We start from the raw sequence: 57671 nt of genomic DNA, 5'->3' as shown, positions 1-57671 counted from the left end.
GGCCCGGGCGGGGTCGAGTGGTTCGCCCGCGACGCCGCCGGGAGCATCACCTCGGCGGCCACGCCGGCGCTGCCCGGACCGCGGGCCTACCGCGGAAACACGCTGGTCTCGGCCGGTGGCACCCACTACACGGCCGACGCGCAGGGCCGCGTCACCGGGCGCCACCGCGGCGACGGGTCGTGGACGTACACGTGGGACCGGCTGGACCGGCTGCGTTCGGTGCGCACCCCGGACGGCGCGCGCTGGACGTACCACTACGACCCGCTGGGCCGGCGGTTCGCCAAGCGGCGCTGGGTCACCGGCGCCGGCGGCGAGGTCTCGCTCACCGCGGACACGCGGTTCCTCTGGAGCGGCTTCGCCCTCGTGGAGCGGGTCGAGCACGGCGCGGACGGGTCGCCACGCGTCCTGACGTGGGAGCGTCACCCGGGCGACGGCCGCCCGGTCGTGCAGGTCGAGCGCACCGGCGATGAAGTGCGGTTCCGCTGCGTGATCACCTCGCCCGCGGGCACGCCGACCGAGCTGCTGGACGCGCGGGGCGCGCTGGTCTGGCGGGACCGGAGCAGCTTGTGGGGCGTGCCGCTGCCCGGCGCCGACGCCGCGGCCGTCCCGCTGGCGTTCCCCGGGCAGCACCGCGACGAGGAAACCGGGCTGCACTACAACGTGTTCCGGTACTACGACCCGGAGACGGCGCGGTACCTGAGCCAGGACCCGCTGGGCCTCGCCGCCGCCCCCGACCCGGCGGGCTACGTCACCGAGCCCCTGCTCGTCGGCGACCCGCTCGGGCTGGTGGGCACGTGCGGCAAGACCGGCGGGCCGGCGAGCACGAAACGTCCCCGGCCGGACGACTTCGACCAGCACCCCGACCTCCAGCCACCACCGGCGAAGAAGCCCGACCTCGGCGTCGCCGTCAACCGCATGACGCGCGAGGAGTGGGAGGCGTTCAAGCCCGAGCTGGACCAGATGATGCGCGCGGACAAGCACTTCTTCTGGTCGGGCGGTTACAAGCAGGGCCACGGCGCCCCGGACGACCCGTACCTGGGCTCGATCGAGTTCAAGGCGAACTCGGTCGCCAAGGAACACGGCGGCAACACCCTGGAGGGGCTCGTCGCCGACCACCACCTGAAGATGCCCGGCTGGGTCGACGACAAGATGATGAAGGACCCGGACAAGGGCTACTGGTCCCACGGCGACCACGGAACGTCCAACCTGGACCAGAAGAACTTCGTCAAGGAGAAGTGGGACCACGCGTCGGAAACGTTCGCGAAGAACTCGACCCCGGACACCCACGTCGTCTTCCCGGACAAGCCGGGCGCCCAGACGAGCACGGGCATCCCCAACCCGAACGGCGACATCTACCCCTACCGCAGGCCGGACAACATCTTCGACGCCATCGAGTACAAGAAGCTGGAGGAGCAGGGCATCAGCGTCACGGAGCACAACGCCGAGACCGGCGCGACGAAGCCGTACAAGAAGCCTTGACGCCCTGGTAGCCGAGGCGTCCCGGGTCTGACCGCCGGCGGGCCCGCCCCCTGCGCGGGCCCGCCGGGTGATGACGTCAGACCAGCGACGCGGTCAGCCCGCCGTCGAGGACGTAGTGGCTGCCCGTCACCCAGCTCGCCCGGTCGGACGCCAGGAACGCCGCCACCTCGGCGATGTCCTGCGGGGTGCCGAGCCGGCCCTGCTTCGCCGCGACCAGGTCGCCGAACGGGACCTGGGTGGCCGCTTCGAAGTCCGGCACCAGCCGCTCGACCATCGCCGTGTCGGCGAAGCCCGGGCAGACCGCGTTGACGCGGATCCCCGCCGGGCGCATCTCCACCGCCGCGACGCGGGTCAGCTGGATGACCGCCGCCTTCGTCGCGCAGTAGGAGCCGAGCAGCGGGCTGCCGCCGACGCCGGCGATCGAGGAGATGTTGACGATGTTGCCCTTGGACTCCATCAGGTGCGGGGTCGCCGCCTTCATCGTGACGAACGTGCCGCGCACGTTGACCGCGAAGATCTTGTCGAAGCTCTCCGTGGACTGCTGCAGCAGCGGCGACGACACCTCGATGCCGGCGTTGTTGACCAGGACGTCGAGGCCGCCGAGGATCTCGACCGCCTGCTGGATCGCGGTCTGGACCTGGGTTTCGTCGGTGACGTCGCAGTTGGCGACGCCGGCCGCGCCGATCTCTTCGGCCGTCTGCTTGGCCGAGAGGGCGTTCAGGTCACTGACCACGACCTTCGCGCCACGTTCGATGAACAGCGCCGCGATCGCCTTGCCGATCCCCGCCCCGGACCCGGTGACGAAAACGCGCTTTCCCTCGAGTTCGGACATGCTGGTTCCTCTCACATCGCTTCGATCTTGGGCAGGATTTCTTCTTTGACGCGCTTCAGGTCGTCCAGCGTCTTCGCGACCGGCACGTCCGCGAACGGCGGCCACAGGAAGGGCATCGTCAGCCCGGCTTCCTTGTACCGCTTGAGCTGGTCGGTGATCTGCGCTTCGGAGCCGACGAGCAGGTTCGTGCCCTTGCCCCGGGGGCTCTGGTCCACGTCCTGGTCGGTGATGACGAACCAGATCATGCTGGAGATCTCGAGGTCGTCGACCGACCGCTTGGTGTCGAGCTGGTCGAGCTCGCGCTGGATCTCGGTGCGCCACCGCTGGATGTCCTCGGGCGAGTCCTGGATCCCGATCCAGCCCGACAGGTTGTACTTGGCGATGCGGCTGGCCGAGCGCTTCGGGTCCTTGAGGCCGCTGAAGAAGATCGGCGGATGGGGCTTCTGCACCGGCTTGGCGCCGAACCCGGCCGGCTCGAAGTCGGCGAACTCGCCGTGGTACTCGAAGACCTCGTTGGTCCAGATGCCCTGCATGATCTCCAGGGTTTCGCGCACGTGCTTGTGCCGCTTGGGAAAGATGTGCGCGGCGCTGGCGGCGGCGAACTCTTCCGGCATCCAGCCGGAGCCGACGGCGACGTTGAGCCGTCCGCCCGAGAGGTGGTCGATGGTGGCCAGTTCCGCGGCGAGCACGCCGGGGGAACGGTACGGCGTGTCGATGATGCTCATGCCGATCCGGACCTTCGAGGTCTTCGCGGCGAGCCACGGGAGCAGCGGCATGCCCTGGAGGAACTCGCCCCGCGAGCTCACCGGGAGCTGCCTGCCCATTTCGTCGAGCATCCCGAAGGGGTACTGCATTTCCCCTCGGTCCGAGGCCTCCGGCACGATGATCCGGTCGAGCGTCCAGACGGAGTCGAAGTCGAGGTCTTCGGCGAGCGCGGTGAGGTCCTCGAGCTCCCGGACGGTCACCTTGTCCCGGAAGTTCGGCAGGTAGAGCGCGAGTTTCATGGTCGGACAGCCTCCTTGCTGTGGTGGGTGAAACTGGAGCGGATGTCGGCTTTCAGGACCTTGCCGACGGTGGAGCGCGGCAGCTCGGGCCAGATCTCGACCTGCTTCGGCGCTTTGACGCTGCCGATGCGGTCCTTGACGAACGCGATCAGCTCGCCGGTGTCCAGCTCCCTGCCGGGCTGGAGCTGGACGACGGCCGTGACGCGCTCACCCCACTTGTCGTCGGGCAGGCCGATCACGGCGCAGTCGCGGACGGCGTCGTGGGCCATCACCGCCTGCTCGACTTCGGCGGAATAGACGTTGAACCCGCCGGTGATGACCATGTCCTTGGCGCGGTCGACGATGTGGAGGTAGCCCTCGTCGTCGAGGAAGCCGATGTCGCCGGTGTGGTGCCAGCCGTGCGCCGACGCCTCCGCCGTGGCCTCGGGGTTGCGGTAGTAGCCCGCCATCACGAGCGAACCACGCACGCAGATCTCGCCGCGGTCGCCCCTCGGGACCGGCTGCCCGTCTTCGCCGAGGATAGCCACGGTGACCAGCGGCGACGGACGGCCCGCCGACGACAACCGTCCCGTGTGGACAGTACCGTCCGGTCTCCGGTGCTGCGCGGGCGACATCGTCGAGATCATCATCGGGGCTTCGGACTGGCCGAACAGCTGCGCCATCGGGCCGATGCGGTCGAGCGCTTCGGTCAGCCGGGCCGTGGACATCGGGGCGGCGCCGTACCAGAAGCACTGCAGCGACGACAGGTCCGCCGTGTCGAGGGATTCGTGTCCCAGCACCATGTAGATCAGCGTCGGCGGCAGGAACGTGTGCGTGACGCGGTGGCGTTCGATCAGCTCGAGGAAGCGGCCGACGTCGGGCTTGGCCATGATCACCACCTCCCCGCCGCGGGCGAGGACCGGGAAGCACAGGACGCCGGCCGCGTGCGTCAGCGGGGCCAGCGCCAGGTACACCGGGCGTCCCTCGAAGGGGTAGCTCATCAGCGTGATCGCCGACATCGCCTCGAGGTTGCGGTCGGTGAGCATGACGCCCTTGGGCCGTCCGGTGGTGCCGCCGGTGCCGACCAGCGCGACGACGTCGTCGGGTTGGGCCGCTTCTACGGCGGGATCGTCTTTCGCCGCGTCGAGCCAGTCCCGGAAGCCCGCGGCGAAGTCGTCGCTGTCCCCGAGCCGGACGAGCGTGGTGAGCTTCGGCAGCTTCGGCGCGATCTGGCGGACGAGGTCCTCGAAGGCCGGCTGGAAGATCAGGGTGCCGCAGTCGAACAGGTCGAGCAGCTCGGCGTTCTCGCCGGCCGCGTTGCGCGGGTTGATCGGGCACCACACGCCACCCGCGCGGGCGATGCCGAAGACGCAGGTGAACGCGGTCGGGTCGTTGGCCGAGAGGATGCCGACCTTGTCGCCGGGCGCGACGCCGGAGCGTCGCAACGCGCGGGCGACGGCCTCGGCGAGCTCGACGACTTCGCCGTAGGACCGCGAAACCCCGTCGAGGGTCAGGCAGGGGGCACCGGGATCCAGGGAGGCACCCTTTTCCAGGTAGAAGAACAGAGACATCGTCGTCCCTTTCGAGCTCTGTCGGCGGCTGCTGACGACCTTGGCCGCCGTTTGGACGAATGTCAAGATTTTCTTGGACGATTGGTCAGAGAACCGCTCGATGGTATCTTCGGCCGGTGACCAGCGCAGCCGCCGTGAGGCGGCGGACCCGAGTCGACAAGTTCGAGGAACGCCGCCGGGAGCTCGCCGACGCGGCGCTGCTCGCGCTGGCCGACCTCGGCTACGCCCGGACGAGCCTGCGCACGATCGCGGAGCACACGAAGTTCTCCCACGGGCTGCTGCACTACTACTTCGCCGACAAGGTCGAGCTGATCACGTACTGCGTGCGGCGCTACAAGGAAGCCTGCGTGAAGCGCTACGAAGGCGGCGTCGGCGCGGCGGCCACGGCCCCCGACCTCGCGGCGGCGTGCGCCGACGGGCTGGCGGTGGCGCTGGCCGAGGCCCCGCTGATGCACCGGCTCTGGTACGACCTGCGCACCCAGTCCCTGTTCGAGCCGGCGTTCCGCGACGACGTCGCCGAGATCGACGACAGCCTGCAGGACATGATCTGGCGCAACGTCTCGGCGTACGCGGAGCTGGCGGCGGCCGAGCCGAACTGCACCCCGGCCGACGCGTACGCCCTGTTCGACGGCCTGTTCCAGCAGGCGTTGCTGCGCCACCTCACCGGAGCGGAGGACTCGCTCACCGAACTGCGGCGCGGGATCCGGGAGCTGTTCCCCCGGCTCGTCGGCTGACTCAAAGCGCTTTCAGCACGCTCAGCGCGATGATCGTCGCGCAGACGATGCCGTTGAGGACGCGGTGGTCGACCAGGATGGCCGCGAACTCGCGCAGGGTCGCGCTCGGCCAGAAGTACCACGCCGTCGGGGCGCCGATCACCTGGCCGTTCACCTTGGCCTTGCGGGCGAGCAGCGCCGCGCGCAGGACGTGGAAGTTGTTCGTGACGACGACGCACCGGTAGTCCGGCCGCCGTTCGCGCATGAGGGCGTCGCTGAACGCCAGGTTTTCCCGCGTGGTGCGCGAGCGGTCTTCGAGCACGATCCGCTCGCGCGGGAGGCCGCGGCCGACGAGGTGGTCGGCCATCGCGTGCGCCTCGGGCACGTCCTCCCCCGGCCCCTGCCCGCCCGAGGTGACCAGCAGCGGCGAGCGGCCCTTGCGGTCTTCGGCGTCGAGCACTCGCCGGCCGCGGTCGAGCCGGCTCGCCAGCAGCGGCGGGACGGTCCGGCCGCCGAGCAGCCCGGAGCCCAGCACCACCACGAAGTCGAGCGGGCGGCGGCTGCGGATCCGGCCGTACACCAAGGAGTACAACAGGAAGCAGACGAACAGGAACGACAGGTAGGCGACGATCCCGTCCACGCTGTCGCGGACCGCTTCCAGCGGCGCCCAGCGCAGCTGCCCGACCACGAAGCCGAAGACGATCAGCGCCACGATGCCGACCCCGGCGGCCAGGGACAGCAGGTTCGCCGGCCGCCGTCCTTCGCGGCGCAGCATCGTCACGCCGTTGCAGATCAGGAAGACCGCGAGCACCACGATGGTCAGCGGGACGAGCGCGAACAGTCCGAACGCGACGATTGTCGCGGCCTCCGGCGAGATCGAGGCCAGCAGCGCGAGCACGGCCAGGCCGAGGAACGCGAGCGCGAAGAACAGGTAGAAGCCGTTGCGCAGCTTGCGCCGGTCGAGCAGGAAGCTGACCAGGAAGACGCCGAAGCAGAAGACGGCCGCGGCCAGCGGGATCAGGGCCGGGTTCACCGGACCTCCAGGCGTCGCCAGGTGGCCAGGAACGCGAGCGCCGCGGCGACGGACCCGAAGGAGGCGAACGAGTTCGCGGCCAGGTAGACGACCCAGGCGTTGTCCCGCACCGTTTCCTCGTAGCCGCCGCCGAGCAGCGACGCTCCGATGAGGACGGTGCCGAGCGCCAGGAACACCGCACCACCAACGGATGCAATGCTCACGACGAGCACCCGCGGGATCCGGCGCGGCCCGTCGTGCCGGTGCACGACCCCGCGCCGCGCGAGCCACCACGACGCCAGGCAGGCGAGCCCGAGCGCGATCGCGTCGGCGGCGAGCGTGTCGGACAGGCGATGCCACTTCGCCGTCACGGTGTACGCGCCGATGCCGACCGCCCACGAGAGCAGCAGGAACAACGTCACCCCGCGCCAGCGGTACGGCACCACGAGCAGGGCGGCGAACAGCACGGTCATGGCGATGGTCGTGTGCCCGCTGGGCAGGCTGTTGGCGGCGTAGTGCCCGGTCGACGGCACGAGCGGCGGCCGCGGCAGCACGAACCGCTTCAGCACCTGCGTGACGACCTGCCCGGCGACGATCACGCCGACGGCCGCGAAAGCGAGGTCCACCCGCCGGCGCAGCAGCCCGACCACCCCGACGAGCACGACCGCGACGGCCAGCGAGTACACGGTGATCCGGCTCAGGCTGTCGTCGGCCACCGCCTGGTCCCGGGCGCCGGCCTCATCGGCCCCGCGGAGAGCGGCGTTCTCCAAGGCCTGCCCGGGAACCGTCCAGACGGCGAGGAGGTAGACGACCACCACGACCAGCGCACAGCCGACCGCGACGATCAGCCAGCGACGGGCTGGAACCACCCTGAACCCTCCTTCAGCCGGGCTTGCTCCGAACAGCGTAGTTACCTACCGCGTTCGTGCGCACACCGAGGGTTTCTTTTCTGTCTGAGACAGTTGACTCACAGTCGGCGCTTCAGGCCAGTGCGGCAGGTCGGCGCCGCCCATGGTGTCCAGCAGCAGGTCGTCCGGGCGGGGCCAGTGCCGGTAGGCCGACGCCCGCCGTCTCGGCGACGCGGCGGTGGGTCACCGCGCCCGGGCCCTCGGCCGCCGGCAGGGCCCGCGCGGCGGCGAGCATCGCCGCGCCGCCCGCGGGTCCGTCGAACCGGTCACCGGGCCATCTGATGAGACAGGTGCCTCACTGACCTGCCGGGAGAATCCGGCCGCGGACTTCGCCGAAGCCGATGCGCTCACCGTTCGGGCCCGGGGCCGAGCCCGTGATCACCACTTCGTCGCCGTCCAGCAGGAAGCTGCGCTCCTCGCCCTGGACCGTCAGCGGCTCCTTGCCACCCCAGCTCAGCTCCAGGAACGCGCCGCGCTGGTGCTTCTCCGGGCCCGAAATCGTGCCCGAGCCGTACAGGTCGCCGGTGCGGGACGACGCGCCGTTCACCGTCAGGTGGGCCAGCATCTGCGCCGGCGACCAGTACATCTCGCGGAACGGCGGGCGGCTGACCTCCTGGCCGTTCCACTCGACGACCAAGTCGACGTCCAACCCCCACGGCTCGCTTTCCCGCAGGTACGGCAGCGGTTCCGGGTCCTGGCCCGGCAGCGGGATCCGCGCGGCCTCGAGCGCCAGGATCGGCACGACCCACGCCGAGACGGACGTCGCGAAGCTCTTGCCCAGGTTCGGGCCCAGCGGCACGTACTCCCAGGCCTGGATGTCGCGCGCCGACCAGTCGTTGAGCAGCACCGCGCCGAACACGTGCCGCGCGAAGTCGGCCGGGGCGATCGGGGTGTTCAGCGGCGTGCCCGTGCCGACGACGAAACCCAGCTCCGCCTCGATGTCCAACCGCGTGCTCGGGCCGAACACCGGTGCCGGGTCACCCTTGCGCTGGCCGCTCGGGCGGACGATGTCCGTGCCCGACACCAGCACCGTCCCGGCGCGGCCGTGGTAGCCGACCGGCAGGTGCTTCCAGTTGGGCAGCAACGGTTCCGCGTCCGGCCGGAACAGCCGCCCGACGTTGGACGCGTGGTGCTCGGACGCGTAGAAGTCGACGTAGTCCGCGACCTCGAACGGCAGGTGCAGCGTGACGTCCGCGACCGCGTGCACGGCGTCGTCCGGGACCTCGCCCGCGACGAGAGACGTCACCCGCGACCGGACCTCGACCCAGCGGTCGTACCCCTGCGCCATGAACGGGTTGAGCGTCGGCGCCGCGAAGACGTCGTCGCCCAGCGCGCGAGCCAGGTCGAGCACCGAGTCCCCGACGCGGACGCCGACGCGCGGGGCGCCGCCGCCGACCGAAAACACGCCGTAGGGCAGGTTGGCCGTCCCGAACGGGGAGCCTGCCGGGATGTCGATCGTGGTCATGCCTCTCCTCGGGGCAGCAGGCCGAGGGCGGCCAGCTCGGTCAGGGGATCACTGATGCTGCACGTGCCGAACGAGGTGAACCGCTCGCGGGCACCCGGATCGAGGTCGCGCACCAGCGCGGCGACCGTCGCGCCGTCGCGCTCGGCGAGCAGGGCCTCGGCCCGCTCGGGTGCACCGGCCGCGAGCAGCAGGTTGAGGAAGCCGTGCTGCTCGAACCCGGTCTCCGGGTCGGTGTTGCGCAGCGCGTGGTGCAGCCCGGCGGTGGCCTTGAACGGCACCCCGGCGTCGACGGCGGCCCGGATCGCCTCGGCCAGCTCGGTCTCGCCGGGGTACAGGTCGGCCCGGACGCCGCCGGTCCGGAACTTCGCGCGGTGGCCCGTCCCGGCGAGCGCGCGCAGCAGCGGCACGCGGCGCTCGTCGCGCGGGATTTCGACGTACACCGGCGCGCTCGCGGCCGCCACGGCATCGAGCACCTCGCCGGGCCGCATTCCTTCCGGCACCGCGATTTCCAGCGCCTGCAGGTCCACGGGCAGCGTCTTCACGGCGTCGAGCACGCCCGGGAGCTGCGCGGGCCCGCCGGGCAGCGTCACCGCGACCGGCAACGGCCTCTCGCGCGGCCCGAGCAGGTCGCCCAGCGCGTCGAGCGCCGGCGCGGCGAGCACCAGCGGGCCGACGAGGCCGGCGTACCAGGACTTGACGTATTCGTCGTGCGCGGCGACGGCGTCCGGCAACGGCGCGAGGCCGGGCGGGAACACCGCGGCGTCGTCGCACAGCCCGGTGAAGAGGGCCGGGATCACGCGACCGGCCCCCGTCCGGCCCAGGTCCACGCGTAGCCGGGGTCTTCGCTCGCCAGCCCGCCTTCGCCGAGTTCGAGCGGCCGGAAGGTGTCGACCATGACGGCCAGCTCGTCGAAGAACTCCGCGCCGAGCGACCGTTCGACCGCGCCGGGCTGCGGGCCGTGGCTGTGCCCGCCCGGGTGCAGGCTGATCGAGCCCTGCGCGATGCCGGATCCCTTGCGGGCCTCGTAGTTCCCGCCGCAGTAGAACATCACCTCGTCGGAGTCCACATTGGAATGGTAGTACGGCACCGGCACGGCGAGCGGGTGGTAGTCGACCTTGCGCGGGACGAAGTTGCAGATGACGAAGTTGTTCCCTTCGAAGACCTGGTGCACGGGCGGCGGCTGGTGCACGCGGCCGGTAATGGGCTCGAAGTCGGCGATGTTGAACGTGTACGGGTAGAGGAAGCCGTCCCAGCCGACGACGTCGAAGGGGTGCGCCGGGTAGACGTAGCGGGTGCCGGTGATGCCGCGCGAGCCGCGGTGCTTGACGAGGACTTCGACGTCCTCGCCCTCGGCCAGGAACGGCTCCTCGGGCCCGTGCAGGTCGCGCTCGCAGTACGGCGCGTGCTCCAGCAGCTGGCCGAAGCGGGACAGGTAGCGCTTCGGCGGCGTGATGTGCGAGTTCGCTTCGACGACGTACGCGCGCAGCGGCTCGTCGCTCCCCGGCACCCAGCGGTGCGTCGTCGCGCGCGGGAGGATCACGTAGTCGCCCTGGCGCGCTTCGAGCACGCCGAAGATCGTCTCGACGCGCGCCTCGCCGGACTCGACGTACACGCATTCGTCGCCGACGGCGTTGCGGTACAGGGGCGAGGTCTCCCCCGCCGCGACGTAGGAGATGCGCACGTCGCCGTTGCCCAGCACCAGGCGGCGGCCGGTGACGACGTCGGCGCTCTTCCAGTCCTGGCCGGGGAACAGCTCGTGCAGCTTGAGGTGGCGCGGGACCAGCGGGCGGTTCTCGGTGAGCGTCTGGTCCGGCAGCTCCCACGGCGTCGCGTCGACGATCGCCGACGGCACGCCGCGGTGGTAGAGCAGCGACGAGTCCGAGGAGAAGCCCTCCTCGCCCATCAGCTCTTCGGAGTACAGCCCGCCTTCGGGGGTGCGGTGCTGGGTGTGCCGCTTCGGCGGGATGGTCCCCGCGCGGCGGTAGTACGCCATGGTTCTCCTCCGGCCGATATAGTTCAGACATTGACTATCTTTGGGCAGCTTAGCCCCTGTCGCGCGCCGCGGGTAGAGGGTCTGCCGCGGCCTGTCGTGCGGGGTGGGGCTAGCGGCGGCTGCGGGCGTCGAAGCCGGCCCGGGCGGTGATCAGCTTGCCCAGCAGCAGCACCAGGATCCGCTGCTCTTCCTCGGTGAGGGCGTCCGTCCAGCCGAACTCGCGCTCGTTGTGCTCGCGGAACACCGAGACCATCTCTTCGTGGCCCGCCGCGGTCAGCGACAGCTGGACCGAACGGCCATCGTGCTCGTCCGGGACGCGGTCGAGCAGGCCGTCCGCGACGAGGGGCTTCATCAGGTTCGACACCGCGGCCCGGCTCATCCCGGTGAGCCGGGCCGCGGTCTTCGGTTCCAAGGGTCCGGCCAGCCAGACGACGAACAGCAGCCGGAACCCCGACCACGACCGGCCACGCGGCCGGTGCACCGCGGCCTCCAGGTCGTAGGTCACCAGGTCCGACGCCCGGTTGAGGGTCAGCAGCACCTCGGTCGCCAGCTGGTGGCGGAAGCCGTACTCGCTCGAGAGCCGCCGGTTGGCCAGCTCGACGAACGACCAGAAGTCCAGCTCCTCGTCCATCCGGGCACCTTAACAAATGGTCAAACTCGAAACTGGTTGCGCTCGCGCGGGACCTTCAGGAACGCCAGCATGATCGCCGCGAGCACCAGGCAGCCGATCGGGAAGTACAGCCCGACCGTGACGTCGGTGTCCGTGGCCGCCAGCCCGATCGCGTAGGGCCCGAAGAACCCGCCCAGCGCGGCGATCGAGTTGATCGCGGCCAGCCCGACGGCCGTGTGCTCCTTCGACAGCACCTTCGAGGCCATCGCCCAGTACGGCGCCAGGTAGCCGAGCACGCCGACCGCCGCCAGCGACAGGCTGACCAGCGACAGCACCGGCACCGACTTGAACTGGATGGCGCCGAAGAAGCCCAAAGCGGCGACGAGCACCAGCGCGATCACGTGCCCCTTGCGCTCGCCCGTCCGGTCGGAGTTGCGCGCCAGCAGCAGCATGCCGGCCGCGCCGACGACGTACGGGATCGCGCCGAGCAGGCCGATGTTCGTCGAGGAGTACTTCGGGTCGAGCTGCTTGACGATCAGCGGCAGGAAGAACGTCAGCCCGTACAGGCCGCAGGCGATGAACAGGTTCGCGAACGCCAGGTGCAGGACCTTGCCGTTGCGCACCGCGCGCAGCTGGCCGAGGAAGGTCTCCTTCTCCTCCGGCACGTACTCCTTGTCGATCTCGGTCTGCAGCCACTCGCGCTCGTCGCGGGAGAGGAACTTCGCGTCCGCGGGCTTGTCCGGCAGCCGGAGGAACGTGACGACGCCGATCAGGATCGCCGGCGCGCCCTGCAGCACGAACACCCACTGCCAGCTGCTCATCCCGAGCCAGTGCGCGTGGTCGAGGATCCAGCCGCCGGTGAGGCTGCCGAGGATCAGTGCGATCGGCTGGGCCAGGGCGAGCGTCGCGATCGCGCGGCCGCGTTCCTTCCCGCGGAACCACAGCGTCAGGTACAGCAGCAGGCCCGGGAACAACCCGGCTTCGGCGACGCCGAGCACGATCCGGGCGATGATCAGGTGCGTCGTGTTCGCGACGAACCCGGTGACCACCGTGACGATGCCCCAGCTGACCGCGATCCGGCTCAGCCACAGCCGCGCGCCGACCTTCTTCATGATCATGTTGCTCGGGACTTCGAACACCACGTAGGCGAGGAAGAAGATCGCCGACGCCGCCCCGAACGTGGCGGCGTCGATCGCCAGCTCCTTGCCCATGCCGAGCTGGGCGTAGCCGATGTTGGCGCGGTCCATGTAGTTGAAGACGTAGAGCAGGCCGACGATCGGCATGATGCGCAGCCCGACCTTGCGGACGGTGCTTCTCCCGACCGCGGTCGGCGTGTGGACGGTCATGGGGTGCTCCTCGACGGTGAGTGAGTGGCGCTGCGGCCGGCGACCCGGCCCATGGTGATGGCGTTGGCGACGGCGTTCCCGCCGCCGACGTACCGCGGCCCGAGCACGCCGGCTCCGGCCTCCCCCGCGGCGAACAGGCCGGGCACGCGCTCCCCGCGCGCGTCGAGGACGGCGGCGGTGCCGTCGATCTCGAGTCCGGCGTGGGTGCAGACGAGCTCGGCGGGCAGCGTGCGCGCCGCGTAGAACGGCGGCTGCCCGATCGGCTCGGGTGGGGCGGTGCGCCCCTTGGCGGCCAGGGTTTCGTGGCGCAGGAACTCCGGGTCCACGGGCAGGTTCGCGTTCCAGCGGTCGATCGTCGCCCGCAGCGCGCCGGCGGGCACGCCGAGCTTTCCGGCCAGCTCCTCGACGCTGCCGGCGCGGATCGTGCGCCCGGCTTCGGCTTCGGCCAGGACGTGCCCGGCGTCCCAGTGCGCGTACCCGGTGGGCAGGGTGGCGCGCGCCCGCTCGTCGAAGACCGTCCACACGGGACCGTCCTGGGCGTCGATGATCCCGCCCGACACGGCGTAGGAGGCGTCCTCGTCCATGAACCGGCGGCCGTGGGCGTTCACCAGCACCCGCGACACCGGCGGGAAACCGGACTGCCAGTGGTGCAGCCGCTGGAAGTACGCGGTGGGCAGCAGCAGGCCCCAGCCGTCGCCCGCGATCGCGGCGTCCACCTGGGACCCGAACCCGAAGTGATCGCCCCGGGAACCGGGAGCCGCCACGACGAACAGGTCGTCGCCCGCCGCGCCTGCCGCCGGGTAGTGCCGCGTGACCAGCGCCGGGTCCTGCGCGAAGCCGCCCGTGGTGACGATCACGGCAGTCGCGGGCACCTCGATCCCGTCGGCGACGACGCCGGTGACGTGCCCGCCCTCGACGAGCAGCCGCTCGACCCGCGTGTTCAGGATCGCCTCGACGCCGGCCCTGCGCCGGGCCCGGTCGAGCACCTGGACCAGGCCGTAACCCTGGTCCTTCGGCACGTGTGCCCGCCAGACGTCTTCGACGCCCGCTCGGGTGAGGCCCGGGGAATGCGCGTTGTGCGACACCTTCGCCGGGATCTCGGCGCCCAGCCCGATCAGCCATTCCAAGGCCGGTCCGGACTCCTCGCAGAACGCGCGCACCAGCCCCGGCTTGAGCTGCCACTGGTTGAGGTCCATGTAGTGCTGGAAGAACCTCTCCGGTGTGTCCTCGATGCCCAGTCCCTTTTGGACGCTGGTGCCGGCGGCGGTGAACATGCCCGCCGACAGCTGCGTCGAGCCGCCGAGTTCCGGCTCGGCCTCGAACAGCAGGACGGACGCGCCGCGCTCGGCGGCCGACACGGCGGCGGCGAGCCCCGCTCCCCCGCCGCCCACGACGACGACGTCGTACTCCTCGGCGCTCATCCGAGGTCACCTCCCGACTCCGCGACGATGCGGTGGTAGAGCCCGTTGGAGACGAGGCCGCCGTCGACGGTGACCTCGCTGCCGGTCATGTAGGTGGACCGGTTCGACAGCAGGAACAGCACGGCGTCGGTGATCTCCTCCGGACGCGCCATCCGCCCGGCCGGGACACTGTCCACAGCGGACCGGACGAACGCGCCGGCCCCCGCGAGCAACGCCGTGCCGACGAGTCCCGGGTGGACGGAGTTGACCCGGATGCCCCAGCGGGCGAAGTTCCCGGCGGCCGATTTGGACAGTCCGGTCAGACCCCACTTGCTGGCCGAGTACGCGGGTGAGAAGTAACCGATCTGCCCGGAGATCGACGAGATGTTGACGATCGACCCGCCGCCGGAGTCCCGGATCAGGGGCGCGGCCGCGCGCATCCCGTGGAACGGCCCAGTGAGGTTGACCGCGACGACCCGGTCCCACACCTCGGCCGTGGTGTCCATGAACTCCAGCCGCCGCGAGATCCCGGCGTTGTTCACCAGCCCACGGAGTTCACCCTGCTGTGAGCGGATTTCCGCGACGACGGAGTCCCACTGCGCGGCGTCGGTGACGTCGAGGTGGTGCGCCGACGCCGAACCGCCGTCCGCGAGGATCTCGCCGACGACGCCGGAAGGATCGGCGACGTCGGCGGCGCAGACGTGGACGCCCAGCGCACCGAGCGCCCGGGCGTGGGACGCGCCCATGCCGCCCGCCGCGCCGGTGACCAGGACGACGGCCGGGTACTCAGACATGCCGGGACCCGCCGTCGACGGCGATGCTGTGCCCGGTCACGTACCGGGCGCTGTCCGACAGCAGGAACAGCAGCACGCCGGCGACCTCTTCGGGCGAGCCGATCCGGTGCAGCGGCACGGCGTCGAGAGCCTTGGCCAGCGCCGGCGCGTCGTCCTGGATCCAGCGCGTCATCTCGGTGTCGATGTAGCCGGGCGCGATGGCGTTGACACGCAGGCCCTGGTCGCCCAGCTCGACGGCCAGCGATTCGGTGAGGTGCGCGACGGCGGCCTTCGAGCTGCAGTAGGCGCCGCGGCCCTTGCGCACGCGCACGGCCGACACCGACGACATGTTCACGATCGCGCCGCCGGGCTTCATGTGCCTGGCCGCGGCCTGGGCGCCGAACAGCACACCTTCGACGTTGACCGACAGCGTCGCGCGGATCTGCTCCGGCGTGATCTCGGGGACCTCCGCGAACGGGAAGATCCCGGCGTTGTTGACCCAGAAGTCGATCCGGCCGAACTCGTCGATCGCGCGCTGTGCCAGGGCGAGGTGGTCGGCGGCCTTCGTGACGTCCACAGTGGACGGCACGATCCGGCCGGGCTTGGCTTCCAGGGACTTCTCGGCCAGCGCGGCGGTCAGCTCGGCCGCGGTGGCGGCCATCGCGGTGCCGTCGATGTCGCCGCCGACGACGTCGACCCCGCGCGTGGCGAGCGCGGCGGTGAAGCGGGCGCCCATGCCGCGGGCGGCGCCGGTGACCACCGCGACCTTGCCCGGGAACTCCGGGTACAGCGTGGTGACCGGCTGGTGCAGGACCCGCCCGGGACCGGTGGGCTCGTGGGTCGTCATCGTGGGTTCCTCTTTCGTGGTGGGTCAGGAGTCGCGGTGGACGGTGCGCCGCCGCACGCGCCAGCCGTCGGCCGTGCGCACCAGGTCGTCTTCGAGGACGGTCAGGCGCACGAGGTGCGTGCTCGCGACGATCTGCAGGTAGGCGTCGGCGCGCAGGGTGTCCGGGGTGTCGCCGGGCCGGACGTGGACGGTGCTGACCACGTGCCTGAGCTTCTCCCCGGACGAGGGGAAGCGCTCGGCGAACGCGGTCAGCTCCGCGGTGCCGACGGCCGGCTCGGGGTAGGTCGGCGAACGGAACTCGCCGTCCGCAGTGAAGGTGGCGGCCCAGCCGGCGGCCCGGCCCGAGTCGATGGCGTGGCTCTGGGCGCCGTAGAGCTGGTGCACGGCCACGACGTCTTCGGTCGCCACCCGCATCGGAACCTCCGTTGTCCCGTCCGTCTGAACGTGCTATATTCGCACGCAGTGTGCGAATATGTGTGAGACAGTAGGTCGCACCTGTCACCTCGTCAAGGGAGCCGTGTGGAATCGACGCTGCCCGCGTCCGGGACTTCGAAGACGCTGCACCACGGGTTGCAGGTGCTGGAGCTGCTGGTCCAGCACCCGCAGGGCCTGACGCTGACCGAGATCGCCGACGGCATCGGCGTGCACCGCACGGTCGCGCACCGGCTGGTCCGGACGCTCGAGGCGCACTACCTCTGCCGCCGCGACCGGTTCAAGCGCATCTCGCTGGGCACCGGGCTCGTCCGGCTCGCCGAGCCGGTGGAGCAGGACCTGCGGACGCTCGCGCGGCCGGTGCTGGAGGAGCTGACCGACTCGGCCCGGGCGTCGGCGCACCTCGTGGTGCGCGAGAACGCGGACCAGGTCCGGATGCTGATGATCGTCGAGCCCCGGCAGGCGGCGATCCACGTGGCGTTCCGCTCGGGTCAGCTCGACCCGATCGGCCGCGGCTCGGCCGGCCTCGCCATCCTGGCGGCCGGGCCGCCGCTGCCCGGCGAACGCGAGGAGGTGACGCGGGCGCGGGAGCGCGGCTTCGCGGTGTCGAAGGGCGAGATCGCGCCGGGCATCACGGGCATCTCCGCCGTGGTCCGCACCGGGCGCGACCACCCGGAGGCGAGCATCGGGCTGTCGCTGTTCGAAGCCCCGGACCCGGACGAGCTGGGCCGCCTGGTCGTGGCCGCCGCCCAGCGGCTCAGCGCCCTGCTCGGCTGAGCTTCTCCGACAGCGCGTGGGCCTCCTGCAGCAGCAGCGCGCCCAGCTGCGGGATCCGGCCGGCACCGAACCGGTGTTCGACGCCGGTCAGGGTCAGCGCCCAGCGGGGTGACCCCGCCTGGTCGAAGACGGCCGCCGCGAGCCCCCAGCTGCCCTCGACCACGAGCCCGGGGTTCACCGCGTAGCCGTTCTTGCGGGTCGCCGCGATGTGCCGCCGGATCTCGCGGACGTCGTGCTGCGGCCCGTGCGCCGCACGCAGGTCCACGCGGGCGAGGTAGTCGTCGACCTCCCGGTCGGGCAGGTGCGCGAGGACGACCATGCCGGCCGAGACGACGCCCAGCGGGAAGCGCGCGCCTTCGAACAGGACGTGACTGCGGATCGGGAACGCGCCGTCCTCGCGGATCAGGCAGATCGTCTCCTCCCCGCGCCGCGCCGAGAAGAACGCGCTCTCCCCAGTCGTCAGGGCGAGCCGCCGGACCACCGGCAACGCCGCTTCCGTGACGTCGTAGCGCCGGGCCGCGGCGACGCCGAGGAAGTACAGCTCCGGGCCCAGCACCCAGTGGTCGGTCGCCGGCTCCCGCTCCACCAGGCCCGCGCCCTGCAGCGACGTCAGCAGCCGGTGCACGGTCGGCCGGGGCAGGCCCGCCGCCCGCGCGACGGCCGTCGTCGTCGCGCCGCCGGGCTCGTGGGCCGCGACCGCGCGCAACGTCCGGTGCGTGCGGCCGACGAGGTCTGCGGGGGCGTCCACTCAGTGAACACTACCCCACCGATCACGACCACGGGACGAACAATCTGCTGGTCGAACGCGTTCACTGGTTGACCGCGAAGGACACCGCGTCGTCTGATCACGGGCATGGACAAAGTGCTCGCCTCGGCCGCCGAGGCCATCGCCGACATCCCCGACGGCGCCACCCTCTCCGTCGGCGGGTTCGGGATGTGCGGGGTCCCCGCCGTCCTGATCGACGCCCTCTTCGCCGCCGGCGCGACCGACCTCGAAGTCGTGTCCAACAACGCCGGCGTCGACGGCTGGGGCCTCGGGATCCTGCTGGGCGCCGGGCGCCTCCGCCGCGTCGTCGCCTCCTACGTCGGCGAGAACAAGGAGTTCGCGCGCCAGTACCTCTCCGGCGAGCTGGAGGTCGAGCTGACGCCGCAGGGCACGCTCGCCGAACGGCTGCGGGCCGGCGGGTCCGGCATCCCCGCGTTCTTCACCGCCACCGGCGTCGGCACCCAGGTCGCCGACGGCGGCCTGCCGTGGAAGTACGACTCCGCCGGAACCGTCGTGAAAGCCAGCCCCGCCAAGCAGAAGCAGAGCTTCGACGGCCGCGAGTACGTCCTCGAGCACGCGATCGTCGCCGACTTCGCGCTCGTCCGCGCCTGGAAGGGCGACCGGCACGGCAACCTCGTCTTCAAGGACGCGGCCCGCAACTTCAACCCGCCGGCCGCCATGTCCGGCCGCGTCACCGTCGCCGAGGTCGAGCACCTCGTCGAGCCCGGCGAGCTCGACCCGAACCACGTCCACCTGCCGGGTGCGTTCGTGCACCGCGTGGTCGCGCTGACGCCCGGGCAGGCAGCGGACAAACCGATCGAAAAGCGCACCGTGCGCGCCGGGAACGAGGGGGCCTGACATGGCTTGGAACCGCACCGCGATGGCCGCCCGCGCCGCCGCCGAACTGCGTGACGGCGACTACGTCAACCTCGGGATCGGCCTGCCGACGCTCGTGCCCAACCACGTCCCGGACGACGTCGAACTGGTGCTGCAGTCGGAAAACGGCATCCTCGGCGTGGGCCCCTACCCGGCCGAGGACGAGGTCGACCCCGACCTGATCAACGCGGGCAAGGAGACCGTCACGGTCCGGAAGGGTGCGTCGTTCTTCGACTCCACGCTCTCCTTCGGCATGATCCGCGGCGGCAAGATCGACGCGGCGATCCTCGGCGCCATGCAGGTGTCCGCGGCGGGCGACATCGCGAACTGGATGATCCCCGGCAAGATGGTCAAGGGCATGGGCGGCGCGATGGATCTGGTCCACGGCGCGAAGAAGGTCATCGTGCTGATGGAGCACGTCGCGCGCGACGGCAGCCACAAGATCGTCGACGAGTGCACGCTGCCCTACACCGGCCGCGGGGTGGTCCAGCGGATCATCACCGACCTGTGCGTCCTCGACGTCACCCCGGACGGTCTCGAGCTCGTCGAGCTGGCGCCGGAGGTCGGCATCGAGGAGGTCCAGACCAAGACCGGACCCCGGATCCGCGTCCCCTGAGCGGCCGAAAGGGCACCTTCGAGGAACGTTCGTGCCCGAGCGGGCACGCGGGATATTGACCACCTGGCAAGGGGTACCTACCGTTCGGCCACCCCGTTCGGCGGGATGCGTTTTCCCCGCCTTTCCCCAGGAGGTGCCCCATGCTGTCCAGACGTACCTTCGTCACCGCGGGCTTGGCGGCCGCCGTGGCGAGCACGCCGCTGTGGTCCGCGACCGCGAAAGCGCGTGCCGCCGCGGCCCTGCCGTTGACGCTGAAGAACAATTCGGGCAGCGGCACGGTCTACGCGTACATCAGCGGCTCGGACAGCTCGGGCCGGCCGGGGTTCGTCACCGCCGACGGCCGGTTCCAGCCGTTGGCGAACCCGTCGTCGCCGGTGACGCCGATCCCCGACTACTCGATCCCGTTGACCGGCTCCGGCACCCAGAAGACCGTGACGCTGACCGACTACGTCATCGGCGGCCGGGTGTGGTTCTCGGTGGACAAGAAGATCCAGTTCTTCGTCAACCCCGGTCCCGGCCTGGTGCAGCCCGGCTTCACCAGCTCGGACCCGAACTGGCAGACGAACTGGACGTTCTGCGAGTTCACCTACAACAGCGCCAACCTCTACGCGAACATCAGTTACGTCGACATGGTGGCCCTGCCGGTCTCCATGGCCACGACGGGCGCGGCGGGCGCGCAGTCGGTCAGCCCGCTGCCGGACGGCGCGCTCGGTGCCATCGCCGACGGCCTGCGCGCCCAGCACACCGCCGACGGCGCGCCGTGGGACCGGCTGGTCGTCACCGACGCGTCCGGCAAGGTCGTGCGGGTGCTCGCCCCGAGCCACTCCCCCACGGACTTCGGCGGCTACTGGACCACCTACCTGAACGCCGTCTGGGACCACTACCGCAGCACGCCGCTGACGATCAACGGGCAGGGCGGCATCGGCGCCTACACCGGCACGGTCAGCGGGGACACGCTGGTGTTCAGCGGCCTCAACACCAACGGCGTGCCGTTCACCAAGCCGAGCGCCGCGGACATCTTCGGCTGCGCGAGCGGCCCGCTGTACAACTCCGGGGCGGACGCGCGCGGCGCGGTCGCGGCCCGGCTCGCGGCCGCGCTCAACCGCAGCAGCCTGCTGGTCTCGGGCGGCAACAACCAGCCCGACGGCGTCACCCCCTCGCAGTACTACAAGGACGCGACCACGAACCACTACGCCCGCCTGGTCCACCAGTACGCGTCGATCGGCTACGCCTTCCCGTACGACGACGTCGGCCCGACCAACTCGCAGCCGGTCGACGGGCACCTCCAGGATCCGGCGCCGACGTCGTGGACCGTCTCGCTGGGCCCGGGTGCGGGCGGCACCACGCCGCCGCCCACCGGGGGCGGGGTGAGCGCGTACTCGACGATCCAGGCGGAGTCCTTCAGCGCGCAGAACGGCGTCCAGACCGAGGCGTGCAGTGACATCGGTGGCGGCGTCGACGTCGGCTGGATCGCCAACGGCGACTGGCTGAAGTACTCGGCCGTCGACTTCGGCTCGAGCTCACCGCTCCAGTTCGTCGCCCGGCTCGCCTCGGGCGCGGCCGCGGGCGTCAGCGGCGCGATCCGGGCCCGGGTGGACAGCCAGTCCGGCCCGATCCTCGCCGAGATCGACTTCGCCAACAACGGCGGCTGGCAGACGTGGCAGACGGTCCCGGCGAACATCGTCAGCTCGGCGACCGGCGTCCACGACCTCTACCTGACGTTCTCGGGCGGTTCGGCGGACTTCGTCAACATCAACTGGTTCACCTTCACCCGGTAGGGCGCGGGGAGACGGGCAGCCGGAATTCGCGAACCGCTCGTCTCCCGCCGTGCCGCCTCCTACTCTCAGTGGGGTGGACGGCATCGACAGTCTCCGGCACGCGATCGAAACCATTCCCATCCCCGGCGCCCCGCCGCGGCTGTCCCGGCAGGGCGCCGCCGTCGGGCTGGCGCTCCTGGACACCTCGTTGCGGCTCAACCACGTGCGCCGGCTGACCGAGCGGCTGACGGTCGTCGAGCACGGGACCGCGCGGCGCAGCACCGAAGTCGACGTCAGCCTCAAGCTCCTCGACGAGGGCCAGCGCCAGGCGACGGCCCAGTTGCAGGACCTCATCGGCCAGGAGCACGGCGAGCGGGCCGCGTCGCGGCCGGCGCGGCAACGCTCCCTGTGGGTGCCGCTCGCGCGGTTGCCGCGGCGGGACGTCTCGCCCATCGACGTCTTCGACAGCGCCGGCCAGAAACTGCCGCGGCTCACCCAGCACGAGGCGTCCCGGCTGGTCGCCGCCGGGCTCTACCGGCTGCTGCGCGGGATCCTGGCCGGCGACGAGAACGCGCAGACCGCCAAGCACGAGCTGAACACCTTCCTGTTCCAGGTGCACGAACCGCGCTGGCTCATCCAGCAGGCACTGCTGACCCTGCTCACCGAGCGGAACCACCCGGAGGAAGAGTTCACGCTCGCGCCGGCCGGCGGCACGGTCGCCGGCTACGGCAGGCAATGCCGGGAACTGGCCCTGGACATCCTCTCCGGCTGTGCCGACCTGCTGGTCGAATACGCGTACCTGCTGAACGTCGCGGTCCGCGACTACATGCTGGTGGTGGCCCTGGACGACTCGGTCGAGGAACACCGGCTCAGCTACGAGACCCCGTTGCACGTCGACGCGCGGCAGCCCGTAGCGAAGGAGCAGTGGCGGCGGCTGGCCTCCAGCCGGCGCGGCTACGTCGTGGGCTACGAAACCATGATCCCGGCGACGCTGAAGTCCTACCACCTGGTGGCCCGGACCGCGCCGGAGGCCGAGATCTCCCGGATGTACCTGTCCACGGACGCCGACCAGCACCAGGTCGAAGGCCTGGCCGAGGACCTCGTCTCGCTGGCCGAGCGGCAGGACGCCGCTCCGCTGCAGGAGGCCGACGGCGCCCGGCACAAGATCCTGGAGCTGCAGGCGCAGACCGTGCTGCGGCGGCTGGCGGACCTGCTGCGCCGCCGCAAGTGGGAAGCCGGCCAGTCGGGCGTCGAGCTGGCCCCGCGCAGCCTGCCGGCGTGCCACCGGCTCGCCGCCGCGGCCACGACCGGCGAAGCGGTCCGGACCGGCAGCAACGAGCTCGACAACTCGCTGCGGCGGCACCCGGAGTTCACCTCCGCCAACCTCCGCGAGGCCGCGCGGGAGCTGACCGACCGCGAGTTCGGCCAGGACCTGGTGCTGGTCACCGGGATCGCCGACAACGAGGCCCGGGCGTACTGGCGCCGCTCCGGCGGCCGCGACCCGCGCGGCGACCACGTCCGCGTGCGCGCGACGCTCGTGCTCAAGGACTCCACGAAGTCCGGGCCGCTCAACGTGACGTTCTACGCGCTGGCCGTCGCTGCGGTCTCGTTCGTGCTCGGCTGGATGCTGGTGGGCAGCCCGTGGCCCTACGGCCGGGCCGCCACCGAGGCGCTCGACCACATCGGCGACGGCCAGTCCGTGATCACGATGCTGCTGCTGTTGCCCGGGTTCCTCTACAGCCGCCTGTCGCTGCCGCCGCGGCGGACGGTGCTCGGCTACCTCGGCACGCTGCCGCAGGCGCTGGTCCAGCTGAGCATCGCGGCCGTCGCCGCGTTCGCCGCCGCCGTCGCGACGAAGACCAGCGGCGAGGTCGTGCAGGTCACGCTCACGATCGCGGTCGGACTGCCGGTGCTCGCCGCGCTCGTGCTGCTCGGCCAGGCGTCGTGGCGGGAGTCGGCGATCCCGCTGTCCCGCATCGGCGTGCCGCGCTGGGCCGGCACCGGCGGCCGGGACCGCCGCAGGCCACTGGACGCCGACGTCCGGTTCGACTCGTCCGGGGGGTGGTGAAGATGCGCGGCCAGCGGATCTCCGTGCGGAACGTGGCCGACCTGGCCAGGGCCGGGTTCGAGATCGCACGGCAGCCGGTGACCACAGTGGACTTCGAGGTGCACCACGCGATGGCGCGCCACGGCTACCTGCGCGACCTCGTCGACGCGGACGCCGACAACGCGGTCTTCCTCGAGACGCTGTGCTCGGCCACCAACGGCGCCGGCGTCGTCATCGGCACCCGCACCCGCAAGCCCCCGGACGGCACGGAGGTGGTCCGGCGCCCCGGCGGCCCGCAGCCGGCGGAACGCCCCGAGGAGAACGCGGGCGGCTGGGTCTTCCACCAGACGACCTCGCCCAACCCGACGTTCATCTACGAGTCCGCGCAGACCTTCGAAGGCCTGATCGCGGTCGACCCGGCGGCGCGCGAGGTCTGCGAATGGCACGGCCTGGCCGTGCGCGACCTGCTGCGGGAGATCTCCGACGCCGCGGCCGCGCTGATCGACGCACCGCTGCTTTCGCTGCAGTGCCCGGCCCAGCTGCCGACGATCGTGAAGACCCGCAACCACGACCTGCGCACCCGCAAGGAGATCGCGCCGCCGTGCGCGTCGCTGGCCGTCCGGTTCGCGATCGCGCTGCGGGACGTCTCCGCGGCCGCGCGGTTCGAGCTGGCCGACCGGTTCCGGGAACTGTGCGAGAAGCACGGGTACAGCTTCTGGCTCGCCGACACGCGCCCGGGTCACCGGCAGGGGAACTGGTTCGAGGTCTACCACGCCGACGGCGAGTTCTCGCCGCTGTACAACGGCGACCTCCGGTCCCGCCAGCGCATCGGCACCTGCCTGCCGGTGACCTTCGTCGGGCCGGCGAGGATCGGCTCCACGCACGCGATCGTCTCGTTCCTGCAGCGCTACCCCCAGGTCGGCGTGGTCGGCTGCGCGGGCACCACGCTCTCGGACGTCGCGTTCGTCCACCTGCAGCTGGCGATCCACGGCGTGGCCGCCGACCGGCTGAACCGCATCCTCGGCAAGCTGCTCGGCGAGTCCTCGACCCCGGCCCGGCCGCACAAGCTGCTGCGCGAGCTGTTCAAGCGGCTCGGCCTGCCGCCCGACCCCGACGGCCCGGGCTCCGCCACGCCGGACCCGACCGGCGGCTACCAGACGTTCGCCGGGCCCGCGTTCGCCTACCGGCCGTTCCAGATGCCCGACTGCATGGCCGTGTGGGTGTCGTGGGAGATCGCCCGCCAGCACCGCGGTCTCGCCGCGCCGCTGGACTGCCTGTACCGCGCGCTGGCCCAGGTCGCGCCCGAGGTGGGCGAAACCGGGGCGTCGGCGGGCGACCTCGCCACCGTGGAGTACCTGATCTGCCGGGCCACCGAGCAGTCGGTGGTCCGGGGCAAGGCGAAGCTGGCCGTGCCCAAGGCGGTGCTGGCCGGGTTCGCCTCGGGTGGCGCCGAGCTGCCCGCGTCCAAGCTGTGCGCGTCGCTGGAGGAGGCGTGGAAGGCGCACGTGGACCGGTCCGGCGTGGACGGGGTGAGCGAGCTGACCGTGGCGTGGCGCGAATCCTGGCTCGGCCACTGGACCTACTCCTGACCCGGAGGCAGCCGTACTCGGATCCTGGAGAAGTCCGGGTAGCAGCGCCGCAGCCTCGCGCTGCGAGTTGAGTGCACGGCTGTACACTCAATAGGCATGGCCGAAGTAGGAATGCGTCCCCCGGCGTCGCCGCTGCGACGACGCGCCCTGCGCGCGCTGCGATGGCTGTTCACCCCGCTGCGACCGGACGACTACCTCGAACTGATCAACCCGCTCTGGTCGACCCGGGAGCTGCGCGGGCGCGTCGAGCGCGTCGTGCCCGAACGGGGCGGGGCGGCCACCGTCCTGATCCGGCCGGGCTTCGACTGGGTCGGGCACCGGCCCGGCCAGTACGTGCGGCTGGGCGTCGTCATCGACGGCGTCCACCACTGGCGCGCGTACTCGCTGACGTCGAGCCCGGACCGGGCGGACGGGCTGATTTCGGTCACCCCCAAGAAGGTCGACGGCGGGGTCGTCTCGCCGTTCCTGGCCGAGCGCGTGCGTCCCGGTGAGGTCGTGCGGCTCGGTGAGGTCGAAGGGGCCTTCACGCTGCCGGACCGGCTCGACCGCGGCCTGCTGTTCGTCACCGCGGGCAGCGGGATCACCCCGGTGATGAGCATGCTGCGGCACCTCGCGCCGGGCCCCGGCCTGCGCGACGTCGTCCACGTGCATTCCGCGCGGGAGGCGGACGGCGTCACGTTCGGCGACGAGCTGGCGGCCCTCGAGAAGCAGCACGACGGGTTCCGCCTCGAACTGCGCATCACGAGCCGGGACGGCCGGTTCACCCCCGCCGACCTGGACCGCCTGTGCCCGGACTGGCGCGAGCGGGAAACCTACGCGTGCGGTCCCGGCGAGCTCCTCGACGCGCTGCAAGCGCATTGGAAGAGCCACGGCGACCTCGACCGGCTGCACCACGAACGGTTTCAGCCGATCGTCGGTGGGGAAGGCGCCGAGGGGGCCGGCGGCACCGTGCGGTTCGCGCACCGCAACCTCGACGCGGACTGCCCGCCCGGCACGCCGATCCTCGTCGCCGGGGAGAACGCCGGCGTCGACATGCCCTTCGGCTGCCGGGTCGGCGTGTGCCACACCTGCGTGCTGCCGATCCGGGAAGGCCGGATCCGCGACCTGCGGACCAACGCCGTCAGCGAGAAGCACAACGAGATCGTGCGCACCTGCGTGCACGGCGCCGAAGGGCGCGTCACGGTCGAACTCTGAGCGGAGAAAGGAACCCATGACCCCGGTCACGCACCCGTTCGCCCACCTGACCGACGACCAGCTCGCCGAGCTCGCCCGCGAGTTCGACGCCATCCACGACCACGTGCGCGCCGACCTGGGCGACCGCGACCGCCGCTACATCAAGGGCGTGATCCGGCTGCACCGGCAGATCGCGGTGGCCGGCCGGGCGCTGCTGCTCGGCTCACGGTCCAAAGTGGCCTGGACGGCGGGCACCGGCTGCCTGGCGGTCGCCAAGATCCTGGAGAACATGGAGATCGGGCACAACGTGCTGCACGGTCAGTGGGACTGGATGAACGACCCGTACATCCATTCGTCCACATGGGACTGGGACACCGCGTCGACGGCGGCCGCGTGGAAGCACTCGCACAACTTCATCCACCACACGTACACGAACATCCGCGGCAAGGACAAGGACCTCGGCTACGAGATCATGCGGATCGACCCGCACCAGAAGTGGCACCCGGCGTACCTGCTGCAGCCGGCGTACAACCTGCTGCTGATGGCGTTCTTCGAGTGGGGCGTCGCGGTGCACGACATGGACGTCGAGGCGATCCGCGCCGGCGAGAAGCCGTGGAAGGACGTCTGGCACGACATCAAGGGCATCTCGGGCAAGGCCCGCGACCAGATCCTCAAGGACTACGTCGGCTGGCCGCTGGTGAGCGCCCTCGCGCAGCTCGCCGTCGCCCGCCTCGTCGACCCCGAGCCGCGCTCCCGGCTGCGCGTCGCGGCGGACCGGGCCCGTGGCCGGCGTCGCAAGGGCGCGATCCGGGCCCGCCTCGCCGCGGCCCGGTCGGAAGGCGGCAGCGCGTTCGCCGCGACGTTCTGGGCCGACTTCACCGCGAACATCATCCGCAACCTCTGGGCGCACTCGATCATCTTCTGCGGCCACTTCCCCGACCAGACGTACACGTTCAGCCAGGAGGAGGTCCGCCACGAAACCCGCGGTGGCTGGTACGTCCGCCAGCTCGTCGGCGCGGCGAACATCACCGGGTCGCCGCTGTTCCACCTGATGAGCGGCAACCTCGGCTACCAGGTGGAGCACCACCTGTTCCCGGACATGCCGAGCAGCCGCTACGCGGAGATCGCCCCGCAGGTGCGGGAGATCTGCCACCGGTACGGACTGCCGTACAACACCGGGCCGTTTTCCCGCCAGCTGGGCACGGTGCACCGCACGATCCTGCGGCTGGCGTTCCCCGGTGGGAAGGTCCGGCCGAAGCCCGGGCCGTACGAAGGGGACGAGGCCCGGCTCGCCGCTTGAGGGGTCAGCCCGCGCGGGGGTCGGCCAGGTCGTGGTGCTCGGGTGCCGAGGCCGTGCCCATCACCAGCTCGGCGCGGCCCTTGATGCGCAGCTTGCGGTACGCGCTCGTCAGGTGCTTCTCGACGGCGCGGATCGTGACGCCCAGCTCGGCCGCGATGTCGCGGTTGCGGCCGCCGCGGGCGACCAGCTCCACGATGCGCTGCTCGGTCGTCGTCAAGGCCGGGTCGCCGGCGAAGGTGCGCGGTGAAACGCCCTCCCCCGGCGCGGGTTCCGGCAGGTCGCACAGCAACCGGAGACGGCGGCCGCGGCGGAGGTGATCCTCCGCGTCCGGGACGCCCGGGCGGCGGCCCAGCGCGATCAGGGACTTCGCCAGCTCCAGGCGGTTCCCGGACGTCGCCAGCGCCGCCACCGACTCGTGCAGCAGGCGGACGCCCGCGGCGCCCGCGACCAACGCCGCGCGGGCCCGCAGCGCGCGGCCGACCGCGGCCGGGGCGCCCCAGCGCCGGGCGTGCTCGTACTCCTGCTCCACCAGCTCGGCCGCGGGTGCCCGGCGGCCCGCGCGGCCGTGCAGGGACGCGGCCAGCAGGCGCCACGGGTACCACGCCGGGTTGGTGCGGCCGGCGCGGCTGACCTGACGGCCGTAGTCCTCGACGTACTCGAGGGCCGTCGGCAGGTCGCCCGCCGTCACCGCCACCGCGCCGTGGACCATCGACAGCTCCCACGGCGCCAGCCGTGCGCTGCCCGCGGCCTGCCGCGCGCGCAGCGCCAGCTCGTCGTCGCCCAGCTCGATCGCCAAGCGCGCCAGCAGGACCACGCAGTCGGTGACCACCGCCGACCAGTCCGGCGCCGCGTGGCCGAGTGCTTCGAGCGCGCGGTCGCGGGCCCGGACCGGGCCGCCCGTCGCGGCCCACAGCTTGGCCTGGTTCACCCAGGCCAGCAGGGCCGCCAGCCCGGGCTCGCCCGGCCCCGGCTCGGCCGCCGCCGACAACCAGGACTCCAGGCCCTCGGTGGCGTCGGCCGCCACCAGCACCGCGGTCACCAGCGGCAGCACCGTGTACATCTGGGCCGGGCCGCCGGGTTCGCGGTCGAGGACCCGGTGGGCGAACTCGGCCGCCGCCCGCCGCGGAACCGCCTCCGCCTGTGTCGCCGCGTGCAGGAGCGCGACCACCAGTTCACGCTGCCCCGGGCCCGCCGGGGCCGGGTCGGGACCGAGACGCCGCAGCCGGTCGGCCGCCGCCGTGAACGTGCTCGCGTTGTCCTGCCCGTACAGCCAAAGCCGGGCTTCCAGCCGCGCCCGCAGGTCGTCTTCGCCGCCGTTCGCGGTCAGTTCGACGAGCGTGCCGCGCAGCAGGTCGGTCTCCTCGCGGCTGCGCGCGGTCGCGAGGGCGGGGACGCGGCAGAGCAGGTCCGCCCGCTCGGCCGGCGTCGGCAGCAGGGGAAGCGCTTGCTGGAGGTGCCGGGTGGTGGCGCCGGGATCGCGGCCGCGTTCGGCCGCGACGAGGTCGGCGAGCAGCACTCCCCGTTCCGATGCCGTGTACAGCAAGGCATGCCGCAGGTACTGCGCCGCCTGTTCGGCCTCGCCGCGGTCCGCCGCGGCCGCGGCCGCCCCCCGCAGCACCTCGGTCCCCCACGGCGCCGGCTCGGCCGTCGTCGCGAGCAGCTCGCGGGCGATCCGCTCCAGCGGCGCGCCGTCGGTGTAGAGCACCTCGGCCGCGCGCAACCGCAGCTCGTCCTGCTCGGGCACGGTCATCGTGCCCGCCACGGCTTCGGCGATCCGGACCCCGGCGAAGCGCACCCCGTCGGACGCGAGCAAACCCAGGCGCCGCAACGCTCCCGTGGCCTCCTCGAGGTCCGCCGGGTCGAGCCCGCTGAGCCGCCCGAGCGCGGCGGTGTCCCGGGCGTCGCCGAACGACGTCATCGCCCGCGCCAGCTCCGCGACCCGCGGCGGCTGGGCCCGCAGGCACCGGGCGATGTGGTGGGACGGCCCGGTCGGCCGCAACGCCAGCACCTCGGCCAGCTGCCCGTCGCCCGGGCCGAGGTCGTCGGCGAGCATCGCGTCCGCCAGCGCGGCCAGGAGCATCGGGCTGCCACCGGTCACCTCCCGGCACGCCGCGGCGAGCCGTTCGCCCGCCGGCTCGCCGCAATGCCGCTCGAGGAACGCGCGCGTGCCCTCTCGGGTCAACGGCCCCGGCTGCAGAACCGCGGCCGCCGCGCGCACCAGGTCGCCGACCACCGGACGATCCGCGCCGGCGTCGCCGTCGAGCACACTGGCCACGACGACCAGCGGCATCGCCCGCAGCCGGTTGACGAGGTGGGCCAGCCAGCCCAGCGATTCGGCGTCGGCCCACTGCAGGTCGTCCACCAGCAGCGCCACCGGCCGGTCCGCGGCGACTTCGGCGACCAGCACCCACAACCGGTGCAGCAACGCGTGGCGGCCCGCCTCCAGCTCCGCCGCCCCCGGCGGGCTGACCAGGCTCAGCTCCGCGGGCAGGTCCCGGCCCTCGGCCACCAGCGGCTCCAGCAGCTGCCGGGCCACCCCGTGCGGGAACTGCCGTTCCGTCGGCGCGGCCGACGCGCGCAGCACCCGCGTCCCGCGGTCGGCCGCGAGCCCCGCCGTGGCGTGCAGCAGCGCCGACCGGCCGCAGCCGAGCCGCCCGCCGATCACCGCCAGCGAACCCGCGCCCCGGCCGCCGGCCTCCAGGAGGTCGGCCAGCACCGCCAGCTCGGCGTCGCGCTCGATCAGCATGGCGTCCCGAACTCCCCGTCCTCCAGCACGAACAACTCCCGCAGCTCGGCGCGCCCGGTGACGCCGAAGTGCCGGTAGATGCGGGTGAGCCGCACCTCGACCGCGCGCTTGCCGACCGCCAGCCGCCGCGCGATCTCCGCGTTCGGCAGGCCCTGCACGACCATGTCCACGACCTGCGCCGAGGTCGCCGACAGCGCCTGCCGCTTGCGGCCCGCGCGCTGGGCCGAGCCCGCCGGACGCGGCTGCGCGGCCAGCCGGGCCGTCAGCTCGCGGACCCGCGCCGACGCGCCTTCGAGGCGGTAGGCCTTGGCCAGCCGCCCGGCTTCGCGCACCAGGCCGGACACCCCGGCGGCCTGGCCGGTGTCGAGCTGCGCCTCGGCGAGCCGCAACACCGCGTGGACGTACCAGATCCGCTCGGGCGACTCCCGCAGCGCCTCGACCGCGCGGGTGAGCCGGAACGACGCGCTGCCGGCGGGCAGGGCGATGCCCGCGAACAGGTGCGTCAGCCCGGTCGCGGTCCGCGTTCCCCACGCCCTGGCCAGTTCCCACTCCGCCGTGACGAGTCCTTCCGCGGCTTCCGGGTGGCCGAGGTCGCGCTGGACGACGCCGGCGAGGGACCGCCAGGGCAGCAGCGCCGGGTTGACCCAGCCGCGGCTCAGCAGGATCCGGCCGCACTCCTGGAAGTGGTGCAGGGCGGCCTGCGGGCGCTGCCCGGTCCAGTCGAGCAGGCCGCGGGCGAACAGCAGCTGGGTGTCGAGGTGGTGCCGCCCGCGGTGCGCGACCGTTCCGCGCGTCGTGCTCGCCGCCGCGCGTTCCGCCGCGTCCCGGTCGCCGGCGGCCAGGCCGAGCAGGATCTTCAAGCCCAGCAACGCCCGGGCCATCGGCGGCGGCCAGCGGGTGAGCGGGTAGCCCTCGACCGCGGCTTCGGCGTCGGCTTCGGCGGCCGGGACGCGCCCGCGCCGCAGGCTCAGCCGGCCGCGGGTGAGCAACGCCAGCGCGGCCGCGGCCCGTGAGCCGCGGCGGCGCGCGTCGGCGAGCACGCCGTCCAGTGCTTCCGCGGCTTCGAGGGGATCGTCGGTGGCCATCAGCGTCCAGGCCGCCGCGATCCTCGGCGCGTACAGCCGGGTGCCGTCCCGGCCCGGCGAAACCGCCACCCGGGCCAGTTTCCGCGCGCGCCGCGGGTCCGTGCCCCGGGTCGCGGTGAGCCAGGCGGCGGCGCCCGCGCGGTCGGGGTCGAGGCGGTCTTCGGCGTAGGCCGACGCCGGGATGCCGAGCGCGGGCGCGCCGTCCGGCGAGTCGGTGGCGAGCCAGTGGAGCGCGGCGAGGGTGCCCTGGTCGGGCTCCGCGGTCCCGGGCGCGAGCCCGGTGAGCAGGTCGGCGGCCCGGTCGGGGGCGCAGCGCGTGACGAGCAGGTCCGCCGCGGCCAGGCGTTCGCACAGCAGCCGGTCGGTCGTCGTGGTCAGGGCCGCCCGGGCGAGCCGCACTTCGCCGGTGTGCGGGGCCGCGCCGTCGGCCGCGGCCAGTTCCAGGGTCAGCTGGGCGCGGGTGGTGTCGGACAGGGGCTCGCGCAGGGCGCGGCGGTAGTACGGGGCCGCCTCGCCGACCTGGCCGGCGGCCGAGCGCGCCGCCGCGAGCAACGCGTCGAGGGCCCAGCGCGTGCCCACCGGCCCGGCGCCGAGCAGCAGCCGGGCGACGTCCTCCTCCGGCAGGGCGCAGCGGTGCGCGAGCTCGGCGGCGGCGCCGTACAGCTCGGCCCGTTCCGCGCGGGTCATCCCCGCCAGGACCCAGGTCGCGATGCCCGGGTCGGCGCAGCGGCCGCGGCCCGGCACGAGCCCGACGCCGACGAGCACCCGCCACGCCCGCGCGGGGGCCAGCGTCTGGCGGCCGGCCAGCGGGCCGAGCTGGTCCGGGGTGAGCACGTGGCCCGCGACGACGAACGCGCGCAGCAGCCGGCGCAGGTCGTCGGGCAGCCGGCCGAGCAGGCCGAGCATCTGCTCGCGGCGCGCGTCCGCGGCCAGCCGGTCCGGGCGCGCGCCCGGTTCGGGTTCGGTCCGGCAGTGGTCGAGCACCACGCGGACGAGCGCGGGGTTGCCGCCGGTGGCCGCGTGCAGGTCGGTGACGAAGTCCTCGCCGAGCCCGGTGCCGTGGGCGCGGACGACCTCGGCCACCCCGGACCGGCTCAGCGGGCGCAGCCGGACGACGTGGGTCGCGTGCCAGTTCAGCCCGGACAGCTGCCACGGTTCGGCGGTCTCCTGGTCGAAGAAGGGCAGCACGACGCCCGCGCCGGTGATCACCACCAGCAGCGGCACCTGCCACAGCCGCCGCAGCAACGCGCCGAGCCACGCCTTGGAGCAGTCGTCCATCAGGTGCGCGTCGTCGAGCAGGAGCAGCACCGGCCGCCGCCGGGCCGCCTCGACGAACGGGTGCCACAGCTCCGGGGAACCGGGGTCGCCGCGCGCGCCGGTGGCGAGCAGCTCGCCCAGCGCGTGGGCCACCTTCCGGTCGGGCAACGCCGAAGCCAGCTGGGAGACGACGCCGAAGCGCAGCGCCGACTCGGTCAGCGAGCCGCGCGCGCTGAGCACCTGCACTTCCCGGTCGGCACCGCGGGCCGCCAGCTGCGCGAGCAGGCTGGTGCGGCCGGTGCCGGGCAGGCCGGTGACGACCGCGATCCCCGACTTCCCCCGTTCGAGCTCGGTGAGCAGGCTGGTGAGCAGGGCGGTTTCGCTCGTCCGTTCGGCGAGCAGCTCCGCTCCGGCGGTTCCCGCGAGCACGGTCATCCCCCTGCCACGGTCCACATCGGACGGACGTCGGCGCTCATCCCGCCTCCCGCCGGGTCAGCGCGGCGGCGAGATCGGCCCGCCCGCCCACGTTGAGCTTCCGGTAGACGCTCGTCAAGTGCATCTCCACCGTGCGGACGGTGACGAACAAGGCTTCGGCGATGGCGCGGTTGCCGTCGCCGCCCGCCGCCAGCTCGGCCACACGCCGTTCGCTGCCGGTCAGGGTGTCGAGGGCCGAACCGCTCGCGGCTCTGGGCCGGCCCCCGGCTTCGAGCAACGCGGCCCGCGCGGCGTCGAGCAGGAGCCGGTCGCCGGTGCGGGTGCACCCGTCGACGGCCCGCCGCAGGTGCTCCCGCGCGCCCTTCCGGTCGTCGCGGGCGAGCAAGGCCCGGCCCAGCAGGTATTCGGCGCGCTGGTGTTCCCGCAGGCCGGGTCCGCCGTCGAGGGTCCGCACCGCTTCGGTGAGCAGGTCGACGCCTTCGTCGCCCCGGGTCGTGACGCCGGCCGCGAGCAGGCCCATGCCCACGGCGCGGGGCGTGCCCCAGCGCGTGGCGAGCGCCTGGCCGTGCCCGGCCAGCTCGCGGCCTTCGTCCAGCCGGCCGTCTTCGGCGAGCAGGCAGGCGCCTTCCAGCCACCACGGTGCGAACACCGGGTTCGCCATGCCCGCTCCCGCCAGGCTTTCCCCGCACGTGCGCAGGTACCGCAGGGCGCCTTCCCGGTCGCCGAGCGCGGCCCGTGCCATCGCCCGCGCCATCAGGTACCAGTGGTACTCCAGCGCGAAGTGGTCGAGCCGCGGGCGGGTGATGCCGTCGAGCAGGGTCTCGGCGAGGGCGCCGTCGCCGCGCGGGGCCAGCACCGTCGCCAGCGCGATCTGCGGCATGGTCGCGGTCTTGCCCCAGGACTCCTGGTGGGCCAGGTCGTAGCTGACCTGCGCGTCCGCCCCGGCTTCGGTCAGATCGCCCGCCCAGTGCCAGAACATCGCCCGCGTGCACTGCGCGAGGCAGTACGTCCAGGCGTCCCCGGCGCCGCTCGCGTGCTCGATCAGCCGGCCCAGCGCGTCCTGCGCGGGCTTCAGCTCGTCGGCGAGCTGGAGCGCGAGACCGGCACCCAGCGCCGCCCAGCCACCCAGCCCGACCGGGTCGACGCGCAGCGCCCGGCTCGCCTCCGCGGCCGCCGCCACCGCGGAACCGCCTTCCAGCGCGTGCGCCGCCGCCCGCATGCCGAGCAGCTGGCATTCGGCCGGGTCGTCGCCGGCCGGCGGGTCCTGGGCGCGGACGCGGGCGAACGCGGCCGGCACCGTGGCCTTTTCGTCGAGGCCGGTGATCAGCAGCATCGACTCGGTCATCGTGCGCAGCCCGGCGTCGGCGACCGACCGCGGCTCGCCGAGCCGCTCGTCCAGCTGCCCGGTCACTTCGCGCAGCACGGCCACGGCTTCCGGCGCGCGCTGCACGGCGAGGGCGACCATGCCCAGCCGGACGGCGATGCGCGCCTCTTCCCGCACGTCCGCGGCCAGCCCGCGGGCCCGCTCCAGCAGCTCGAACGCGGCGATCGGCTCGGCGGGCGCCAGCGCGGTCGCCAGCTCCAGCAGCAGGCCGACGTCGTCGGGCTGGAACGCCTGTGCCCGCCGCAGGTACCGCGCCGCGGTGCCCGGCGCGCCGCGGCCGGTGGCGGACTTCGCCGCCTCGCGCAGGATGCCGGCCATCCACCACTCGTCGATCTCCGGCAGCAGGAGCAGGTGCCCGGCCACGTCTTCGGCGGGCCGGCCCGCGTCGCTGAGCAGCCGGGCGGCCCGGCGGTGCCACCGGGCCGGCTCGCCGGCACCCCCGGCGTCGAGGATCGCGGCCCGGACCAGCTCGTGCACGAAGTCGCGGGTGCCGTCGCGCAGGATCTCGTGCGCCCACAACGTTTCCAGCGCGGCCGAGACGACGGCGCCGGGTACCTCCGCCAGCTTCGCGAGCAGGCCCGGTTCGTCGTTCCCGAGCACCGCGACGGCCATGGCGACGGCCCGGGTGGGCGCCGAGAGCCGGTCGAGCGTCGAGGTCGCCAGCACGGCGCGGCCCGAGCCGGCGAGCGAGGACAGCGAGACGCGCTCGTCGTCCGACCGCGCCCGGGTCAGCTCGCCGAGCATCCGCCGCAGCAGCAACGGGTTCCCGCCGGTCTCTTCGAGGCACGTCCGCGCGAACAGGCCGTCCGGCGTGGCCAGCGGTTCCGGGATCAGCTCGGCCACCGCGTCGAGCGGCAGCGGGCCCAGGTCGAGGGTCCGCGTGTCGTGCGCGCCCTCGATCTCGGCCAGGGTCCCGTCGGCCGTGGCCGCCGTCCCGCTCCGCTGCGCGAGCACCACGAGCAGCGGGAGGTCCGGCGCGCGGCGCACGAGGAACTCCAGCCAGCGCAGCGAACTCTCGTCGCACCACTGCACGTCGTCGACGGCGAGCACCAGCGGGCCCGGCGTCGCGAGCGTCGCGGCCAGCCAGTACAGCCCGTGCTGCACCGCGTAGGAGCCCACCGCGGGCGGTTCCGCGGCGGCGTCCGTGGTCAGCGCGTGCCGGGCGAACCGGGCGCTGCCCCGCAACAGGGACTCGCCCGCTTCACCGTCCAACCCCAGGGGCTCGAACAGTTCCCGGACGACCCCGTAGGCGGTGTTCGCGCCCTGCCGCGAGGCCGCGGCCGTCAGGATCCGGCCCGCCGCGGGCAGGGCCGCCGCCGTCTCGTCGAGCGCCGCGGCGACGAGACTGGTTTTGCCGATCCCCGCCGGGCCGCGCACGAGCAGTGCGTGACCCCGGCCGTCGGCGGCCTGCCGCCGGCCGGCCGCGAAGCGGGCCAGCTCCCGGCGGCGGCCGACCAGCCTGGCCGGCGGTGGGGGGAACGGGGTCCGGGAAGCCAAGTGCCACCTACCGTTTCCGCTGCGCAGGCCCACCAGGGCGCGGAGGATTCCGCGCCTCTGGGTGGGCCCGCTGCGACAGTCCGTGATCGAAGTCCAAGAAATCACAAGGCCGTCGCGCGGACAAGGGGCAGCACAGGCGAATCAGGGGAAGCCGGGTAACCGGGGGCAAGAACCCTGTCCCGGACGGGCAGGAAACGTATTTGAAGTTCTTTCGTCTTTCACTTTTTGGTCACCCGACCGGAAAAACGCCGCCTACTCGGGCGTAATCCACTGAACGGGGCACGGACCCCGTTGTCCGATTCCCGTTCCGTGGTCAGCCGCAGCCGCCCGCGTGCCCGCCATCCGAGACGGCCCTGGTCAGCTCGGCGAACTCCCGCCGCTCGTCGGGATCCGGGCCGGGATCCGCCGCGGCGACGGCCTTGGCGGCGCGGGCCCGCCAAGCGTCCAGGAACCGGCCCAGGCGGTCGGTCCCCCAGAACTTTTCCCGGCCCAGGACGAACATCGGCACGCCGAAGACGCCGTCGTCGGACACCCGGGACAGGATGTCCTCCCCGCGCCGGCGCAGTTCGCCGTCGTCCTTCGCCGCCGCGTAGCGGGCCGGGTCCAGCCCGAGCTCCGCGGCGACCGCGCCGATCACGGCCGGGTCGGAGATGTTCTCCCCGCGTTCCCAGCGCGCCGCCGTGACGCGGTCGAGGAACGCGCGGCCCATGCCCTCGTCGGTCGCCGCGAGGTAGGCCAGGTGGGCGACCTCCCAGACCGGTTCGCGGTCGACCGGCCAGACCATCGTCAGGCCCCGCTCCTTCGCCAGGCGCCGCGTGTCCTGGAGGATGTAGAAGTTCTTGGCCCGTGACATCGGCATCACCGGCAGCTCGACCCCGCGCTCGGCGAGCGCCCGCGCGGAGACCGCGTCGGGTTCCCACACCGGGATCCATTCCGCCTCGTCGAGCACTTCGGGCTCGGTTTCGGCCAGTTCCCGGTAACAGAACCACGAATACGGGCTCCGCAGGGAGAAATACCAGCGCGGTTGCGCGTTCCGGCGCGCCATGAACTACCTCCTGTGTCGTCAGACGGTTATTCCGCCGTCTATCTGGAAAACGGATCCGGTGACGTAGGCCGCGCGCGGCGAGGCGAGGAACGAAACCAGGTCGGCCACCTCGGCCGCCGTTCCGAACCGCCGCAGCGGAATGGCCTTCAGCATCTTCTCGCGCGCGGCCGTCGTCATCGCGCGCGTCATCTCGGTGTCGATGATCCCCGGCGCCACGGCGTTCGCCCGGATGCCGTACCGGCCGACCTCCTTGGCCAGCGCGCGGGTGAACCCGATGATCCCGGCCTTGGCGGCCGAATAGTTCGTCTGCGCCGGATTCCCGTACACCCCGGAAACCGACGACAGGTTCACGACGCAGCCCGCACGCCGTTTCATCATCGCGAAGATCGCCGGCCGGCACACGTGGTAAACGCCGTCGAGATTCGTGTGCAGGACGTCGTTCCACTGGTCGTCGGACATCAGCGCCAGCGGCTGGTCCCGGGTGATCCCGGCCGAGGTGACCACGGCCCCGACGGGCCCCAGCTCACCCTCGACCCGCTCGATCCAGTCGCGCACCTCGGCCGGGCGGGTGACGTCCACCCGCACCCCGAGCACGCGCACGCCGGACTCCCCGGCCAGCTTCTCGACCTCGGTCGCCGCCTGCTCGTCCGAGCGGTAGCAGAACCCGACGTCCCAGCCGTCCTCGGCGAGCCGCCGGACCACGGCCGCGCCGATGCCCCGCGACCCGCCGCTGACCAACGCCACCTTCGGGTGTTCTCGGTCCCCAGTCATGTCTCTCCTGTCCCGTTTTCCTCGAAGACGTCCAGGTCCGCTTCGGGCCGGAACGCCAGCACCATGCGCTCGACGCTGAGCACCGGGCGCCCGCCCGCCGTGCTCTCCCCCGCGACGATCGCGCTGTCTTCGAACACGCGGACCACGCTCAGCCGGTGCTCCACCAGATCACCGGGGAACACCTTGCTGTGGAAGCGAACCCCGGACACCGAGCCGATCAGCGTCACCCGCCCGGCCCCCGACGCGCCGCCGGTGACGCCGAGCACGCCGGCCGACTGCGCGAACGACTCGACGAGCAGCACGTCGGGATAGGCCAGCTGCTCCTCGCCGGCGTTTTCGCCGACCGTCGCGTACCACGGTTCGTTCGCGGTCACGGCCTTGGCGGTGACCGCGCGCACCCCCGGTTCCAGTTCCAGGACCCGGTCCACCAGCAGGATCGGGTACCGGTGCGGCAGCAGCTCCCGCACGCCCGCCCCGCCGATCACGCCGGGTCCTCCGTGTAGTGCAGCCGGACCGTCGCCGCGCGCCCCCGCGCGGTGCCGATCCGGGCCGAGACCCGCCAGCCGCCGTCCTCGCGCCGCCAGTCCAGCGCCAGGTCGAGCACGTCACCCGGCACCACGGCCGAGACGAACCGGGCGGAGCCCAGCTCGGCCAGCCGCAGGGCTCCGGTGCCAGGCGGCGGGGACGCGACCGCGCCCTGGTGCACGCACTCCACCAGGCACACCCCCGGGAAGAGCGGCAGCCCCGGGTAGTGGCCCGCGAAGACCGGTTCGATCTCGCGGACCCCGAACCGGGCCTTCGCGTGCCAGCCGTCACCGCCCGCCGGAGCGCCGGTCTCGAGCACTTCGACCGTGCCCCGGACCGGGCTCGCCGGCGCCGTCAACGCCCGTCACCCGGCAGCCGGAAGACCCCGCAGGCGACCGTTCCGTCCGGGTCGGCCGACGTCACGACGGCCAGCCGCGCGCCGGTCTCGGCCTGGCCGAGCGCCGCCGCCACCCCGAAGCACGCCGACGCGGCACCGAGGTCCCCGATCAGGGCGCCGAGGTCGAGTCGGCGGGCCCCCGCCAAGAGCGCGTCGAGGACCTCGCTCTCCTGCGCGCCGAACCGGCCGGACAGCCCGGACGGCACGACCACGTCGACCTCCCCCGCCTCGACGCCGGATTCGCGCAACGCGGCGAGCACGCACTCCCGCGACGCCTCGCGCAGGTCGTCGGCCGGGAAGACCCGCGAGGTGATCGCGAGCGTCTCGGCCTGCGGCCGGCCCTCGGTCACGGCTCCGGCCGGTTCCAGCAGCACCATGCAGGCGCCCTCCCCCAGCGGCCGGGCCGCCGGATCGCCTTCACGGCTGTGGAAGTCGAGCCACGCCCGGTCGGCGGAGTACTCCTCCGCTCCGCCCACCAGCACGGTGCTCGCCCGCCCGCGGGCGAGCAGCCGGGTCGCGTAGCGGAACGCCGACAGGCCCGAACCCCGGCCGCTGGCGAGGGTGACGTTGGGCCCGTTCAGCCCGTACCAGATCGCGCAGCGGCCCGCGGCGCAGTTCATCACCGTGTTGGGCATGCGCGCCGGGTCGACGTGGTAGGGCTTGTCGCCGAGCAGCGACGAACGCGTGAAGTCCATCATGCTCTGCGTGCTCCCGCTCGTGGCGAGCACCAGCCCGGTGCCCTCGGGCGCGGTCCCCGGCCCGGCCGCGGGCCCGGTTTCGAAGACCTGCCCCACCGCGGTCACGGCCAGCGCCGTCACCCGGTCCATCGCACGGGTTCCCTTGCGGCCCAGCACCTCCCGGATGTCGAAGTCCGGGACGACGTGGCCGCGCTCGCCGGGCACCCCGTCTTCGGCCAGTGCGGCCCGGCGGGCGGGCTCGCCGGAGCGGAGCCCGTCCAGGAAATGCTTGCGGTCGATCCCGAAGGGCGACACCGCCGACCACGCGGTGATCACCGCCCCGCTCGCCGTTGCGCTCATCTGCTCACTCCTCAGTGCGTCGTCTGGTCCCACCGCCCGCGTCAGGCGGCCCGGCCCGAGCCCGCCAGTGCCGGGTAGCGGCCGAGGACGACGCTCGCGTTGTTGCCGCCGAACGCCATCCCGTTGTTCTGCACCACGTCGATCTCGGCTTCGACGGCGTGGTTGGGCACGCAGTCGACCGCGCACTCCGGGTCGGTCTCGACGTGGTTGATGGTCGGGAACACGAAGCCTTCCCGGATCGCCAGCGCGCCGGCGATCGCGGCGAGCGCGCTGGCCGCCCCCATGGTGTGGCCGAGCATCGACTTCAGCGACACCGTGCGCGGCACGTCGGCCCCGAACACGTCGTGGATCGCGCCGCACTCGGTGACGTCGTTGGCCTTCGTGCCCGTCCCGTGCGCCGAGACGAGGTCGACCTGGGCCGGGTCGAGCCCGGCGTCGGCCAGGGCCAGCCGCATGCAGTTCGCCACGCCGTCCTGGTTCGGCGCCACCTGGTGGTAGGCGTCGCAGTTCAGTCCGTACCCCAGTACCTCCGCGTGGATCCGCGCGCCGCGCGCGAGCGCGGACTCCAGCGTCTCCAGCAGGAGCACACCGGCACCCTCACCGGTGAGGATGCCCTTGCGGCCGATGTCGAACGGCCGGCAGTTGTCCGGCGCTATCGTCCCCAGCCGGTAGAACCCGGCGAAGGTCTTGCGGCAGACCGCGTCCGCTCCCCCGCACAGCGCGAAGTCCACCTCCCCCGCCTTCACCGCGTCGAAGCCGTAGCCGAGCGCGTAGTTGCCCGCCGAGCACGCGGTCGCGATCGTGGTCGCCTCGACGTCGCCCAGCCCCAGTTCGCGGGCGATCGCCGTGGACAGCCGGGTCGGCGGCACCCGCCGGACCTCGCTCGGGGCCAGTGCTTCCCGGCCGCCGTCGATCCCGGCCGCGGCGAGCTCGTCGAGCACGTTCGACTCGCCGTCGGTGGTCCCGATCGCGACCATCCCCCGGCGCGACCGCAGCCAGTCGTGCGCGACGCCGGCGTCGTCGATCGCCATCCGGGCCGCCGCCACCGCGAACCGGCTCGCCCGGCCCAGCGACTCGACGGGCAGGTTCCGGATCCAGTCGCGGGGTTCGAAGCCGCGCACCTCGCAGCCGCGGGAGTGGTCGAACCCGGTGGTGTCGAACCCGGTGATGTCGCGCGCGCCGCTGCGCCCGGCCCGCAGGCCCGCCGCGAACTCCTCGGCGCCCTGGCCGATGCTCGACAGCGCGCCGAGCCCGGTGAGCACCACCCGGTGGGCCGTCACCATCCCGCGCTCTCCGCGACCACTTCGTGCACGGCGGTCAGGTTGACCATGCGCGGCAGCTCGGCCTGCTCGATGGTCACCTTGAACTCCTTCTCCAGCAGCGCCAGGATCTCGATCGCCAGGAGCGAGTCGGCGCCGTGGTCGTCGACGAAGAGGCTGGTCGGCGTCATCTCGTCCTCGTCGATCTCGAGGACGTCGCAGACGATCTCCTTGATGCGGGCGGTGCGGGAGGCGGTTTCGGTGCTGGTCATCTTCGTTCTTCCTTCGGTGTCGGTTCGGGTTTCATCCGTCGTGCTTCGCGGCGAGGCTGCGCGGACGCAGGTCCCGCCAGTTCTCCTCGACGTAGGCGAGGCAGGCCGCGCGGGTCTCCGGGCCGTGCACGCGGTCCCAGCCCTCGGGCAGTTCGGCGAAGGCGGGCCAGAGTGCGTGCTGGCCTTCGGCGTTGACGACCACGTGGAAGGTGCCCGTCTCGTCGTCGAAGGGGTTGGTCACCGATCGCTCCTTTCGTTCGCGAGGTACTCTTCGATCCCCTCGCCGACCCGCCGCAGCGGCTCGGCTCCGGTCATGGCGTCGTGCCCGACCGGAAGTTCGGTCACCGCGATCGCACCGTCCACATGGGACGACCAGGCCGCGGCGGTGCGGTTGTCCGCGTCGGCCGCCGCGGTGAAGTGCAGCAGCGTGCCGCGGAAGGTCCGGGGCACGAACTCCGCCTGCAGCCGCAGGTTGTTGCGCCAGGCGGCGAAACACCGCTTCAGCTGCTCCGAGGTGAGCTCGGCCAGGGGGTTGGCCTCCCGCGCGAACAGCTCGCGCAGGCCGGCGAAGTCGGGGCCGTGCACCGGTTCCTCGTCGCCGCGGTAGCCGAAGAACCGCAGCACGATCGCCGCGAGCTCCTCGTCGTCCGGCAGGGTGTCGTCGCTGCCCGGCGCGCTGTCGAGGCTGACCAGCAGCGCGACCCGCTCGCCCTCGTCCTGCAGCCGGCACGCGATCTCGTGCGCCACCACCCCGCCGAACGACCAGCCCAGCAGGTGGTAGGGCCCGTGCGGCTGGACCCGGCGGATCTCCGCCAGGTAGCCGGCCGCCATCGCGCCGACGTCGGCGGGCAGCCCGGCGTCGTCGACGATCCCGCGGGCCTGCAGGCCGTGCAGCGGCCGGTCGGCCAGGTGCGCGGCGAGGCCGTGGTAGGACCAGCTGACGCACCCCGCCGGGTGGACGCAGAACAGCGGTTCCCGGCTGCCTTCCCGGCGCAGCGGGAGCAGGACGTCGAAGGACGTCCCGCCGGCGCTGGTCTCGATCCGCCGGGCCAGCCGCGCGGGCGTCGGGTGGTCGAACAGGTCGCGGATGCCGAGCCCGGCGGCCAGCCGCTCGCGGACCCGGCTCAGCAGCCGGGTCGCCAGCAGCGAATGCCCGCCCAGGGCGAAGAAGTCGTCGTGCAGGCCGACCGCCGGCGTGCCGAGCACGTCGGCGAACAGCGCGCACAGGAGGTCTTCGGCCGGGGTCCGCAGCCGGTCGTGGCCCGCAGTCGCGGTGACGGCCGGGGCCGGCAGGGCCGAGCGGTCGAGCTTCCCGTTGGCGGTCAAGGGGAAGCGCTCCAGCACGACCACCGCGGCGGGGACCATGTAGTCCGGCAGCGTCCGGCCCAGCCGGGCCCGCACGTCGGCCGGGTCGGCGCCGTCGCCGACGACGTAGGCGGCCAGCCGCCGGTCGCCCGGGACGTCCTCGCGCACGACCACCGTGGCCCGGCCGATCCCGGGCACGGCCAGCAGCGCCGTCTCGATCTCGCCGAGCTCGATCCGGAACCCGCGCAGCTTCACCTGGTGGTCGGTGCGGCCGACGTAGTCGAGCTGCCCGTCGGTGCCCCACCGCACGAGGTCGCCGGTGCGGTACATCCGCGTGCCCGGCGCGCCGAACGGGTCGGCGACGAATCGCTGCGCGGTCAGTCCCGGGCGGTTCAGGTAACCCCGCGCGAGCCCGGTGCCGGCGATGTACAGCTCGCCGGGGACGCCGTCCGGCACCGGCCGCAGCGCCGCGTCCAGCACGTAGACCCGGGTGTTGTCCAGGGGGCCGCCGATCGCCGGGGCGCCCGGCCGGTCCGGGACGGCGGTCAGGTCCGCCGCGGTCGACCAGATGGTCGTCTCGGTCGGGCCGTAGACGTTGGTGACGCTCCAGGTGAGCTCGCGCAGCCGGTCGGCCAGCGCCCGGCTGACGGCCTCGCCGCCGATCAGGGCCCGCAGCCCGCCGAGGGTCTTCGGCGCCGTCTCGGCCAGCTCCTGCCACAGCGTCGGCGTCGCCTGCATGATCGTGGCCGCCGAGCCGGTGATCAGCTCGCCCAGCACCGCCGGGTCGCGGACCTCGTCGGGCGCCGCGACGACCAGCCGGGCCCCGGCCAGCAGCGGCACCAGGACCTCCAGGTTGGCGATGTCGAACCCGGGCGTCGTGACGGCGAGGAACCGGTCCGCCGTCGTGATCGCGGTGCGGGACACCATGTCGTCGAGCAGGTTCGCCAGCGCGCCGAGGGGCACGACGACGCCCTTGGGGCGGCCGGTGGACCCGGAGGTGTAGAGGATGTACGCGGGGTTGTCCGGCTTCACGCGGGCAGCAGCGAGCGGCGTCGTCGCGAACTCCGCCAGGGCGGGGTCGTCGACCAGCACCCGCGGCGCGGTGCCCGTGTCGGTGCCCGCCGTCGTGACGACCACCGCGGGAGCCGCGTCCTCGAGCATGAAGGCGACCCGCTCGGCCGGGTACCCGGGGTCGATCGGCAGGTACGCGGCCCCGGTCCCGAGCACCGCGAGCAGCGCGACCACCAGGTCCGCCGAGCGCGGCAGGACCAGCGCGACCACCGACTCCGGGCCGGCGCCGTGCCGGGCCAGCAGCCGGGCCATCCGGTGCACCCGGGCGTACAGCCCGGCGTAGGTCAGCTCGGTCTCGCCGGCGACCAGCGCCACGGCGTCCCCGGCCCGCTCGGCCGTCTGCCGCAGGCGCTCGAACAGCGGCGTCCCGGGCAGCTCCCGGGCGGTGTCGTTGCGGGCCACCAGGATCCGCTCGCGCTCGCCGGCGTCGAGGACGTCGATCGCGCTCACGCGGCGGCCCGGGTCGGCCGCCATCGCCCGCAGCACGGTGGCCAGCCGCTCCGCCATCCGCGTCACGGTCGCGGCCTCGAACAGCTCGGTGCGGTACTCGACGAACCCGCCGAACCCGCCGTCCTGCTCGGCGAACTCGAACGCCAGGTCGTACCGGGCCGTGCCGGTGCCGCCGGGCAGCACCTCGGCGTCCACTTCGGACAGTCCGAGGCCGGCGCCGGCGTTGTTGTGCAGCACGAGCAGCACACCGAACAGTGGCGTCCGCGCCTGCGACCGCACGGGGTTGAGCACGTCCACCAGCCGCTCGAACGGCACGTCCTGGTGGGCGTAGGCGGCCAGGTCGGTCGTGCGGACCCGGGCGAGCAGCTCGGCGACGGTCGGGTCGCCGGAGAGGTCGGTCCGCAGCACCAGGGTGTTGAGGAAGACGCCCACCAGGTCGTCGAGCGCGTCGTCGGTGCGCCCGGCGACCGGGGTGCCGAGCGGGATGTCCCGGCCGGCACCGAGCTTCGCCAGCAGCGCGGCGAGCCCGGCCTGCAGCACCATGAACACGCTGACGCCGGCGTCGGCGGCGAGCCGTTCGAGCCCGGCGCGCAGTTCGCGGTCCAGCTCGAAGTACACGCGGTCACCGCGGCCGTCGGCGACGGCCGGGCGGGGGTGGTCGGTCGGCAGCTCCAGCTGGTCGGGCACGCCGGCCAGGGTGGTGCGCCAGTGGTCCAGCTGCCGCGCGGCGAGGCTCTCCGGGTCGTCCTCGGCGCCGAGCAGATCCCGTTGCCACAGCGCGAAGTCCGCGTACTGCACGGGCAGCGGCGCCCACTCCGGCACGCGCCCGGCGAGCCGTTCGGCGTAGGCGTGGGAGAGGTCGCGGGTCAGCGGCCCGAACGACCAGCCGTCGGCCGCGATGTGGTGCACGACGACGACCAGCACGTGGGTCCGCTCGCCGGTGCTGAGCAACGTCGCCCGCAGCGGCGGCTCCACCGCGAGGTCGAACCCCCGCCGGGTGGCCGTGCGCACGGCGTCGTCCAGCTCCCCGTCGGTGACGCCGACGGCGGCGAAGAGCCCGGTCGCCTCGACGACCTGCTGGTACGGGACTCCGTCGTGCTCGGGGAACACCGTGCGCAGGCTCTCGTGCCGCGCGACGACGTCGTCGAACGCGGCCGCGAGGGCACCGGTGTCGACCGGACCGGTCAGCTTCACCGCGACGGACAGCGTGTACGCGGCGCGCTGCTCCTCGAACCGGTCGAGGAACCACAGCCGCTGCTGGGCGAACGAGAGCGGCACGCGCTCGGGCCGCGGCCGCGGCACCAGCGCGGCCCGGGTGCGGGCCTGGTCGAGCCGGCCCGCGAGGCCGGCCACCGTCGGGTGGTCGAACAGGTCCTGGACGGACACCTCGGCGTCCAGCTCGGTCCGGATCCGGCTGGCCAGCCGGGTGGCGAGCAGCGAATGCCCGCCGTGGGCGAAGAAGTCGCCGGTCACGCCGACCTCGCGGCCCAGCACCTCGGCGAAGAGGGCCTGCAGCCGTCGTTCGCGCTCGGTTTCCGGCGCCCGGCCGGGCTCCGCCGCCCCAGTGCTCGGCGGTACCAGGGCCTTGCGGTCGACCTTGCCGTTCGGGGTCAGCGGCAGTGCGTCCAGCCGGACGTACGCCGCCGGCAGCATGTAGCCGGGCACGGCCAGGGCGAGCCCGCTCCGCAGCTCGTCGTCGGGGAGCTCCCCGCTCAGGACGACGTAGGCGGCCAGGTCGTCGCCGTGCGGGTGCACGACGGCGTCGCGGACCTCGGGCAGGGCACGCAGCGCGGTCTCGATCTCGCCGAGCTCGACGCGGTTGCCGCGGATCTTGACCTGGTCGTCGCGGCGGTGCAGGAACTCCAGCCGGTCGTCCGGGCGCAGCACGACGACGTCGCCCGTGCGGTACATCCGCTCCCCCGGCGCCGGCCGGAACGGGTCCGGCACGAACGTCGCCGCGGTGCGGCCGGGGTCGGCCAGGTAGCCGCGGCCGACGCCGAGCCCGCCGACGTACAGCTCGCCCGGCACCCCGGCCGGCACGGGCCGCAGGTGGTCGTCGAGGACGTAGAGCGCGGTGTTGCGCAGCGGCGCGCCGATCGGCGTCCGCGGGCCGTCCGGCGCGCTCGTCAGCACGGCGTGCGTGACGTCGTCGGAGCACTCCGTCGGTCCGTAGGCGTTGACCAGCGGGACGTCCGGGAACCGCGCGAGCCACCGCTCGCAGGACCCCGGCGGCAGCGCCTCCCCGGTGACGACGAGCAGGCGCAACGCCGGGAGCACCGGCGCGCCACCCTCGATCCCCCAGGAATCGAGGGTGGCGGCCAGCAGCGAAGGGACGATTTCCAGCACCGTGACGGCGTGCTCGGCGACCGTCGCGAACAGCGTGCGGGGATCACGCGCCGCCCGGCGCGGGGTCACCTGGACCCGGCCGCCCGCGACGAGCGGCGCGAGCATCTGCCAGACCGAGATGTCGAAGGTGACCGGGGCGTTGTGCACCACCACGTCGCGCTCGCCGAGCCCGAGGTCCTCGACCTTCGCGAGCAGGTGGTTGACCATCCCCCGGCGCGCCACCATGGCACCCTTCGGCCGGCCGGTCGAGCCGGACGTGTAGAGGACGTAGGCCAGGTCCAGCTCGTCACCGGACAGTTCGGCGTGCTCGGCGGTCTCGCCGTCGAGCGTCAGCACCGGGAGGTCCCCGGCCACTTCGGCGGCGAGCACCGCGTGGGCGGGGTCGGCCAGCAGCACGACGGGCGCGCTTTCGGTGAGCAGGCCGGCGTTCCGGGCGACCGGCGCGGCACCGTCGAGGGGCAGGTAGGCGCACCCGGCGCCGAGGACGCCGAGCACCGCGGCGACGTAGCCCGCTCCGGGTTCGGCCAGCAGCGCGACCAGCGAACCGGTCTCCGCCCCGGCCTCGCGGACGCGGTGGGTGACGGCGTTCGCCCGGCGCACGAGATCCGCGTACGTCGTTTCGCCGTGCTCGTCGCCGACCGCGATCCGGGCCGGGAAGCGCTCGGCGAACTCGCGCACCCGCGCCACGACGTCGGTCCATTCCACCGGGCGCGCGGTGTCGTTCCACTCGACCAGCAGGCGGTGCTCTTCGGCGGTGCCGAGCACCCCGATCCGGCTGAGCGGCAGCTCCGGCTCGGCGAGCGCGCGGTCGAGCAACCGCACCAGCGCGGCGGCCAGCCGTTCGACCGTCTCGCGGTCGAAGAGGTCGGCGCTGTACTTAACCAGCGACGCGACGCCCTCGCAGGCGTTGTCCCCGGTCCGCTCCTCGGCGAACTCGAAGTGCAGGTCGAGGTCGGCGGTGCCGGTCGGGACCAGCTCGCCGCCCAGCGTCAGGCCGGGCAGCTCGACGCTCGGGGTTTCGTTGCTGTGCAACGTGATCGCGACCTGGAACAGCGGGTGCCGGGCCCGCACGCGGGGCGGGTTGAGCACTTCGACGAGCCGTTCGAACGGCACGTCCTGGTGGCCGTACCCGGCGAGGTCGGTCTCCCGGACCCGGGCCAGCAGGTCCCGGAACGCCGGGTCGCCCGCCAGGTCGACGCGCAGCACGAGCGTGTTGACGAAGAACCCGGCCAGGTCGGTCAGCGCGTCGTCGGTGCGGCCCGCGACCAGCGTGCCGAGCGGGATGTCCGTGCCGGCGCCGTACTTGCCCAGCATCGCCGCCACGGCCGCCTGCAGCACCATGAACACCGTGGAGCCGGTCTCGGCGGCGAACCGGTCGAGGCGGCCGTGCAGGTCCGCGTCGAGGGTGAACGGCACGATGCCGCCGCGGTAGGACGACAGCGCCGGACGCGGGCGGTCCGCCGGCAGCGGCAGCTCGCCGGGCAGGTCGTCCAGCGCGCCGCGCCAGTACGCGAGCTGGTGTGCCTGCAGGCTTTCCGGGTCGCCGGCGTCGCCGAGCAGCTCACGCTGCCACAGCGCGTAGTCCGCGTACTGCACCGGCAGCGGCGCCCAGTCCGGGGCCAGCCCGTCGAGCCGGCGGGCGTAGGCCCGGGCCAGGTCGCGGGCCAGCGGGGCCGCCGACCAGCCGTCGCTCGCGATGTGGTGGATCACCAGCAGCAGCACGTGCTCGTCCGGGGCGACGGCGAACAGCGTCGGCCGCAACGGGGTGTCCGTCGTGACGTCGAAGCCGGTTCGCGCGGCCTCGGCCAGCGCCGCGTCGAGCCGGTCCGGCGAGGTCTCGACGACCGGGAGTCCCACCTCGACCGCGGGAAGAACGCGCTGGACGCCTTCGCCGTCGATCTGCGGGTACACCGTGCGCAGCACTTCGTGCCGCTCGACGACGTCGCGCAACGCCGCCCGCATCGCGCCGGCGTCGAGCTTTCCGCTCAACCGCAGGGCGATCGGGATGTTGTAGGTCGCCCCCGGCCCCTCGAACTGGTTGAGGAACCACAACCGCTGCTGGGAGAACGACAGCGGCACGCGCTCGGGTCGCGGCCCCGCGGTCAGGGGCGGCCGGGTGGTGGTGCCGCCGAGTCGCGCCGCGAGCCGGGCCGGCGTCTGGTTCTCGAAGACGTCGCGGATGCTCAGCCCGGCGTGCAGGACGGCCCCGATCCGGCCGACCAGCTTGGTGACGAGCAGGGAGTGGCCGCCGCACTCGAAGAAGTTGTCGTCGATGCCGACGCTCTCGCGGCCGAGCACCTCGGCGAAGAGCCGGCACAGCGCCTCTTCACGCCCGTTGCGCGCCTCCTGGGACCGCGGGCCTTCCGGCTCGGCCTCCCGCACGGGCGTCCGCGGCCGGACGGGCTCGAACACTTCCGGCTCGCCGTAGCGGGTCCACCGGCCGCGGCGGCCGGTCGCGGCCATCCGCGTGCCCGCCTTGCCGAACGGGCTGGGCACGAGCGTCGTGGCGACGAGCGCCGCCGCGGCCTCGGTGGTCGTCACCGGGCGCCCGGAGCCGACGTACCACCAGCCCTCCACGCCGGGCGGGACGAGCCGGAGCCGGTCGTCGAGCAGGTAGACGCGGGGGCGTGCGGGCGGCGTGACGGGCAGGCCGGTCAGCAGCTCCGGCACGGCGGCCGCGCGCTTGCTCCAGTCGCCGAGCAGCGTCTCGCGCTCGCCGTCGGCGAGCAGGTCCAGCGCGGACAGTTCCCGGCCGGGGTCGGCGACGGCCGACGCGAGCAGGGCCAGGAACCGCTCGCCCAGCCGGCGCACGGTCTCCTCGAAGAACAGGTCGGTGCTGTACTCCAGGCCGAGGGTCATCCCGTCCGGGGCGCCGTCGGCGAAGTCCTCGACGAAGTCGAACGACAGGTCGAACTTCGCGGTGCCGTTGGTGGCCAGCTCGAAGTGCCCGGACAGGCCCTCCATCGAGACTTCGGGCTTTTCGTTGTTCTGGAAGGTCAGGATGACTTCGAACATCGTCTTCCCGCCGCCGGAGCGCGCCGGCCGGATGTTCTCCATCAGCCGCTCGAACGGCACGTCCTGGTGCGCGTAGGCGGCGAGGTCGGTCTCGCGGACCCGCTCCAGCAGCGCGCGGAAGCTCGGGTCCCCGGACAGGTCGCTGCGCAGCAGCACGGTGTTGAGGAACAGCCCGACCAGCGGGTCGAGCACCGGCTCGGCGCGGCCGGCGACCGGGCTGACGAGCGCGATGTCCGTGCTGCCGCCGATCCGCGACAGCAGCGTCGCGAGCGCGGCCTGCACGACCATGAACGGCGTGGCCTTGGCCGCCCTGGCCAGCTCGGCGACCCCGGCGTGCAGCCCCGCGTCGATCCGGAAGTGGATCGTGTCGCCCTGCGGCGTCCGGTTCTCCGACCGCGGCCGGTCCAGCGGCAGGTTGAGGTCGGTGGTCAGCCCGACGAGCTCGGCCCGCCAGTACTCGATCTGCTCGGCGGCCAGGCTTTCCGGGTCGTCGTCGGCGCCGAGCAGGCCCGTCTGCCAGAGCGTGTAGTCGGCGTACTGGACCTCGAGCGGTTCCCAGTCCGGCGCGTGGCCGCGGGCGCGGGCGTTGTAGGCCTCGCTCAGGTCGCGCGCCAGCGGCGCGGCCGACCAGCCGTCGGCGGCGATGTGGTGCACGACGACCAGCAGCACGTGGTCGTCGTCGGCCAGGTCGAACAGCACCGGGTGCACCGGGATGTCGGTGGCCAGGTCGAAGACGTGCGCGGCCGCGTCGTTCAGGTCGTCGGCGAGGTCGTCCTCGGTGGTTTCGACGATCTCCATCGGCGGCCGGGCGTCCTCGGGCGCGAGCACGACCTGACGCGGTTCGCCGCCCTCGTCCGGGATGATCGTGCGCAGCGTCTCGTGCCGGGCGATGAGATCCCAGACCGCGTGCTCGATGGCGTCGAGGTCGAGGTCGCCCTTCAGCCGGGTGACCGCGGGGACGTTGTAGGTGCCGCTCGGGCCCTCCAGCCGGTCGAGGAACCACAACCGTTGCTGGGCGGGCGAAAGCGGGATGCGCGCGGGCCGCTCGGTGCGCTCGAGCGGTGGCCGCGGCCGGACCGGGCCGTCGAGCAGGGCGGCCAGGTCCGCGGCCTTCGGCGCGCCGAAGAGGTCCTTGAGCGACAGCTCGATCCCGGTGGCGCGGCGCAGCTTCCCGATCAGCTTGGTCCCCAGCAGAGAGTGCCCGCCGAGGTCGAAGAAGCTTTCGTCGGCGCCCACCCGCGCCACGCCGAGCACCTCGGCGAACGCCGTGGTCACCAGTTCCTCGTGCACGGTCCGCGGGGCACGGACCTCCGTCGTGGTGTCGACGGTGGGCTCGGGCAGCGCCTTGAGGTCGACCTTGCCGTTCGGCGTCAGCGGCAGCGCCGGCAACGCCTCGAACACCGAGGGCACCAGGTGACCGGGCAGCCGCTCGGCCGTCGCGGTGCGCCACTGCTCGGCGTCGCCGTCGCCGACGACGTAGGCCACGAGCCGCTTCTGGCCGGCGCGGTCGGCGCCGACGACCACCACGGCGTCGGTGACGCCGGGCAGCGCGCGCAGCGCGACCTCGACCTCGCCGATCTCGATGCGGTGGCCGCGGATCTTGACCTGGCGGTCGCGGCGCCGGAGGAACTCCAGCTGCCCGTCGGCCCGGTGACGCACGATGTCGCCGGTACGGTACATCCGCGCGCCCGAGCCGGGCTGGTACGGGTCCGGGACGAACGTCGTGGCGGTGCGGCCGGGGTCGGCCAGGTAGCCGCGGCCGACGCCGTGCCCGGCGACGTACAGCTCGCCCGGGACGCCGGGCGGCACCGGGCGCAGGCCGTCGCCGAGGACGTAGAGCAGGGTGTTGCGCACGGCTTCCCCGATCGGCACCCGCGGGCCGTCGAGCGGGCTGTCCGCGGTGAGCACCGCGTGGGTGACGTCGTCGGCGCATTCGGTCGGGCCGTAGGCGTTGACGAGCGGGATCCCGGCGAACCGGTCGAACCACCGCTTGCACAGGTCCGGGGGCAGCGGCTCGCCGGTCACCACCAGCTCGCGCAGCACCGGCAGCTCAGGCACCGCGGCGCCGTCGTCCCACGAGTCGAGCGCGGCCCGCAGCAGCGAGGGCACGACCTCGAGGATCGACACGTTCTCACCGGCGGTGAGCCCGAACAGGGCGGCCGGGTCGCCGGCGACCTCCCGGCCGACCACGCGCACGCGGCCGCCGAGCACCAGGGCGCAGACCATCTGCCAGACCGAGATGTCGAACGACAGCGGCGCGTTCTGCACCACGACGTCCGCGCCGCTCAGGCCGAGGTCGTCGATCTTGGCCCGGAGGTGGTTGACCATCCCGCCGTGGGTGACCATCGCGCCCTTGGGCGTGCCGGTGGAGCCGGAGGTGAAGATGACGTAGGCGAGGTCGTCGACCTCGGCCGGCACGGCTTCGCCCAGCCGGCCGGTGGTCCCGTCCGGGACCACCGGTTCGACGCCGAGCGCGACGGCGGCGTCCCGGTACGCCGGGGCCGCGATCACCGCCGAGGCCTCGCTTTCGGCGATCAGCTGTGCGGTGCGCGCGGCCGGGGCCCGCGGGTCGAGCGGGACGTACGCGCCGCCCGCCGCCCAGATGCCGAGCATCGCCGCGATGAAGCCGCTGCCGGGCCCGTCGAGGATGCCGACGCGGTCGCCCTTGGCCAGTCCGCGCCCGGCCAGCTGCCGCGCGATGGCGGCCGCCCGGCCGCACAGCTGCGCGTAGGTGGTCTCACCGGCGTCGTCGACCACCGCGACCGTGTCCGGCCGCGCGGTGGCGATCGCGCCGACCTGCTCGACGACGCCGGTGAATTCCGGGGGGCCGCTGGTGCCGGTCCACCGGGCCAGCAGCTCGCGCTCGCCCGGGTCGAGCACGTCGATCCCGCCCAGCGCCCGGTCCGCCGGCCAGTCCCCCAGGTCGCGCAGGTAGGCGAGGAACCGGTGGGCCAGCCGGTCGAGGGCGGCCGCGGTGTAGAGCTTCGGGTTGCCGTCGAAGAGGACCTGGAGGCCGCCGTCCTCGTTGTCGTGCACGGTGATGGAGAGGTCGTCGTTGGGCGCGGTGGACAGGTTGTGCGTCCGGCCCGGGCACGGGCCGAACCGCAGCTCCGCCACGAAGGACGCGACGTTCAGCTCCGGCCCGAACGGCCGGGTGTCGGTCGCCGGCAGGCCGATCAGCGACCGCACCTCGCGGCCGCGGTGGCGCTGGTGCTTGAGGGTCCGGCGGACCTCCCTGCCGACGTGGCCGAGCAGCTCGCCGCGGGTCATCGCCGGGCGGATGGCCAGGGGCAGCGGCAGCACGTTGGCGCGCATGCCGGGGATCGCGCGGGTCGCGTCGGTGGTGCGGGAGGTCACCGGCAGCGAGAGGAGGACCTCCGGGCCGCCGGTCAGCCGGTGCAGGTAGGCGCCGACCGCGGCGATCACGAACGTCGGCCACGCCGCCCGGTCCTCCCACGCCAGGGCGCGCAGGTGCTCGACGGCGGCCGCGTCCAGGCTCGCGCCGCGGCGGAGGAAGCTGTCCGCGGGGACCACCGGGCGCGTCGACACGGTGGTCAGCTCCGGCGTCTCCGGGAAGCGGCCGGCCCAGAACTCCCGGTCCTTTTCGGCCTGTTTGGAGTCCGAATAGGACTGTTCGTCGGCCAGCAGCACCGAAAGCGGCTCGAACGCCCCCTCGGCCGGATCGCGGTCTTCGACGAGTGCCGTGTAGATCGCGGCGACGCGCTGGGCGAACACGGCCTCGCTGAAGCCGTCCCAGAGGACGTGGTGCGCGCGCGTGTAGAAGTAGTGCTTCTCCTCGTCCAGCCGGATCAGCGCCATGGTGTACAACGCCGACTCCGGGTCCGCCGGGTCCACCGGCCGGCGCACGTCGGCCCGCATCCACTCCAGCGCGTGCGCGGCCGGGTCGGCCTCCGCGCGCGCGTCGAGCAGCTCCAGCGGCGACCCGGTCAGCGGCTCGACGACCTGGCGCACGGTGTCGCCGTCGGCTTCGAACCGCACGCGCAGGCAGTCCGCCTCGGTCACCGCGCGGCGCACGGCGTCGGTGAAGACGTCCTCGCGCAGCGGCCCGTCGATCTCGTAGTACTCCGCGATGTTCCAGATCGGGTTGCCCGGGTCGAGCTGCTGGGCGTACCAGACTTCGAGCTGCGCGGCGGACAGCGGCAGGTTCTGCGACATGCTGGCGTTCTCCCCGATCAGTGCGCGGCGTTCAGCGCGGACAGGCGGCCGTCTTCGTAAGCCGGTTCGTATTCGGGCCAGTAGGACTCGCGGACCCAGGCGTCGTCGTAGACGGTGGCGAGGTAGCGCTCGCCGAAGTCCGGTGCGACGGCGACCGCCTTGAGCGGCGTCCGCCCGGCGTTGCCCTCCAGCCAGGCCAGCGCGCCCGCGACCACCGTGCCGGTCGACCCGCCGAACAGGAAACCCCGCCGGGCGAGCTGGCGGCACCGGCGGACCGCGTCCGGCTCGCCCACGTGCACCACTTCGTCCACATAGGACTCGTTGAGGATCGGCGGGCGGACGCTGGTGCCCAGCCCCGGGATCAGCCGGCGCGCGGGCGGCCGGCCGAAGGTCACCGACCCCTCGACGTCCACCGCGACGATCCGCGGGTAGCTCCCGGCGTCGCGGAAGTAGCGGGCGCAGCCCATCAGCGTCCCGGTGGTGCCCGCGCCGACGAACAGCACGTCCACGTCGGGGAACTGGCGGGCGATGGCCGGCCCGGTGGTGAGGTAGTGCGCCATCCAGTTGTCCGGGTTCCCGTACTGGTTCAGCCACACGTACCCGTTGCGCGCGCACAGCTCCTTGACCTGCGCGATGCGCGCCCCGAGGAACCCGCCCTCCGCGGCCGGCTCGGTGACGACGTGCACGCGGGCCCCGAACGCCGCCATCATCCGCCGGGTCGCCTCGTTGCAGCGCGCGTCGGTCACGCAGACGAAGCCGTAGCCGCGGTCGGCGGCGATCATGCTCAACGCGACGCCGAGGTTGCCCGAGGAGGACTCCACGAGCGTCGCGCCGGGCGCGAGCAGGCCGCGCCGCTCCGCGCTCGTGATCATCTCCAGCGCCGCCTTCAGCTTCACCGAGCCGGCGAAGTTGAACGCCTCGCACTTGAGGTACAGGGCGGGCCCGAAGACCGGCCGGAGGTCCACGTACAGGTTCTCTTCGTTGTATTCCTGCGGAGCCGAGATGATGGGCACGCACAACCCCTATTCGTGTCAGCGAGCCGCGGCCCGGTGCCGGTCCAGCTCGTGGAAGAAGCCGTCCACCACCGAAAGGTCCCCCGCCGCGGCGGTTTCCTCGTACACGTACTTCGCCACGGCGAGGTCGAGGACCCCGAGACCGAACGGCGAGAAGATCAGCGGGCGGCCGGCCCGCGGTTCGAGCCGGCCGGTCAGCACGTCGAACAGGGTGCCGGACAGGAAGCCCCGGTCCCCGGTCAGCTGCTCGGCCAGGTGCGGCGAGGTGTTCGCCTTGAGGCAGTGGTCGACGTCGTCGACGACGTTGGTGGAGACCAGGACGATCTCCGGCGCGATGTCGCGCAGCGAGACGTTGAGCACCAGCGGGTCGTGGGCGAACCAGTCGACGTCGGTCACGTACGGCTCGGCGGCGACGGTGGCGAACACGACCAGGTCGCTGGCGCGGATCAGGCTCTCGGCGCCGTCGTGGCCGGTGATCCGCGCGGTCGTGCCCGTGCCCGCCAGGTAGTCGCGGAACCCCGCGGCCGACGACGGGTGCGTGTCGTGCACGCCGATCTCGTCGAACTCCCAGCCGGTCGCCTGCAGGTAGGTGTGGATGAACCGGGCGATCAGGCCGCCGCCGACGAAGCCGACGCGGCGCGGCCGGCCGCGGACCTCGCTGAGCACCGCCGCGGCCAGCGCGGCCGAGGCCGCCGTGCGCGCGGCGCTGATGATGGAGCTTTCCAGGCAGGCCAGCGGATACCCGGTGGCCGGGTCGTTGAGGATCAGCACGGCCGACGCGCGCGGCAGCCCGTTCGCGACGTTCCCGGGGAAGCTGGAAATCCACTTGAGACCGTCGACGCCGTCGTCCCCGCCGAGCGAGGCGGGCAGCGCGATGATCCGCGAGTCCGGGCGGTCCGGGAAACGCAGGAAGTAGGACGGCGGGTTGACCGTGTTCCCCTCGCCGTGCCGGCGGTAGGCCGCCTCGACGAGGTCGACGACCTTCTTCTCGTTCCCGGACAGGACCTGGGAAACCTGCCGGCCGGGAATGACCGCGAAGGGAGGAATTTCGTTCCGCTCCGGCATTGTCCCCTCCGTTTCCGCCCGTGTTCCCGGGCTTCGGTGGCTTGCGGGAACGACGCTAACCGCGCCGCCCCTTGCATTCCGCCACCACTGCTGGCGGGCGGCAAGCGGGCGCGCTGCTGGACTGGGGCCCGCGCCGTCGCCGGAAGGGAAGGGCCGAGGAGTGACCGCTGCGATCGAAACCGAGGGACTGACCAAACGGTACGGCAGCCACCAAGCGTTGCGCGGGGTGGACCTCCACGTACCGGCGGGCACCGTGCTGGGGGTGCTGGGGCGCAACGGCGCGGGCAAGACCACGACCGTGCGGATCCTTTCCACGCTGCTGGTCCCGGACTCCGGCCGCGCGTTCGTCGCCGGGCTCGACGTCGTGCGGCAGCAGGCCGAGGTGCGCACCCGGATCGGGCTCACCGGGCAGTACGCCGCGGTCGACGACCGGCTGACCGGGCGCGAAAACCTGGTGCTGCTGGGCACGTTGCTCCACATCGGACGCCGGAACGCCCGGGCGCGCGCCGCCGAGCTGCTGGCGCAGTTCGACCTCACCGACGCCGCCGACCGGCAGGTCCGGACGTACTCGGGCGGCATGCGCCGGCGGCTGGATCTGGCCAGCTGCCTGGTTTCCCGCCCGCCGGTCGTGTTCCTCGACGAGCCGACGACCGGGCTGGACCCGGCCAGCCGGGCCGTGCTCTGGGCCGCCATCCGCGACCAGGCCGCGGCCGGCGCCACGGTGCTGCTCACCACGCAGTACCTCGAAGAGGCCGACCGGCTCGCCGACCGCGTCGTCGTCATCGACGCCGGCAAGGTCGTCGCCGAAGGCAGTCCCGAACAGCTCAAGCGCGACGTCGGCGGCGAATGGCTCGAAGTGTCCGTCACCGACCCCGCGCGGGCTCGCGAGGCCGGAGAAATCCTCGCGAGCCTCGGCGGCCCGGTCGAGGTCGCCGACGGCAAGCTGAGCGCGCCCGTCCCCGACGGCACGGCGGGCATCGCCGCGGTGGCGGGAAAGCTGCACGCGAACGGCATCGCCGTGCTGGACTTCGCGTTGCGCCGGCCGTCGCTCGACGACGTTTTCTTCGCCATCACCAAGACTTCGGAAGCGGGGACCCACCGATGAGCACTCTCCTCAGCGACGTCGCGGCGCTGACCGGACGCCGGCTGCGCGCGACGGTCCGCTCCCCCGCGAAGATCGTCGGCGTCCTGCTCATGCCGGTCAGCCTGGTGCTGGTGCTCGGGTTCCTCTTCGACGGCTCGATCACGCTGCCCGGCGGCGCGCCCTACGTCGACTACCTGACCGCCGGCGTCGCCGCCCAGGTCGGCCTGACGCTGGTGGCCACCAGCGGGCTCGGCATCGCCGACGACCTGGCCGGCGGCCTCGCCGACCGCTTCCGCTCGCTGCCGATCCCCCGCTCGGCGGTCCTGCTCGGGCACACGCTTTCGGACCTCGTGCTGGCCGCGGCCGGGATCGCCGCGACCACCGGGATCGCGTACGTCATCGGCTGGCGGATCCACAGTGGACTGCTGCCCGGGCTGGCCGGGTTCGGGCTGCTCCTGCTGTTCGCGTACGCCATGCTCTGGCTCGGTGTCCTCATCGGCCTCACCACCCGCGGCGCCGAGGCGATCAGCGCGATCGCCGCCCTGGTCATGGTCGTCGGGTCCTTCGTGTCGAACGCCTTCGTGCCGCTGCGCGGCCTGCCGGGCTGGCTCGCCGCGGTGTCCGAGTGGAACCCGGTGAGCTCGGTGGTGGCCGCTTGCCGCCGCCTGTGGGGCAACCCGGACCTGGTCACCGCCGGCGCCGGCTTCCCCCAGCGGAACGCGACGCCGATCGCGCTCCTCGTGCTGGCCGTCGTGCTGGCGCTGGCGATCCCGGCGGGGACGCGGATCTACCGGGCCGCGGCGGCCTGACCGGCGACCGGACGGCCCGCCAGCACCTGCGGCGGCCAGACGTCCGGGGCCAGCAGGCCGTTGACGTAGGCGCGCGAGACGAGCTCGGTCCGGTTCCGCACCTTCAGGCCGCGCAGCATCCGGTGGATGTGGTACTCCACGCCCTGGCGGGACAGGTACAGCCGCCGGGCGAGCTCGGCCGTGCTGGCGCCGGCCGCGATGCCCTGCAGGATCTGCGTCTCGATCTCGCTCATCGCCCGGGTGCGCCCGGCCGGGTCGAAGGTGCGCCGCTGCACGCGGTCCGGCAGGAACAGCAGCAGCACCGCGCCGGGACCCCGGCCGGGCAGGGCGGCGGCGATCAGCGTCACGGGCAGGCCGCCCGC

General features: G+C 73.2%; 42 protein-coding genes (2 of these 42 only partly in view). 12 read left to right on the top strand and 30 right to left on the bottom strand.

The features are described 5' to 3' along the window. Nucleotides 1-1479, top strand: part of the annotated coding region (locus ACWEN0_RS35920) for a DUF6531 domain-containing protein (RefSeq protein ID WP_451983883.1) (this coding region is incomplete at its 5' end). The annotated region extends 2322 nt beyond the left edge of the window; 1479 of its 3801 annotated nt are in view. 76 nt (nt 1480-1555) lie between these two features. Here the strand turns inward: ACWEN0_RS35920 and ACWEN0_RS35915 are convergent. From ACWEN0_RS35915 to ACWEN0_RS35905, 3 genes are read right to left on the bottom strand one after another with little or no spacing between them, the layout of a single operon-like run. Beyond that, nucleotides 1556-2311, bottom strand: a complete 756-nt coding sequence (locus ACWEN0_RS35915; RefSeq protein ID WP_451983881.1) for an SDR family NAD(P)-dependent oxidoreductase — start codon at nt 2309-2311, stop codon at nt 1556-1558. A gap of 11 nt (nt 2312-2322) precedes the next feature. After that, the gene (locus ACWEN0_RS35910; RefSeq protein WP_451983879.1) at nt 2323-3315 is read right to left on the bottom strand and encodes an LLM class flavin-dependent oxidoreductase; all 993 of its coding nucleotides are present in this window, start codon (nt 3313-3315) and stop codon (nt 2323-2325) included. Beyond that, complete coding sequence (locus ACWEN0_RS35905) at nt 3312-4865, bottom strand: acyl-CoA synthetase (RefSeq protein ID WP_451983877.1); 1554 nt, start codon at nt 4863-4865, stop codon at nt 3312-3314. Before ACWEN0_RS35905 ends, ACWEN0_RS35910 begins: the two co-directional genes overlap by 4 nt. 116 nt (nt 4866-4981) lie before the next feature. On the opposite strand from ACWEN0_RS35905, the gene ACWEN0_RS35900 reads away from it, so the two are divergent. Continuing rightward, entirely contained in the window at nt 4982-5599 is a 618-nt protein-coding gene (locus ACWEN0_RS35900) for a TetR family transcriptional regulator (protein ID WP_451983875.1), read from the top strand. A gap of 1 nt (nt 5600) precedes the next feature. Here ACWEN0_RS35900 and ACWEN0_RS35895 read toward each other — a convergent pair whose 3' ends face one another. The 11 genes from ACWEN0_RS35895 to ACWEN0_RS35845 all read right to left on the bottom strand — a co-directional run bounded on the left by ACWEN0_RS35895 (nt 5601) and on the right by ACWEN0_RS35845 (nt 16346). Further along, on the bottom strand, nt 5601-6611 hold the full coding sequence (locus tag ACWEN0_RS35895) for a YdcF family protein (protein ID WP_451983873.1): 1011 nt from the start codon (nt 6609-6611) through the stop codon (nt 5601-5603). Beyond that, the gene (locus ACWEN0_RS35890) at nt 6608-7459 is read right to left on the bottom strand and encodes a phosphatase PAP2 family protein (protein WP_451983871.1); all 852 of its coding nucleotides are present in this window, start codon (nt 7457-7459) and stop codon (nt 6608-6610) included. The genes ACWEN0_RS35895 and ACWEN0_RS35890 overlap by 4 nt, the downstream gene beginning before the upstream one ends. 334 nt (nt 7460-7793) lie before the next feature. Then, nucleotides 7794-8963, bottom strand: coding sequence for a fumarylacetoacetase (gene fahA / locus ACWEN0_RS35885; RefSeq protein WP_451983869.1), 1170 nt, complete (start codon nt 8961-8963; stop codon nt 7794-7796). Next, a complete protein-coding gene (locus ACWEN0_RS35880) occupies nt 8960-9790 on the bottom strand; it encodes a hypothetical protein (RefSeq protein WP_451983867.1) in 831 nt (276 codons plus the stop codon). The genes fahA and ACWEN0_RS35880 overlap by 4 nt, the downstream gene beginning before the upstream one ends. Continuing rightward, nucleotides 9757-10956: a cupin domain-containing protein gene (locus ACWEN0_RS35875; protein ID WP_451983865.1), complete on the bottom strand. Its 1200-nt coding sequence runs from the start codon at nt 10954-10956 to the stop codon at nt 9757-9759. Before ACWEN0_RS35875 ends, ACWEN0_RS35880 begins: the two co-directional genes overlap by 34 nt. A 109-nt stretch (nt 10957-11065) precedes the next feature. Next, the gene (locus ACWEN0_RS35870; RefSeq protein ID WP_451983863.1) at nt 11066-11587 is read right to left on the bottom strand and encodes a MarR family winged helix-turn-helix transcriptional regulator; all 522 of its coding nucleotides are present in this window, start codon (nt 11585-11587) and stop codon (nt 11066-11068) included. Nucleotides 11588-11607: 20 nt separating this feature from the next. Next, nucleotides 11608-12912, bottom strand: coding sequence for an MFS transporter (locus ACWEN0_RS35865; RefSeq protein WP_451983861.1), 1305 nt, complete (start codon nt 12910-12912; stop codon nt 11608-11610). Beyond that, nucleotides 12909-14333, bottom strand: a complete 1425-nt coding sequence (locus ACWEN0_RS35860; RefSeq protein ID WP_451983859.1) for an FAD-dependent oxidoreductase — start codon at nt 14331-14333, stop codon at nt 12909-12911. Before ACWEN0_RS35860 ends, ACWEN0_RS35865 begins: the two co-directional genes overlap by 4 nt. Further along, nucleotides 14330-15106, bottom strand: a complete 777-nt coding sequence (locus ACWEN0_RS35855; RefSeq protein WP_451983858.1) for an SDR family NAD(P)-dependent oxidoreductase — start codon at nt 15104-15106, stop codon at nt 14330-14332. Before ACWEN0_RS35855 ends, ACWEN0_RS35860 begins: the two co-directional genes overlap by 4 nt. Next, nucleotides 15099-15932 (bottom strand): SDR family NAD(P)-dependent oxidoreductase, encoded by an 834-nt coding sequence (locus tag ACWEN0_RS35850; protein WP_451983856.1) that lies wholly within the window; start codon nt 15930-15932, stop codon nt 15099-15101. The genes ACWEN0_RS35855 and ACWEN0_RS35850 overlap by 8 nt, the downstream gene beginning before the upstream one ends. A gap of 24 nt (nt 15933-15956) precedes the next feature. Next, complete coding sequence (locus tag ACWEN0_RS35845) at nt 15957-16346, bottom strand: nuclear transport factor 2 family protein (protein ID WP_451983854.1); 390 nt, start codon at nt 16344-16346, stop codon at nt 15957-15959. A gap of 105 nt (nt 16347-16451) precedes the next feature. Here ACWEN0_RS35845 and ACWEN0_RS35840 point away from each other — a divergent pair, with 105 nt between their 5' ends. Next, nucleotides 16452-17141, top strand: a complete 690-nt coding sequence (locus ACWEN0_RS35840; protein WP_451983852.1) for an IclR family transcriptional regulator — start codon at nt 16452-16454, stop codon at nt 17139-17141. Here the strand turns inward: ACWEN0_RS35840 and ACWEN0_RS35835 are convergent. Then, nucleotides 17122-17889 (bottom strand): IclR family transcriptional regulator, encoded by a 768-nt coding sequence (locus tag ACWEN0_RS35835; RefSeq protein ID WP_451983850.1) that lies wholly within the window; start codon nt 17887-17889, stop codon nt 17122-17124. The genes ACWEN0_RS35840 and ACWEN0_RS35835 overlap by 20 nt on opposite strands. A 105-nt stretch (nt 17890-17994) precedes the next feature. Here ACWEN0_RS35835 and ACWEN0_RS35830 point away from each other — a divergent pair, with 105 nt between their 5' ends. The 7 genes from ACWEN0_RS35830 to ACWEN0_RS35800 all read left to right on the top strand — a co-directional run bounded on the left by ACWEN0_RS35830 (nt 17995) and on the right by ACWEN0_RS35800 (nt 27265). Beyond that, nucleotides 17995-18765 (top strand): CoA transferase subunit A, encoded by a 771-nt coding sequence (locus tag ACWEN0_RS35830; protein WP_451983848.1) that lies wholly within the window; start codon nt 17995-17997, stop codon nt 18763-18765. Nucleotide 18766: 1 nt separating this feature from the next. After that, a complete protein-coding gene (locus ACWEN0_RS35825; RefSeq protein WP_451983846.1) occupies nt 18767-19399 on the top strand; it encodes a 3-oxoacid CoA-transferase subunit B in 633 nt (210 codons plus the stop codon). Nucleotides 19400-19539: 140 nt separating this feature from the next. After that, entirely contained in the window at nt 19540-21177 is a 1638-nt protein-coding gene (locus ACWEN0_RS35820) for a beta-1,3-glucanase family protein (protein ID WP_451983844.1), read from the top strand. A gap of 73 nt (nt 21178-21250) precedes the next feature. After that, entirely contained in the window at nt 21251-23224 is a 1974-nt protein-coding gene (locus ACWEN0_RS35815; RefSeq protein ID WP_451983842.1) for a hypothetical protein, read from the top strand. 2 nt (nt 23225-23226) lie between these two features. After that, the gene (locus ACWEN0_RS35810; RefSeq protein WP_451983840.1) at nt 23227-24792 is read left to right on the top strand and encodes a hypothetical protein; all 1566 of its coding nucleotides are present in this window, start codon (nt 23227-23229) and stop codon (nt 24790-24792) included. Between the two features lie 96 nt (nt 24793-24888). Next, entirely contained in the window at nt 24889-25986 is a 1098-nt protein-coding gene (locus ACWEN0_RS35805) for a ferredoxin reductase (protein WP_451983838.1), read from the top strand. 16 nt (nt 25987-26002) lie between these two features. Beyond that, the gene (locus ACWEN0_RS35800) at nt 26003-27265 is read left to right on the top strand and encodes a fatty acid desaturase family protein (RefSeq protein ID WP_451983836.1); all 1263 of its coding nucleotides are present in this window, start codon (nt 26003-26005) and stop codon (nt 27263-27265) included. A 4-nt stretch (nt 27266-27269) separates the two neighbouring features. Here the strand turns inward: ACWEN0_RS35800 and ACWEN0_RS35795 are convergent, their stop codons facing one another. The 14 genes from ACWEN0_RS35795 to sbnB form a co-directional block, all read right to left on the bottom strand. Continuing rightward, nucleotides 27270-30011, bottom strand: a complete 2742-nt coding sequence (locus ACWEN0_RS35795) for an AAA family ATPase (protein WP_451983834.1) — start codon at nt 30009-30011, stop codon at nt 27270-27272. Next, nucleotides 30005-32788, bottom strand: coding sequence for an AAA family ATPase (locus ACWEN0_RS35790; protein WP_451983832.1), 2784 nt, complete (start codon nt 32786-32788; stop codon nt 30005-30007). Before ACWEN0_RS35790 ends, ACWEN0_RS35795 begins: the two co-directional genes overlap by 7 nt. Before the next feature lie 37 nt (nt 32789-32825). After that, the gene (locus ACWEN0_RS35785) at nt 32826-35669 is read right to left on the bottom strand and encodes a helix-turn-helix transcriptional regulator (protein ID WP_451983830.1); all 2844 of its coding nucleotides are present in this window, start codon (nt 35667-35669) and stop codon (nt 32826-32828) included. Between the two features lie 313 nt (nt 35670-35982). Further along, entirely contained in the window at nt 35983-36714 is a 732-nt protein-coding gene (locus ACWEN0_RS35780; protein WP_451983828.1) for a DsbA family protein, read from the bottom strand. Nucleotides 36715-36732: 18 nt separating this feature from the next. After that, the gene (fabG, locus tag ACWEN0_RS35775) at nt 36733-37485 is read right to left on the bottom strand and encodes a 3-oxoacyl-ACP reductase FabG (RefSeq protein WP_451983826.1); all 753 of its coding nucleotides are present in this window, start codon (nt 37483-37485) and stop codon (nt 36733-36735) included. After that, a complete protein-coding gene (locus ACWEN0_RS35770; protein ID WP_451983824.1) occupies nt 37482-37970 on the bottom strand; it encodes a 3-hydroxyacyl-ACP dehydratase FabZ family protein in 489 nt (162 codons plus the stop codon). The genes fabG and ACWEN0_RS35770 overlap by 4 nt, the downstream gene beginning before the upstream one ends. Beyond that, the gene (locus ACWEN0_RS35765) at nt 37967-38368 is read right to left on the bottom strand and encodes a 3-hydroxyacyl-ACP dehydratase FabZ family protein (RefSeq protein ID WP_451983822.1); all 402 of its coding nucleotides are present in this window, start codon (nt 38366-38368) and stop codon (nt 37967-37969) included. The genes ACWEN0_RS35770 and ACWEN0_RS35765 overlap by 4 nt, the downstream gene beginning before the upstream one ends. Further along, complete coding sequence (locus ACWEN0_RS35760) at nt 38365-39444, bottom strand: beta-ketoacyl synthase N-terminal-like domain-containing protein (protein WP_451983820.1); 1080 nt, start codon at nt 39442-39444, stop codon at nt 38365-38367. Before ACWEN0_RS35760 ends, ACWEN0_RS35765 begins: the two co-directional genes overlap by 4 nt. Nucleotides 39445-39485: 41 nt before the next feature. Further along, nucleotides 39486-40727, bottom strand: a complete 1242-nt coding sequence (locus ACWEN0_RS35755) for a beta-ketoacyl-[acyl-carrier-protein] synthase family protein (protein ID WP_451983818.1) — start codon at nt 40725-40727, stop codon at nt 39486-39488. Further along, the gene (locus tag ACWEN0_RS35750; protein ID WP_451983816.1) at nt 40721-40975 is read right to left on the bottom strand and encodes a phosphopantetheine-binding protein; all 255 of its coding nucleotides are present in this window, start codon (nt 40973-40975) and stop codon (nt 40721-40723) included. Before ACWEN0_RS35750 ends, ACWEN0_RS35755 begins: the two co-directional genes overlap by 7 nt. 31 nt (nt 40976-41006) lie before the next feature. Further along, nucleotides 41007-41216, bottom strand: coding sequence for an MbtH family protein (locus ACWEN0_RS35745; RefSeq protein ID WP_451983814.1), 210 nt, complete (start codon nt 41214-41216; stop codon nt 41007-41009). After that, complete coding sequence (locus tag ACWEN0_RS35740) at nt 41213-53338, bottom strand: amino acid adenylation domain-containing protein (RefSeq protein ID WP_451983812.1); 12126 nt, start codon at nt 53336-53338, stop codon at nt 41213-41215. Before ACWEN0_RS35740 ends, ACWEN0_RS35745 begins: the two co-directional genes overlap by 4 nt. A gap of 17 nt (nt 53339-53355) precedes the next feature. Beyond that, nucleotides 53356-54351 carry a 2,3-diaminopropionate biosynthesis protein SbnA gene (gene sbnA / locus ACWEN0_RS35735; RefSeq protein WP_451983810.1) on the bottom strand — a complete coding sequence of 332 codons (996 nt, stop codon included), beginning with the start codon at nt 54349-54351 and terminating at the stop codon, nt 53356-53358. A gap of 18 nt (nt 54352-54369) precedes the next feature. Continuing rightward, the gene (gene sbnB, locus ACWEN0_RS35730; RefSeq protein ID WP_451983808.1) at nt 54370-55416 is read right to left on the bottom strand and encodes a 2,3-diaminopropionate biosynthesis protein SbnB; all 1047 of its coding nucleotides are present in this window, start codon (nt 55414-55416) and stop codon (nt 54370-54372) included. A gap of 160 nt (nt 55417-55576) precedes the next feature. Here sbnB and ACWEN0_RS35725 point away from each other — a divergent pair, with 160 nt between their 5' ends. Continuing rightward, nucleotides 55577-56521 carry an ATP-binding cassette domain-containing protein gene (locus ACWEN0_RS35725; protein WP_451983806.1) on the top strand — a complete coding sequence of 315 codons (945 nt, stop codon included), beginning with the start codon at nt 55577-55579 and terminating at the stop codon, nt 56519-56521. Next, nucleotides 56518-57309: an ABC transporter permease gene (locus tag ACWEN0_RS35720; protein WP_451983804.1), complete on the top strand. Its 792-nt coding sequence runs from the start codon at nt 56518-56520 to the stop codon at nt 57307-57309. The genes ACWEN0_RS35725 and ACWEN0_RS35720 overlap by 4 nt, the downstream gene beginning before the upstream one ends. On the opposite strand, the gene ACWEN0_RS35715 is transcribed toward ACWEN0_RS35720, so the two are convergent. Further along, nucleotides 57288-57671, bottom strand: partial view of a LuxR C-terminal-related transcriptional regulator gene (locus ACWEN0_RS35715; protein ID WP_451983802.1) — the 3' portion only. Its footprint extends 345 nt past the window's final position; only the last 384 of its 729 coding nucleotides appear in the window; its start codon lies beyond the right edge, outside the window; its stop codon occupies nt 57288-57290. The genes ACWEN0_RS35720 and ACWEN0_RS35715 overlap by 22 nt on opposite strands.

The sequence above is a fragment of the Amycolatopsis sp. NPDC004378 genome, from assembly GCF_053602455.1.
This window is presented reverse-complemented; position numbering and strand designations above follow the sequence as displayed.

Excerpts from the sequence above, each read along its gene's own strand:
- ACWEN0_RS35790 (WP_451983832.1), bottom strand. The coding sequence starts at position 32,788 with ATGACCGTGCTCGCGGGAACCGCCGGAGCGGAGCTGCTCGCCGAACGG.
- ACWEN0_RS35720 (WP_451983804.1), top strand. The coding sequence starts at position 56,518 with ATGAGCACTCTCCTCAGCGACGTCGCGGCGCTGACCGGACGCCGGCTG.
- sbnB (WP_451983808.1), bottom strand. The coding sequence starts at position 55,416 with ATGCCGGAGCGGAACGAAATTCCTCCCTTCGCGGTCATTCCCGGCCGG.
- ACWEN0_RS35825 (WP_451983846.1), top strand. The coding sequence starts at position 18,767 with ATGGCTTGGAACCGCACCGCGATGGCCGCCCGCGCCGCCGCCGAACTG.
- fahA (WP_451983869.1), bottom strand. The coding sequence starts at position 8,963 with ATGACCACGATCGACATCCCGGCAGGCTCCCCGTTCGGGACGGCCAAC.
- ACWEN0_RS35875 (WP_451983865.1), bottom strand. The coding sequence starts at position 10,956 with ATGGCGTACTACCGCCGCGCGGGGACCATCCCGCCGAAGCGGCACACC.
- ACWEN0_RS35830 (WP_451983848.1), top strand. The coding sequence starts at position 17,995 with ATGGACAAAGTGCTCGCCTCGGCCGCCGAGGCCATCGCCGACATCCCC.
- ACWEN0_RS35820 (WP_451983844.1), top strand. The coding sequence starts at position 19,540 with ATGCTGTCCAGACGTACCTTCGTCACCGCGGGCTTGGCGGCCGCCGTG.
- ACWEN0_RS35810 (WP_451983840.1), top strand. The coding sequence starts at position 23,227 with ATGCGCGGCCAGCGGATCTCCGTGCGGAACGTGGCCGACCTGGCCAGG.
- ACWEN0_RS35760 (WP_451983820.1), bottom strand. The coding sequence starts at position 39,444 with ATGAGCGCAACGGCGAGCGGGGCGGTGATCACCGCGTGGTCGGCGGTG.
- ACWEN0_RS35860 (WP_451983859.1), bottom strand. The coding sequence starts at position 14,333 with ATGAGCGCCGAGGAGTACGACGTCGTCGTCGTGGGCGGCGGGGGAGCG.
- ACWEN0_RS35805 (WP_451983838.1), top strand. The coding sequence starts at position 24,889 with ATGGCCGAAGTAGGAATGCGTCCCCCGGCGTCGCCGCTGCGACGACGC.
- ACWEN0_RS35740 (WP_451983812.1), bottom strand. The coding sequence starts at position 53,338 with ATGTCGCAGAACCTGCCGCTGTCCGCCGCGCAGCTCGAAGTCTGGTAC.
- ACWEN0_RS35905 (WP_451983877.1), bottom strand. The coding sequence starts at position 4,865 with ATGTCTCTGTTCTTCTACCTGGAAAAGGGTGCCTCCCTGGATCCCGGT.
- ACWEN0_RS35800 (WP_451983836.1), top strand. The coding sequence starts at position 26,003 with ATGACCCCGGTCACGCACCCGTTCGCCCACCTGACCGACGACCAGCTC.
- fabG (WP_451983826.1), bottom strand. The coding sequence starts at position 37,485 with ATGACTGGGGACCGAGAACACCCGAAGGTGGCGTTGGTCAGCGGCGGG.
- ACWEN0_RS35855 (WP_451983858.1), bottom strand. The coding sequence starts at position 15,106 with ATGTCTGAGTACCCGGCCGTCGTCCTGGTCACCGGCGCGGCGGGCGGC.
- ACWEN0_RS35865 (WP_451983861.1), bottom strand. The coding sequence starts at position 12,912 with ATGACCGTCCACACGCCGACCGCGGTCGGGAGAAGCACCGTCCGCAAG.
- ACWEN0_RS35845 (WP_451983854.1), bottom strand. The coding sequence starts at position 16,346 with ATGCGGGTGGCGACCGAAGACGTCGTGGCCGTGCACCAGCTCTACGGC.
- ACWEN0_RS35750 (WP_451983816.1), bottom strand. The coding sequence starts at position 40,975 with ATGACCAGCACCGAAACCGCCTCCCGCACCGCCCGCATCAAGGAGATC.
- ACWEN0_RS35755 (WP_451983818.1), bottom strand. The coding sequence starts at position 40,727 with ATGGTGACGGCCCACCGGGTGGTGCTCACCGGGCTCGGCGCGCTGTCG.
- ACWEN0_RS35780 (WP_451983828.1), bottom strand. The coding sequence starts at position 36,714 with ATGGCGCGCCGGAACGCGCAACCGCGCTGGTATTTCTCCCTGCGGAGC.
- ACWEN0_RS35795 (WP_451983834.1), bottom strand. The coding sequence starts at position 30,011 with ATGCTGATCGAGCGCGACGCCGAGCTGGCGGTGCTGGCCGACCTCCTG.
- ACWEN0_RS35915 (WP_451983881.1), bottom strand. The coding sequence starts at position 2,311 with ATGTCCGAACTCGAGGGAAAGCGCGTTTTCGTCACCGGGTCCGGGGCG.
- ACWEN0_RS35850 (WP_451983856.1), bottom strand. The coding sequence starts at position 15,932 with ATGACGACCCACGAGCCCACCGGTCCCGGGCGGGTCCTGCACCAGCCG.
- ACWEN0_RS35870 (WP_451983863.1), bottom strand. The coding sequence starts at position 11,587 with ATGGACGAGGAGCTGGACTTCTGGTCGTTCGTCGAGCTGGCCAACCGG.
- ACWEN0_RS35910 (WP_451983879.1), bottom strand. The coding sequence starts at position 3,315 with ATGAAACTCGCGCTCTACCTGCCGAACTTCCGGGACAAGGTGACCGTC.